Below are 54,410 nucleotides of genomic sequence, written 5' to 3'. Positions count from 1 at the left end.
GCGGAAAAATTCTGGAGGGATGTGGAATGTACCTGAAGAAGAGGCACATCGAGATACTCAGGGAAATGAAGAACACCGAGAGCCAGGCAGAAATAGAGGCGAAGCTCCCGGAGGACTTTCAGATAAGGGCGATAGAGCTCTACATACTCGGCTTTGCCGAGCTTGAGGGGGGCAAGATAAAGCTGACCGATGCAGGCAGGAAGCTTCTTGAGATAACCGATAAACTCAGCCTTGAGGAGCTCCCTGATGTTATAGCTGACACCGAGATAATCAAGATGATGGAGCTCCTCGAGGAGACGGGCAAAATCCCCGAGAGCTGGATGGAGAAGCTCAGGGAGAGAAAGCTTGCCGATGAGAACGGTCTTACCCCCTTCGGGAAGGCCCTTCTGGAGGTCTACCGCGAGACCCATCCAGTTGTTTACCTCACGCCCGAGATTGCCTCATTCCTCAGGGGAATGCCCAAGATTGGAACCCTCGATGAGCTTGTAACTTACAAGAACTCAAAGCTCTACGGGGACAACATCGTCAATGCACTTCAAGCCATGAGGCTCCTCCTTATCTCGCCGCCGACCGAGAAGGGAAGGGCCTTCGCAACGACTCCAGCTGCCAAGCTGGCACTTAAAGCCCTCAATATGATCCCAGTGTTTGCGAGGGCCATCGTGCTCAGGAAGGAAGACTTTGAGATGCTCAAGGCTGGCAAGAGGAACGCAGAACTTGAGAGCATGGGCCTCGCCGACGAGAAGGGTACCACCGAGTTCGGAAAGGCCATAATGGACACCTACGAGGCAATGGGCAGGGTTGAGGAGAAAGTCCTTCCGATATACCTGCTTGAAGACGAGCTCTCAGTCCTCAAGGCGATTCAGGAGATCGAGAAGAAGTACGAGACCAACCCAGATATACTCCCGACCGAGAAGGAGATAGAGAGGCGCGTTGATGTCGAAGACCTTGGTGCGATTCTGCACCTCCTTGAGAGCAAGGAACTAATCGAGAGGAGGCTCGTCAAGGAGAAGGACACCTACTGGCTAACCGAGTGGGGCAAAGAGGCGATCAACTTCGGAACGGTCAGCCCGGATGCCATGAAGGCAGTTACCTACGCCGAGAGCGGGGACGTGCCTATAGCCGAGTGGGTGCTCAAGGCCCAGGAGGAGAACGTTGTAAAGGCCGGCGTCACCGACAAGGGCAGGTTCTACCTCAGACTCAGCAGGGAGATAAAGAGGAAGCCGTTCATAACCCGCTATGATGCCGCAATACTTGCAAAGACCCCGAGGAAGAAGTACATCCACAGGGACGAGCTGGTGGCGCTCGTTCAGGACTACGTTGGCGGAGACGAAAAGGAGATAATCAGGGCCATTGGCGAGGCAGAGGCCAAGGGCTTCGTTGTGGAGCTTCAAAACGGCATGGTCAAGCTCACCGAGCTTGGAGACAAGGTCAAGACAGCCATTGAGAACGCCAAGCTCCAGGAGATAGTCAAGGTCAAGTTCAGCGTCACGCCGACCCTTTACAACGTGCTCAGAGTGATCTACGACAACCTCGAGACCTTCAACAGGATATGGAAGGAGAAGGGCGAGGTTAAGGGCTACAAGATGGAAGAGGTTGACGTCATCAGGAAGCACCTCAGCCTCAGCGACGACGAGATAAAGAAGGCCCTGACAATGCTCAGGGAACTCGGCTTCCTCGGAACCAAGAGCCTTACCGAGGCTGGAAAAGTTCTCGTTGAGGCCTATCTCTGAGGCCTTTCTTATCTTTTTATCTGTCACTTTTTGAGGGTTAGAACGCAATACGCGTTATGTCCTTTTGAATTTTTTGTATATTGCCAAAAGAAAGTTTTAAATCCGTTCAGCTTCCAAAAAGATGTAGGTGTAAAAGTTTATGGTCAAATTATTTTCCGAGCGAGAAGGGATCAAAAAGAAACGACTAGAACTACAAGTAAACCAGATAAGTCCAGAATTAAGAACTAGATTGTGGAATTGGTTTTACATGATGTATGGAAAAAAGATTGTCAGATTGAAATATCCCCCTTTAATGTTAGATGAAGAAAGTATAAAGAATCGTGAGAATACAGAAACATTTGTGTATCTTTTATTGGACCAATATTTCAAGCGCTCTCTGGACGATATGGGAATAGACTATGTTCTCAAATACATAAAGGGATACTTGATGAGTTGTGAATGGTACGAAGTCTATGACTTCTTAGAATTCGTGGTCAACACTTGGCCCGACGAGAAGATAAACAAAAAATTTATGGAAGTCTGCAACAAGGTGCTAGAAGAGGAAAATGCCGGATACAGATTTGTTAATGGTAAAATTGTGCCAATCTATGAAGAATCCGAGATTTCAGAGATTGAGACCGCCTTTGAAAACGTAAAACCATGGACAGGGATTTATCATGACTTGTCCTCGGCCTTAAAATATTTGTCTGATAGAAGGGATTCAAACTACAAAGAGTCCGTTGAAGCATCTATTAAGGCTGTTGAAGGTGTAGCTAAATTGATTACACATAGACATGGAACACTAGGGGAGCTCCTCCCTAAAGTGCAGAAAATCCTAGAGCTTAACGAGAATCTTGCTAGTGCTATTGGAAAGTTATGGAGATATGCAAACGAAGTCGCTAGACATTCTGATCCAGAAGGAAAGAAAATGCCTGAGTTCGAGGAAGCCAAGTTTATTTTTGTAACTTCTTCTGCAATAATTAACTACCTTATCTCCAAATCAGATAAAAAGGGCGTGGAGCTAAAATTGGAACAGAGGTAGAGACTTCATAATAACAAGATGTCTTGAAAATTGTTATTGTCCAATGATCAACCTCTAACTCTCGTAGTGGTGCCCCCTTTAACCTAAACCTTTAAAAAGCAACGGCCCTCATTTATAAAGGGTTTTTAAACCCACCATTCGGAGGTGTAAACCTTGGTGGACATGAGCAATGTAAAGCTCAGGATTGAGAATATAGTCGCTTCTGTGGATCTCTTTACAGACCTCAACCTTGAGAAGGTCATAGAGATCTGCCCGAGCTCTAAGTACAATCCTGAGGAGTTCCCGGGTATAATCTGCCGCTTTGACGACCCGAAAGTGGCCCTTCTGATATTCAGCTCTGGAAAGCTCGTTGTAACTGGCGCAAAGAGCGTTGACGACATCAAGAGAGCCGTGTATAAGCTCATAGAGATGCTGAAGAAAATCGGTGCCAAATTCACCAGGGAGCCCCAGATAGACATCCAGAACATGGTCTTCAGCGGTGACATCGGTATGGAGTTCAACCTCGATGCCGTTGCTCTGATCCTGCCGAACTGTGAATACGAGCCCGAGCAGTTCCCGGGCGTTATATACCGCGTCAAGGAGCCTAGGGCTGTAATACTGCTCTTCTCCTCCGGAAAGATCGTCTGTTCGGGCGCCAAGAGCGAGCAGGACGCTTGGGAGGCCGTCAAGAAGCTCCTCCGCGAGCTGGAGAAGTACGGCCTCATCGAAGAAGAGGAGTGGTGATTTATCCCACCTACTTTTTTGTGACTCCCAATATTGTTTTAAGGACATGTTCTCTATGTGTTAAAGGTGGTATCCGATGCATACCCAGGTTCTTGAGTGGCTTAAAGCGGGTAACGATGACGCCGAAGACATTGTTGATCTCCCCTGGAACCTCAGGCAGGTGGGAGAGAACCACTACGTTGCCGAGCACCCGAAGATACCGTTTCTCCTGAACGTCATCTTCATGGACGGATTTGTCCGGCTGGCAGTTCCGAGCGGCATCGAGACCATAGCTATGAGGCTTGAGGAAAAGGTGAAGGTCTACCACACGCTCCTCATCCTGAACGAGCGCATGAACCTTCTCAAATTCACGCTCAGCGGCATGAACGATGAGGTAACCCTCAGGGTTGACCTAGACGAGAAGAGCCTCGGAAAGGATGAGTTCAACGACGCTTTAACCGCTCTCCTCGTGGGTATGAACGTCCTGATGGACTCCCTTGGCCTAACCCAGGAGTTCCAGGAGATGATATTTGAGAGGCTCGCCCTCATGGTGTTTGAGAGGATGCAGAACGGCGCCAGCGAGAGGGAGATAATTGAGTTCCTTACGAAAAAGGTGGGTATGAGCAAGGAAGATGCCGAAGCACTTCTGGCTGAACTTAAAAAAGCTGTCAGAGAGGATGAGAGGGGGTACATTTGAAGTTCGGGATTCTCTATACTCCAATTTTCCTCGAACACAGGCCCGAGGGGTATCACCCGGAGAATCCCAGGAGGCTGAAAAGAGCCGTTGAAGGGCTGAAAAAAGCTGGTCTGTGGAAAAACGTTATCGAACCTGAAGCAGTTCAGGAAAAGGAGCTCCTCAAGGTTCATGATGAAGAGTACGTGGAGCTGGTAAAAGAGCTGGGAAGATCTTTCAACTACCTTGACCCAGACACCTACGTTTCCCCCGGCACGTTTAATGCCGCGCTCCACGCCTTTGGGGCTGTTAAGAAGGCCGTTGAACTTGCCTTTGAGGATAAAGGGCTTTACCTTGCCCTCGTCAGACCACCCGGCCACCATGCCGGCAGGAGGGGAAGGGCCTTTAACGCACCGACTCTCGGCTTCTGCATCTTCAACAACGCGGCCTACGCTTCAAAGCTCCTCGAAGGGCTCACCGGAAAGGCCTTGGTTATTGACTTCGACGCCCACCACGGCAACGGAACGCAGGAGATACTCTGGAACGATCCAAATGCAGTCCACATAGACCTCCACGAGAGGGACATCTATCCCGTGAGCGGCTACGAATACGAGGTTGGGGGTAAGGGTGCAGAGGGAACTAAGGTCAACATTCCAATGCCCCACTATTCGGGCGACGACGACTACATCTACGCCTGGAACGAGGTTGTTCTGCGGATAGTTGCCCAGTTCAAGCCGAAGGTCGTAGTTATCTCAGCTGGCTTTGACGGCTTCCACGGAGACGGCCTTACAACGCTCCGCCTGAGTGAGGTCTTCTACGCCTACGCTGGAGCAACTCTCTCGAAGTATCCCCTAGTGGTTGTTCTCGAGGGTGGCTACAGTGTTGGGCTCGAAAAGGGTCTGCCTGTTTTTATGGCAGGATACCTCAGTAAAGAGCACCTTGAAGTCCCAGTGCATCCGTCCTTTGAGACTCTGAGCATTATGGAACGGGTGAAGGAAATACTGGGGGAGTGGTGGGAGTTCTGATAAAGAAAAGAGAAAAGCGGCGAGTCTCAAAGCCCCAGCATTTCCTTAGCGGCTTTAACGCCAAGCTCGAAGGCCCTCATGTTTACATCTATCGTCTTCGGCGGGACGCTGATCCTGATGACCTCCTTTATCTGCTCCTCCGAGAGCGGGAAGCCAGGAGTCTGGCTGAGTGCTCCTATGAGGACTACGTTTGTGGTGACGATGTTGCCAGCCTCCATAGCTAACTTCTCGGCGTCGAAGGCCATGAACTTGCCGCCGAAGTCTTCTTCAACGATCTTCTTCATCTCGTCAAGGCTCGGATAGGTCGCGAGCCCCATCGAGACCTGGACCGGCGGAATCGGCCTCGCGTTGGTGAAGACGAGGCCACCCTTCTTGAGGTAGTTGATGTAGCGGAGTGCTTCAACAGGCTCGAAGGAGAGTATGACGTCGGCCTTTCCCTCGGGAACCATAGCACCGTAAACGTCCTCGCCGAAGCGGACGTAGGCTATGACGCTTCCAAAGCGCTGGCTCATTCCATGAACCTCGCCGACACGAACCTTGTAACCTGCCCTTAAAGCCGCCCATCCGAGAAGGTTGGCGGCGGTGAGGATTCCTTGCCCGCCAACTCCGGTGATAACGATGTTGTACTCCTTCATCTCACTCACCCTCCTTCATGGGCTCGAACGCATCGAACGGACATACCTGGGCACATCCACCGCAGCCCCAGCACATCGTTGGGTCAACCTTTGCCTTCTTGGTCTCTGGATCCCAGTAGATCGCCGGACAGCCGTAGGCGTTGATACAGATCTTACAGCCGGTACACTTGTCCTCGACAACCTGATAGATGGGCCACTTCATTCCCCTTCTGCGCATCTGGCCGATCTTGTAGAGGGCACAGACCTGCCTTGAGACGACTACGCTCACACCCTCAACTTCGAGGGCCTTCTTTATGGTCTCGTAGGTGGCCTTTATGTCGTAGGGGTCAACGACCGCAACGAAGTCCGCACCCATGGCCTTGGCAACGTCCTCAATCGGTATCCTCTTACCCATGCCGTGAGGCGTCTGTCCCGTTCCCGGGTTGGGCTGGTCGCCGGTCATTGCCGTAACGAGGTTGTCGAGAACAACGATGAGAACGTTGGAGCGGTTGTAGATGGCGTTGGCAAGGGCCGGCAGGCCTGTGTGGTAGAACGTTGAATCACCGATGGTAGCGACGATAATCTGCTTCTCCTTGCCCTCCTTGTGCTCTTCCTCGGCGAGTGAGCCGTTCATCGCTATGCTGAGTCCGTGACCGATGCCGATGGAGGCACCCATGGCGACCGTTGTATCAACCGTTCTGAGCGGCGGGAGGACACCGAGGGTGTAACAGCCTATGTCGCTCGGGTATATCGCCTTGGGGCCAGCTGCCTTCCTTATGGCGAAGAAGCTGTTCCTGTGCGGGCACGCTGGGCAGAGGCTCGGCGGCCTCGGCGGGACTATCTGAGAGACCTTCTCGTATTTCTCGTCGATCTCGGCGAAGTTTATCGGCGTTTCAAGGCCGAGGAACTTGGCTATCGCTTCAACCGCCCTCCTCGTGGTCATCTCATAAACTCTCGGCACGAGGTCCTTTCCGTGGATCGGGATTCTCAGGCCCCTGTCGTAGGCCCAGGTCTTGACCTGCTCCTCGACAACCGGCTCGAGCTCCTCAACTATGAGAACCTTCTCAAGGCCGTCGAAGAACTTCTCAAGCAGGCCGTAGGGGACGGGGAACGGCGTTCCGAGCTTGAGGATCTTGACATCCTCGACTCCGAGCCAGGCAAGGGCCTCCTTGACGTAGGCGTAGCTTAAACCGGGAGCGATGATACCGACCTTCGCATCTTCCTTGCCCTCGATCCAGTTGAACGGGCAGTTGTTGAGTTCCTCGCGTATCTTCTCGATCTTCTCGAGGATCAGCGGGTGGAACTTCCTCGCGTGGGCGGGGACGTCAACGAACCTCGTCGGGTCCTTCTTGAACTTTCCGAACTTCCTCTTACCGGTCTTTATCTCCTCGGGCAGTTCGCCGAGAACAACGTCGCCCCTCGCGTGGGAGCTCCTGGTGGTTGTCCTCAGGATGACGAAGTGTTTGAACTTCTCGCTCAGCTCGAAGGCGTACTTCGTCATCTCCTTTGCCTCGTGGGGCGAACTCGGCTCAAGAACTGGGACGTTTGCGAACTTTGCGTAAACGCGCGTGTCCTGCTCGTTTTGTGAAGACCACATGCTCGGGTCGTCTGCAACCATTATGACGAAGCCTCCCTCAACGCCCATGCCGACCGAGCTGAGGAAGCTGTCGGCCGCGACGTTAAGGCCAACGTGCTTCATTGCCGTCATGGCCCTGAGGCCACTCCAGGCTGCGGCTAAAGCCGTCTCAAAGGCGACCTTCTCGTTGGTCGAGTACTCCATGTAGACTCCTGCCTTCTTTGCGACGGCTGCCATCGTATCGGTGAGCTCTGAACTCGGCGTTCCGGGATAGGCGGCGAAAACCGCTATGTTCGCCTCGAGCGCTCCCCTCGCTATCGCGTGGTTGCCCAGGAGGAGAACCCTCTCCCCGGGCTTGTCCCACAACACTATGTCGGTAACCTTCGCCATCTAAACTGCACCTCCAGATACCTCTTTCAAGAAATCCTCAAGTTCAGACTCATCCAAAATGTAAAACGCCTTAACGCCCATTTTTCGGGCCCTGCTAACCATATCTCTGTCTGAGGAGATTAAAATTGCATCAAATTTCTTGGCAGTGGAGATAAAGTATGCATCAGCAGCCCGAGGATGGATTTTTCTTGCGATATCTTTTGCGTCTTCGAATATCCAATCCTCTGAAACCTGGAGAACCCTGCTCGATAGGTACTCTTCAATGAGAGCGACTGCCTCATCCTTCCCAGTAAGCCGTTTGACAAGACTTATGGTCTCAACTACCCCCAGTCGTGGCATAGCTAAGGGAATTTCAGCGCTCTCAGCACTGGATATCGCTCGTCTTGCCAGCTCATTTCTGTGCTCTTTTCCCTTCACTGGTATTACGGCGTCCACCAGAGCGGAAGTGTCAACCACGAGCATCCCGCATCTCCTTCAGGAGTTTGTGGGGGTCTTTCTCGACTTCTCCAATGAGTTCTCTCATCCTTTCGTAGAGGTCGTTGATAGTAGGCGGAGCCACCTTAGGAAGCTTTGCCCCCTTACCCTCGGGCTTTGCATGGGTTTCCATAATCACTCCTCCCTCAGCAAGCCAACGTTCTTCGCCTGCTGGACGAGGGCATAGGCTCCAGCGGCAACGTCCTCCGGCCTCTCGTAGCTCGGGATTCCGTTGGCCTCAAGAAGCTCCTTGGCCTTCTCGCTGACGTAACCTGCCATGAAGAGCCCAAGGACGGGCTTTCCGTTGTTGACTTCTTTTACAGCTTTGATGACGCCCTCGGCGTGCTCAGTCGGCGTCATTCCCGCGAAGGTCGGGACGACGCAGATGGCTATAAGCATGTCCACGTTCGGGTCCTGGAGGAGGAGCTTAGCAGTCCTGTAGTAGTCCTCTCCGCGGGCAGAGGCTATCATGTCCACCGGGTTCTTCACGGCCGCCATCGGCGGGAGGAAGGAGCGGAGCTCCTCGATAGTTTTCTCCTCAAGGTTGGCCAGCTTGAGACCCTTCCTGTCTATGGCATCGGCCGTGAGAACTCCCGGGCCGCCGGCGTTGGTCATTATGGCTACGCGTTTGCCCTTCGGGAGCGGCTGGGTAAATGCCCTCGCCATGCTGAGCATGTCGTCAATTGTGTCGGCAACCAGAACCCCGCTCTGCTTGAATGCCGCCTCATAAATCTTCCAGCTTCCGGCGAGCGAACCCGTGTGAGATGATGCCGCCCTCGCACCGCTCTCGCTCCTGCCTGCCTTGAGCGCTATTACCGGCTTCTTCTTGGTGACCCTCTTTGCAACGTCAATGAACTTCCTGCCGTCCTTGAGGCCCTCGATGTAGAGGGCTATCGCCTTGTCCTCTTTCGTGTCGGCGAGGTACTCCATGAGCTCGGAGAAGTCAACGTCGGCCATGTTCCCTATGCTGACGAACTTGGAAAAGCCGATTCCTTCCTTGACGGTCTTGTAGACTATTCCAGCCCCAAGAGCACCGCTCTGGCTGATGAAGGCTATGCTTCCCTTCTTGGCGTCCATGATGAAGGTGGCGTTCATGTCGTCCTGGGTGTTCATAACGCCGACGCAGTTCGGCCCGATGATCCTCATGCCGTACTTGTGGGCAATTTCTACGAGCTCCCGCTCTTCCCTCTTGCCTTCCTCGCCGGTCTCACCGAAGCCAGCAGTTATGATGACGGCGCCCTTGACGCCCTTCTCACCGGCGTCTATTATCGCCTGTTTAACGAACTTCTTCGGCACAACGATGATAGCTAAGTCAACTTCTCCCGGGATGTCCTTGATGTTCTTGTAGGCCTTAACTCCCTGAACAACCTCGTCCTTGACGTTCACTGGATAGACCTTCCCGGCTTTGTACTTCTTGAGGTTTTTGAAGACCTCGTAGCCCAGCTTGAGCGGGTCGTTTGATGCCCCGATGACCGCTATCCCCCTCGGCTTGAAGAAGTAGTCGAACGTCATCAATCACTCACCGTTTAAATCTCGGTTAGAGCGTATATAAGCTTTCCCAAAACGGGCATCGGAGAAAATAAGGGCTTTGATGGACTCAAAGAGACGTTGATGAGCGGTGAAGTTCCTAGACAATGAGGCAGATTAAGCAACGACCTTACGAAAGCCTTAAATACTAATCTAGATTAGTACTAATCATGATTAGGAAATTTGTTGACAGGGAAAGGGAGCTGGAGATCCTCGAAAAGGAATGGAGGAACACTCCGTCCTTTGTCGTCATCTACGGAAGGAGAAGGGTAGGAAAAACCAGGCTTTTAGTGGAGTTTTCCAGGGGAAAGAGGGCCTTCTTCCACACATTCATGGAGGGGACGAAAGAGAGCCAAATTAAAAGCCTCACAGAAGAACTTGCAGATTTCTTCGACGATGAGGTCTTCCTGAGCTTCTCCGACTGGTACCCCCTCTTCAAGTACCTTTCGGGAAAAATTGACAATAAAACGCTTCTGGTGTTCGACGAGTTCACTTACGCGGTCAAAAGCGATAAAGGCATCTTGAGCGCCCTTCAGAGGGTCTGGGACCACGAGCTGAGCAGCAAACCAGTGATGCTCGTCCTCTCGGGTTCCCTGATGGGAATGATGGAGGACGAGGTTCTGAGCCACTCATCCCCGCTCTACGGCAGGAGAACAGCTGGCTTCAGGCTCCGCCCACTTGGGCTCTTCCCGTCACTCGGGTTCTTTGAGGACTTTGAGGAGGGTCTGAAGTTCTACATGCTCCTCGGGGGAGTTCCAGCTTATCTCATCATTGCATCCCGCTACAGGACAGTTGGGGACTTCGTTGAGGGGGAGTTCCTCACTCCAGAGGGGTACTTCTACGATGAGCCATACATAGTCCTCTCCGAACTCAGGGAGCTGAAGACCTACTTTTCAATCCTCTCGGCGATGGCCTCCGGGAGAAGAAAGCCCTCTGAGATAGCGAGCGGAGCCGGCTTGGATGGGAGGAAAATTTATCCCTACCTTGAGACCCTGATTCGCCTCGGTTTCGTGGAAAGGGAGCTTCCCGTTGCGAGAAAGGAAAAACGAGGCCTCTATAGAATCTCCGATCCAATGCTTATGAGCTGGTTCTCGCTCGTTTATTCAAACAGGACCGGGATAGAGCTTGGAACCATAACCCTCAACGATATTGGGGAAACCCTCCAGAGGATTTTCTCCTTCCGCTTTGAGGACGTTTCAAAGGAGTTTCTCATCGAGCTGAACAAAGAAGGAAAGCTCCCCTTCCGCTTTACCAAGATTGGCCGCTGGTGGCATAAAAATGAAGAGATAGACCTCGTTGCCTTGAACGAGCACGAGAGGAAAGCCCTTTTCGTCGAGGTTAAGTGGAAGGAGTTAAGCGAGAGGGAAGCGAGGGGAATTTTAAAGGAATTGGAGAGGAAGGCGGGACTCGTTGAACTGAGAGGGTGGGAGAAGCGTTACGGGCTTGTGGCGAAAAAGATCAAGGGAAAAGAGGAGCTAAGAGGAAAGAGCTTCCTGGCCTGGGATCTAGAGGATTTTGAAGACATTTAGGATGATTAAGTTACGGACAATGCTGCAAGACCCTTTTACCTTCACCTCAGCCAAAGGGAGCACCCGAAACCTTTAAGTAAGCTTCGGTTATTTTAACTCTGGAGGTGATGGCGATGGTGAAGGTGAAGTTCCTGGGCCACGCGGCTTTTCTGATCGAGGGAAGCAAGAAGATACTCATAGACCCGTTCCTCAGCGGCAACCCGAAGGCCGCCGTCAAGCCTGAGGAGGTTGAGGCAGACCTCATACTCGTTACCCACGCCCACGGCGACCACATTGGAGATGCTATAGAGATAGCGAGGAGAAGCGGAGCAAAAATAGTTGCCATGTATGACATAGCCAACTACATCTCCCAGAAGGCGAGCGATGTAGAGACCATTGGCATGAACTACGGGCCAACCACTATTGATGGGGTCTTCATCGTCCAGGTTCCAGCCTGGCACTCAAGCAGTGATGGAGTGCACAACATAGGCAATCCCTGCGGCTACATAGTTAAGCTCGACGGAGTGACCATCTACCACGCGGGGGATACATTCGTCTTCGGAGACATGGCACTCTTCAACGAGCTCTACGGCCCGATTGACGTTGCCCTCCTCCCGATAGGCGGGCACTTCACGATGGGACCGAGGGAAGCCGCCAAAGCCGTCGAGCTCCTCAAGCCGAGGAAAGTCGTTCCGATGCACTACAACACCTGGCCGCCGATCGCCCAGGACCCCGAGGAGTTCAAGAGGCTCGTCGGTGACAAGGCGGAGGTCGTTATCCTCCAGCCTGGAGAGGAGCTTGAGCTTTGAAAAACCTTTTAAATTTCTCTTCTTAGCTTACTTCTAGGTGGTGAAATGGGCAGAAAAATCCCAGCGGTGGCAGTAATAGCGCTGTTCCTATTTCCATTGTTGCTCCCCACTGCGAGCGGGCAGAATCAAGACTACGAATACGACCTCATAATAGTTCGCAACGACGACCTCATCGACTACATAGTGGCGCTTCCCTATTCAAAGCATCTGGATGTTCCCATTCTCCCCGTAAACCCGCAGGAGCTTGACCCCGCTACCCTGGCCCAGCTTCAAAGCTATGAGCAGTTCGGCTGGTACCACGTCCTAGTTATAGGTGACTATCAGGCGATAAGCCAGAGAGTCCAGGAGCAGCTTATGAGTCTTGGCTTTCAGGTCACCAGGATAGGTGGTGAGACCAGGGTTGATACCGCCGCTAAGCTGGCCGAGGAGTTCTACCCCTCTGGAATCGACGCCGTCGTCCTGGCCAGTGCAAGCGACTACGGTTCTGCTCTCGCCGCCGCCAGATGGGCAATGGCCTACGACAGGCCGTTTCTCCTCACCAACCCTTCGAATATATCCCAATCCGTTAAGGACACCCTCGCCAGATTGAAACCAGAAACGGTGATTCTCATTGGAGCGGGTCTCTCCAAAAATATTGAGAAAGAACTACAAGACATGGGATACAACACCTATTGGCTCCAGGAGAACATAACTATATCCGTACCGACTTCCACTGTTCCTGAGGGAATAAACTGGGGCTACGTAGTGGGGGCTGTTGTACTTACACTAGCCGTTGCAATTCCTGCTTCGCTATACTATGCCAAGAAGAAGTGGGCCGCCAACAGGGTCCCAATTGAGGTTTTAACCGAGAAGGAGCGTGCGGTCGTTAAGGCGATCCTCGAAAATGGGGGAACCATAAAGCAGGAGGAGCTTCCAGAGCTTACGGGCTATTCGCGCCCAACCATAAGCAGGATAATCCAGGAGCTCGAGAAGAAACAGCTCGTCGAGCGCGAGAAAACAGGGAAGACTTTCATTGTGAAGCTGACGAAGGAAATCATCATGCGTGACTGAGGGTCGGACAAGCCCTCCGCTCATCACTTTTCTCAGGGTCCTGGCTGTCTCCTCATCCCCAAAAAAGAGGGAAAATCGAATCACTTGCGGAAGAGATGGCCGTGAGCCTTGTTCACGTGCCTCGTGTATGCCTTGGCACTGCGGAAGACCATCCCACACCTCGGGCAGCGGAAGAGTATCTCTCCGTCCCTGTCCTCGATCTTGATGGCCTTCAGCACCGCCATCTCCTCCACCCCCGCCCATCCTTTGGGTTTGGACTTTTAAATTTTGCTGGTTAAACCCAAATCCTGTTCCCCTTGACTTTCAGGTATCCAAGCGTCTGTAAGGTTTTGAGGAAGTCCTCTATGGCGTCTTCATCGTAGTAGATGTTCACTCTATCCCCTTCGGCTTCCACCGTTATGGGCTCTATCACCATAAGCGCCTCTATAAGTTCGTTCTTTCTCCTGTGCTTCTCCGCTAGTTCAAGAATCTTTTCGGCCAGTACAGAGCGGGCTATCGCATCAAAAGTCGCTTCAACCAGGCTCTCTTCAGTTGCATACTCCTCTGCAATTTCAAGCGCATTCTCGAGAAGCTCCCTGTCAACTTCAAGGACTTCAACGTAGTAGTGCTTGCTCAGAGTGTACTCCGTTATGAGGGTTGCATTCAGATCACCGAGCTCGTCAAGATCTTCTTCAAGCTCGTCAATTGGAAACCTGAGCTCAAGCTCTAGGTTATCCAATGGTGGTTTCCCTCTTAAAACTAACACTCCATCGCGCTCCTCAACGGCCCCCTCCTCTATCAGGGCCGTTATCAGGGACAGCTTCGAGAGATCAGGCTCTTCAAAAAGCTCGCTCAAGGGCTTTTCCTGGCCGACTTCCCAGTCGCGCATAAGCTCCTCATAGGCAAGCTGGATTGCTTCAAGTTCTTCCCCGAGAATGGGTGCTTTTGGACTGAGTTCAACGAGTTTTGAGTATTTTCCCCTAACTATCAGGTAGTGCTCTATCTCTGGCTTCGTTTCCTCGACTGGCCTGTTCATTATTCCTGCCCTGCTGAGCTTTCTAGAGAGTTCGTTCATATCCTCACGGCTTAACACTTCAAGCCTCACGGTCTCCACCTATCTTAGACTGTTCTTGAGGATTATAACCTTTCCTCAGCAGGGTCTCAAGAAGAGCTTTCGCTGGCTTGTTCGTCACGATGTTGAGAGTCTCTTTCACCTCGTTTTCCAGTCCGGGTTCGTATCTAGCGTATAGAAGGAGTGCATAGGCTACTACCTTTGGATCTCCCTCGTTCAGAATCTCCATGGAGGAAGCAAGTATTGGGTCTTCAAGCAGTCTGTTTGCCAGTTCCTCAATTTTCGCCTTGTCATCTGCCTGTACTGCCTCCTTGAGCGGTTTGTAAAACCTTTCCAGAAGTATTCTTGCCATACGCTCCCTCTCAACGAGGTCTGAGCCGGGGCTTTCCCCGGGTTTCCTTTTGAAGAGAAGGTAGTAAACGGCGGGTATCGCAAACAGGAGCATGAGCACAACGTAGAGCTTTATCGGAATTTTTATTCCGCTTTCTATCCTTCTGGACACAATAACGAGGACTGCTGTTCCAAGGATCATTCCCGCCAGTGTTATGAGAACGTAGTAAGCGGAGTAATCCTTAATCTGGGGCCCCTTAGCTTTCACACCTAACTCCTCAATGTGTTTCAGCCTGTCCTCTGCAATCTCTATTATTGCATTGAGCCGTTTTTCACGCTTTTCTATTTCTTCAAAGACGTCCATAGCTCTGCCCCTGGATACTTGGTGCTCGATGGTTAATAGTCTTCTGGTCTCCCAGCGGCGACAACCCTGTAGAATGCAACCGCTCCGACGAGAGCATAGAGGTAAGTTGTGAGGGTCTTGTAGAGGAATGCAGTAACGATCTGGGCCGCTCCGTTGCCTATGGCAATGGTAACACCCAGTTCATTTGCCCCAATTCCTCCTGGTGTTCCCAGGACTCCTCCCAAAAACGTGGAATAAAGGACACCTTTGAATGCTTCCCCATAGGGGATTTTAACTCCGACCGATTTGCCCACGAGAAAAAGTGTGGCTGCGTTTGAGAATACCATCCCAATTCCAATGACAATCGCCGGAAGAACTGATAATCCTTCCTTAGCTTCTTTCCATCCCTGATACATCCTGTCGAGTCTTTCAACGGATTTCATTACCCAGAAAAGAGGATAAACAGCGTAGTATGCGACCCTGTCAAAGATCATAGTGACGCCCAGTATGACCGCCAGGATGCCGGCTATTGGGTTTCTCGCCATAACTGCGACCATTATAAGGCCCGAAATATACTCCGTGGCCATTGCCAGGAGCCCAACGCCGAAGGTGTACCAATAGTCAGTCCCAAGAAGGCGAACCTTAACCAAGAACCCGACCGCAGAGTTGAGGGAAAACCCGAGATACGTTCCCGAAAGCGTCGCAAGTAGCGTTCTCTTGAAACTGATGCCCCTCTTCTTCAGGTAGACGTACCAGAGCGTAGTGTAGAGGAGATAGCCCGCTAAACCTGTGATGCAGGCGAGGAGAAAATATGGAGAGAGCAACAGCCCCGGACTGAGCTCAACCGACGAAGCCTCCGAGTGAACGCGGTATATCAGGTAGGAGGTTATGCCTATCGTCAGTACTATTGTTAGAGCTTTTCTCTTGTTGCCCAATTTACTGCCCCTCTAGGAGCTTTCTGACGTAGCGCGGCATCTGGAAGAGGGTTTCGTGCCTCTCGGGATCGTAGTAGTAGAGGTCGAGCTTCTTTGCCCTCTCAAGGTCTATCCTGGTGAAGTCAACGTCTCCCTTGACCCCAACGAGGAAGCTCCAGGGCGAGGCGTAGCCTATGACCGGGAAGCTGAAGTAGTACACCCTGTCAAAGACTTTCTTCATGGCCTTATACGCGTCGAGTAGCTCGTTCGTGAAGAGGTAGACGCTGCCGGCCTGGGTAACGTAAAGACCCTTCTCGTTCAGCTTCTCGTAGGCGTCCCTGTAAAACTCTTCGCTGAAGAGAAGCTTCGCGGGGCCGACTGGATCGGTTGAGTCCACGATTATAACGTCGAAGCGTTCATCAGTTTCCCTGAGGTACTTGACGCCGTCGCCGATTATCAGCTCGGCCCGTGGCTCTTCCTTCTTTATGAGCCTGTCCAAAAGGTCTTTGGCGACGTCAAGGTAGAGGTAAGACGCTTCCACAACACCCTCGTCTATCTCCACCATTATGGCCTTCTCAACGGTGTCATGCCTAAGAACCTCGCGGAGCGTTCCACCGTCTCCACCGCCGATGACGAGAACCTTCCTCGGGTTCGGGTGTGCAAGCATTACAGGGTGTACTAGGACTTCGTGATAGCTCTCCTCACCAACTTCCACAAGTTGGACGGTTCCATCCAGGACAAGGAGCTTCCCAAAGCCCTCCGTCTCGTATATCTCAAGACGCTGGTATTCCGTCTGGGTCTCAAACAGTCTCCTCTTCACCTTAAACCCGACTCCGTAGCCGCGAGGGTACCATTCGATGAAAGCCCTCTCCTGCTCGTTGTATCCCATGAGTCTCACCACCGGTGGATACGATGTTGGGTTTTAAAGCTTAGCGTGGCGAGAGGTTTATTAAGAAAATCGCGTATTGTCCTATGTATGGAAGGAACAGGTATTGCAAGAATCGTGGCCGAGAAAATCGCAGAGGTGTGGGATGAGCTTTTAAACACTGAGATAGTTGGGATTCCCCATTTGGTTGGTAGTATTTCCTCAGATGGAGAGGTCGAGATGTTTTTAGTGTTCTTTGATGAGTACACGTTTGAGAGAACAATAGAGGACGGTAGCGTTAGCTTTACTTTTCCAATCGAGGCCACTGACCCGAAGGAGCTGTTTATGTCCCTTCTGAAGTTCATCAGGGAAGGGACGACACCCAGCATTCTAGAACCCGGTGAAAAGATAAAGGAACCCCTTAAAGAGAACCTAACGAAGAGAGGCTTTGAGGTTCTCTGGATTGCGGGAAACGATTACGTTGACGCTTGGGTTTCCAAAAGTGGAGTGAAGTACCACCTGAGCTTCGAAAGAACGGGAAAAGACGAATACACTTTGGTGAGAAAAGAAAAAGTTCAGTAGGGGAACATGACGACGACCGCTATTGCGGCGGCTGGCTTGTCCTTGACGGTTATCTCGGCGCTTGCAACCTTGAACTCACCGAGCTCCCAGCCCCTCTGCCTGAAGCCTTCTTCGACCATCTTCCTGACCATTTCCTCGGCTTCTTCCTTGGTGCAGTAGCCCGAATACTCGTAGATCAGACCGCCTTCGTTGTTCTTGCTTATCCCGACGCCCAGTGCGGCGCTTATCGTCATCCCCGGCTCGTCGCTCTCGATGTGGGCGTAAACTGTCGGCAGGAGCATTCCTATCGGAACGTCGTGTACCTTCTCCATCCACTCGATATGTGCGGGAATAACGCTGCTTAGCTTGACCAGGTTAACGTTTCCTATGCCCAGCTTGAGGAGTGCGTTGTCAAAGGCGTTCAGCTTAGTCCCTCCCTCAGCGGTTGCGGCACCTATAAAAGCTCTCTTTGGGGTTGTCCAGCTCATCTCAACCTCCTCCTTTTCTCTTTAGGTATACTCTCCTCCTGTTATTAGATGAGCAGACTGTTTAATCAAACGCGACTTCTTTACCAGCTTAAAAACGTTTCGCTATATCTAAAAGAGGCGATTTGGGGGTGTTTTTGTAGCATAGAAGGCCCATGGGGGGAAAACGCGCTAAAACATCATTCTCGATGCCATTGAGTAGAGAACGAAGAAGGTTATGATAAGCGTGATTATGTAGAACATCAGGCCCGCCGTGAAGAAACAAGCCCAAACAGGAACCCATCCTCAAATGTCAATTTTTTCTTTCCCATCCGTTCAAATTCAAATCGCCCCAATGGATACTGCGTTTGACCGCCCATGATAATTTTTTGACGGCGCTCTCAATAATCTACAGGAATTTCGACTGAACTCCCTATTTCCGGCCACACCAAAAAGCACTGATAACAGCTTGGACATGATAAGGTTTAAATGCTCAAAGTTGCAACCATGGACGGTGATGTTCATGATCGAAGTCGGGGAATACAAGGTCAAGGAAGGCCTCTACTACACGAAAGACCACGAGTGGGCTCAAGTTCTTGATGACGGCACGGTTCTCGTTGGCATAAGCGATTACGCCCAGAAGGAGCTGGGAGACCTCGCCTACGTCGAGCTTCCGGAAGTCGGCAAGGAAGTCAGCAAGGGCGACGTTCTCTGTGAGATTGAGAGCGTCAAGGCAGTCAGCGAGGTCTACGCCCCAGTCAGCGGCGAGGTCATCGAGGTCAACGAGGCCCTCGAGGACAGCCCCGAGCTCCTCAACGAGGATCCCTACGAGAACTGGATCGCCAAGCTCAAGCCGACCAACCTTGAGGAAGAGCTCAAGGAGCTTATGGACGCCCAAGCCTACGCCGAATACCTGAGGAGCCTTTGATGGGCTTTTTCTTCTTCATTATTTCCTTATTTCTAAAGAACATTAAGCGTTTGAACTTTCTAGCCCTTTTGGATTGGATGTTATCTGTTGGGTGCGTCGAAATTAAGGAATGATTTTTAAGCTTCGCTCCTTTTTATCATCGGTGAAAGTATGGAAAAGAGACTCGTGAGATCAAAAAAGAATAGGATTTTCCTTGGAGTTCTTGGGGGAATAGCCGAGTACCTGGAAGTGGATCCGACTATTGTCAGGCTTATCTTCGTCGTTCTCTTCGCGGTTAATCCAGGCGTTATGACGCTGGCCTACCTGCTTGCTGCTCTGGTGATGCCCGAAGAGAGCTCTGAGGAAGAGAGCTCTGACCTCGGCAAGAAACTCGAAGACGTCATAAAGGAAGCTGGGGAGAGCCTGGGTGCCGTGGTTCACGAGGACAGCACATCCAGAATCGTCGCCCTTGTCCTGATACTTCTTGGAGCCATCCTTCTGGTGGATTCCGCCTTTAGAGTGCTCCCTGTGGTGGGCTTCAAGACGCTCCTTGCAGTTGTCCTGCTGGTAATCGGCGTAGTGCTCCTTAAGGAGGGTGAGTGATATGAGGACGCTTGGATACATCTTCATTTTCCTTGGATTATTGCTCCTTCTGAAGGAGTTTCAGCCGGCAGTACTCGAGCCGCTGAGGGTTTACGCGCCCTACATAAAGAACGCCTTCTGGGGCGTGACCCTGCTGGCCCTCGGCCTGTACATGCTTACCAGAAAGACCCTCAGGAAAGCCGTCCTAGTGCTCTACATAATCTATCTAATCCTGTACCTGGTGGTGTGAATGGAGCGGTGGAATATTGTGAGAGCGTTTCTGCTTGGCCCCCTGCTGGAGGCGGCACTTCCAAAGCCCGGCAACGTGAACCGCTACCGCGACTTCAGCGACCTCACCCTCTACAACTTCATATTCGCCAACACGGCTGTTGTGAGTGTTTACCATGAGGCCGTGAGGACTGCGGAGCTGGTCAGGAGGGGCGAGCTCTTCCCGTCTGAGGCTGGTATTGGGAGTCTGATAAAACGGGCGGTGATAGCGTCGAAGGAAGTCCAGGACGCCAATCCTAACTTTGGAGTTCTCGTACTGGGGATACCTCTGGCCATGGGTTCTTCCCTCTCGAAGAACCCCCTGGAGGCTGGAGAAAAGGCCCGCGAGCTCATCCGGGCCTCGACGGTTAGAGACACAATGGAGCTTTACCGGGCAATCAGGACGGCCAACCCGAAAGGAATACCCGGCGGTGTCAAGTACGACGTATATTCCGACGACTCATTTGAGGAGCTCTTCAGGGACGGAATAAACCTGTGGAAGCTCGCTGAGATAAGCTGTGAGAGGGAGCTTGTCTTCTGTGAGTGGCTCACCGGCTACGAGCTCACGTACTCGACCGCTGAGAGGCTGTTCCAGCTCATAAAAGAGTACCCGCTGGAAGATGCTGCAGTCAGGGCCTTCCTCGAACTTCTGGCAAGCAGGGAAGACACTCTCATAGTCAGGAAAGCAGGGAAGGAAGAGGCAGAGCTCGTGATGAACAAAGCCCGTGAAGTTCTCGAGGGAAGGCTCAGCGTTGAAGAGTTCGATGCCTTTCTCCGGGAAAAAGGTGACCTGAGAAACCCTGGAAGCCTCGCCGACATCATGGCGGCATCGCTCAGCGTTTTAGCCCTCGCGGGCCTGAAAATCAAAGTTGTGGATGGAAAAGCATGGGGAATCATGGGACAACCTTAAAGCGCCTCGCGGCTGGGGCGTATCCAAGGGCTTTGGTGTCAACGACGACCGCATCTCCGCCGAGCTCCTCAAGGATTCTCACCCTGAGGCTGGAGAGCTCAAAAACTTCCTCCTCTCCGCCAAACTCCTCGTTTACCTGTTCTTTTATAAACTCATAAGCTTCCTTCCCGACGAGGACGACATCGGGCTCAAAGCCCTCCAGCTTCAGCTCGTTCGCCTTCTCTTCAACAGAGCTCAGAATCCTTATCAGGTCTCCCCTCATAACTGTCACCATCTCTGGGTTGTCCCGAAGGTTAAAAACGTTTGCAGGAACAAAACCCGGGAAAAGAAAAAGACATCAGGAAATCTTCTTCAGCTTCACGACTTCCTTTGCAAACTCCTCAAGAACCTCCTTCCTCATGCCCTCGAAGAACTTTATCGAGCCAGCGTAGCTGTGACCGCCGCCCTCGATTCCGGCTGACGGAAGCTTCTCCTGGAGCTTTGGAATTATCTCGTTGAGGTCAAAGCCGTAGGCAGCCATGCCGTCGCTGGCCCTGACAACCGCGAAGTCCGGGCCGTAGGCTAATGTCAGTATTGGCGAGTCCTCACCGTACTTCTCCTTGAAGTGGTCGTGGATTAATCCAGAGAGCTTGCCTGGAGACGGATAGCTGAACTTCGGCGCGAACAGCTCCACATCTATAGTGTTGAACCTTACCCCGTTCGGCAGGACGACGCTCTTGACGTGCGGCAGGGAGGCCCTCAGTGCCTTTTCCTGCTTCTCCTTGACCTCGGGATAGATGGCATTGATGAGCTCGCGGTGTCTCTGGAGGTTTCCTGTGAGGAGGAGTATTTCATCGATAATGCCGTGTCCGTCCATGAACTTCCAGAAGTAGGCCTCGTGGTCGATTACCTCTGCTATCTTCTTCAGGTCTTCCTCCGTGAGGCCCTTGGCCTTCTTCGCTATCTCGAGGTACTGATAGAACTCCGGTGCCTTGCTCCTGTCACCCGTTCCAGCTATCGCAGGAAGGTGCTTTATCTTGTCCTCTACTTCTGGATTGATAAAGCGCGCCACTTCGGTGGCGAGCATTCCGGCCGTTAGCTCGTAGTAGCCGCGCTTGACGTGGTGTGGGTTGACGTGAACATCGACGTAGTCATCCACCTTCGCCTTATCCTCGCTCACCCACTCGCGCGGGTCGTGGTGGTCTATGACCACTATCGGGACGCCGTAGGCGCGAATGCGCTTGTAAGCCGGAATGTCCTCGCTCGTTCCGCCGTTGTCGACTATAACAACTAACGGGAGCGGGTCGCCGAACTTCTCGTGGTCTTCGACCATGAAGATAATGTCCTTAAGAACATCCTCAAGCTCGTAGAAGGGTGCCCTGCTCGGCCTCCTCTTGAAGAGCTTCCACCTCGCCTGCGGGTCTGGTGATATCTTCTCGATGAGGGGGACTATAGCGTACTCAAGGGCCAGGCCGGATGTATAGCCATCGGCATCGGCGTGATGCCTCAGGAGTATGGGCCTGCCTTCCAGAATGGCCCTCCTTATCATGAAGGCAGCTTTCATTATCTTCGGCTTGAGCTTCTCAAGAACCTCGCTCTCCACCAGGAAGCCAACGTCTTCCGGCTGTGCCCTCCTGTCGAGCTCGGCCTCTATCTGTTGCTTCACCCTCGCTGCATCCGGGCCCCAGAGCCTCGCCATGTCGCTGGCTTCGATCTGTATTTCGCCCGAGTGGAAGGCAACCTTACCGATGACCTCAACTATGTCCCCAACGTTGATGTTCGGGTAAGCCCTGACTCCGGGCGCCTCAAAGGCCGCTACCCAGGTTATCCCAGTTCCGTCGGTTATCGTGAAGACCGTCGGCCCGCCGGTTACCTGAACTTGGGTGATTCTTCCCTGTATCCTGACGGTCTTACCCGCCATGTCCTTGCTCAGCTCGGCTATCGGAGTGACCGGAAGCTCCTTCCTAACAACGACCGTCTTGTAGTGCTTGAGGGCAGACTCTATGAGGTCGACCTCCCTCTTGTCGGGTCTCACATCGAGAACCTGCACGACTATCTCGTCGCCGGGCTTGTACTCCCTTCCACCGAGGAGGTCTTTCCTCTTGATGAGACCCGTAACGTGTGGGTTGAGCTTGACGAAGACGCCGAAGCGCTCCACCCTGTCAATCGTGCCCTTGTACAGGCTACCAACTTCAACGTCTTCATAATCACATGTCTTATCGAGGATGTAAACGACCTTGTATTTCCTCAGACAGTCAGGACAAACCCACGTTGTCTCCATGCCCGGCTCCCAGGGGCCTTTTATCTTTCCACAGATGTCGCAGGCTAGAACTTTCCCAGTTCCCCCGCAGGTCGGGCAGGTGTCGTAAACTGGAACAGTACCCTTCCCATGGCACTCAGGGCAGGGTATCTCATCAACTTCATCCTCAACTCCAAGGTGATCTAGGTTTCTGTAACCCTTGAGTTTGTCTCCAATCTTAAAGTCAGCTGGAACGTATCCCCAGCCCTCGCAAACGGGGCACTCCTTCTCGCCAACTTTTACTTTGCCCGTTCCGTGGCATTCGGGACAGTCTTTCACAACCATCTTCTCTCACCGGCCTAAGTTTGAAGGTTGCCTTAAAAAGTTAGTTAGTCCGCTTTGGGTCTTCGGGGGATATCTCCAATCGTTGCAACCTACACAAATACATACACAAATACCTTAAAAATAATCGAAGAGTAATTCAGATTGGTTGATGATTCCCTTAAAGGGGGGATTGTTGTTGAGGTTTAGGCAGAAGATTTACGTCGCGATCATTGGAACTCTCACGGTGATAATGCTCATAATGGCGGTTCTCCAAGTTAGGGGGATCAGCCGGATGGGGGAAACCGTCGAGGAGACAATGAGTCCGGCCCTATTGGAGCAGGCGAAACATACGGCGTTATTGGAAAGTGAAAGCTACTCAAGGGAGATTGATGGTGTTATGTATGCGCTCCGTATGTTGGCCGATTCCTATGCTAAGTCCATAGAGAAGGAATACTCGTTTGGCTCCTACATCCCCGGATATACGGATAGCCCCCCGTTCTGGAACTACGTTAAAAAGATTCTTCAGAGCTTTAAAAATTCCGATGAGAGGATAATCAACGTTTACTACGCGGATTTCAGGGGGAGGCTGGAAATAATCCCGCCAGCGGAGCTTCCAGAGGATTTCAACGCGACGAAAACTAGCTGGTATCAGAGGGCGGTAAGTGAGGGGTCCTTCTGGACGGATCCGTATACGGATATGATAACTAACAAAACTGTGGTCAGTTACATCGTCCCCATTAAGTATGAGGGAGAAGTAAAGGGCGTTCTTGGGGTTGACGTCGATGTCTCCATCATAAAGGAGGAAATACTGAGAGCAAAACTCGGAAAAACAGGTTACTCATTCGTTGTCAACTCAAACGGCACCGTCATAATACATCCGAACAGCGACCTCGTTGGGAAGCTCAACATTTTTGAAGATCCATCGTATTCGGCCCTTTCCAAGGCTCTGGAGAGGAAAGATACTGGCGTCATTGAGACGACCCTCAATGGGAAGGACGTGCTGGTGGCATTTTCGAAGAGCAGTGTGTCAGGATGGATAATATTATCAGTCGTGCCCAAGGAGGAAATGATGGCCTCCCTGCTCAGCGCCCTGGAGAGGGCCAGGGGTGAGGCATCAAAGAGTCTCGTTTTAAGCCTCCTCGCTTCTTTGGCTGCTGGTATAGTGCTGGCTCTCCTCAGCGTAAAATATCTGCGCGACTCTCTCAGACCCATAGAAGAGCTCACCAAGGCTGCTGAATTGATTGGGGAAGGGAAATTGGAGGAAGCAAAACGGCACGTGTCGTCGATTGACTACCCGTACAGGGACGACGAGATAGGAAAACTCCTCACCGCCTTTGAGGCAATATCGAAGGATGTCATAGGCACGCTGAACGGGGTCATCGCCCGTCTGCAAGACATGGCGGAGGGCAGGCTGAACTACACCCTCGATGAAAACGCGCGCGGTGACCTCCAGAACATAATCCTCGCCCTTAGGGAGACCTCAGCAAAGATGAGGACGCTCATCGGAAACATCAGGGAGATAGGGTTTGAGCTTGATAGGCAGGCTGATACACTGGCGGAAATCGCGGAGAACGTCAGGCATTCCATGGATCAGGTCGGCGAGGCGGTGGAGCAGGTGAGCATCGAGGCCCAGAGGGAGCAGGAGAACATCAACGAGATAACCGAGGGCATGCGCGTGGTTTCTTCCATAACAGAGGAGACAGTAGATACAATGAACGAGTTTGAGAGTGCCGTGGGGGAAGTTGTCAGGATAGCTGAAGAGGGCAGGAGCAAGGGAGAGCTGGCCATTAAAGATGTCGAGAGCATAAAGCGCTCAATGCACTTCATAGATGAGGCCGTTAAGGCGGTCAGTGAGATGAGCAGGAAGATCGGTGAGATAACCCAGGCCATCAGCGGCATTGCCGAGCAGACCAACCTGCTTGCCCTGAACGCGGCCATTGAGGCGGCCAGAGCAGGTGAGGCAGGTAAGGGATTCGCAGTAGTTGCTCAGGAGATACGCAGTCTGGCTGAAGACAGCAAGCAGGCTGCCGAAACCATAAACAGAATCATTGCGGAGATGGAGGAGAAGGTTCAGAGGGCCGTTGAGGAGACGCAGAGGGGAGTTAATACCGTTTCGAGGTCAACACAGGGTCTCCAGGAGAGCCTGGGCTACCTGGGTCACATCGCCGAGATGATAAGTGCCGTCGGTTCCAGGGTCTCGGAGGTTAAGGAGCAGGCCGAGAGGACGAGGGAAGAGGTGGAGAAAGCCCTGAAGGCGCTGGAGAACCTCGCTGCAAGTGCCGAGGAAACGACCGCCAGTGCGGAAGAGGTAAGCTCCGCCATGCAAGAGCAGAGGGCTGAGATAGAGAGCCTAGCAGAAGAGGCCAGAAAGCTGCGCGAAATCGCGAGGTCACTCCGCCAGAACGTTGAGCAGTTCCAGCTCTAAGCTTTTCTGACTTTTCTTCTTGTTTTCTATCATCTCCTCCCGAAAATAAAAGAAGGGGCTAAAAGGGGATTAAAACACGCCGCCGAGGTAAGCGAAGTACGCGACGAAGACTATGGTCAAGACGTACATTAGCGGGTGGACTTCCTTCCAGCGGCCGCTGAAGACCTTGAGGATGGTGTAGCTGATGAACCCGACTCCTATTCCGTCGGCTATTGAGTAGGTGTAGGGTATCGTCACGAGGACGAGGAACGCTGGAAGTGCCTCTGTCGGGTCGCTGAAGTCAACTTCCTTGAGGGCGGTGAGCATGTAGTAGCCGACTATGACGAGGGCCGGGGCTGTTGCAAAGGCAGGGATTGCTCCAGCCAGGGGAGCTATGAAGAGACCTATCGCGAGGAAGAGGAAGCCGGTAACGAGGGCCGTCATTCCAGTCCTTCCGCCCTCCTCTATTCCCGCGGCGCTCTCGATGTATGTGGTCACCGTTGAGGTTCCGAGGACCGCACCGAAGGTCGTTCCTATGGCGTCGGTCAGGAGAACCTTCTCGGCATCGGGAACCTTTCCGTCCTCGGTCAGGAAACCAGCCTTCGCGCTCAGTCCAGTTACGGTTCCAAGCGTGTCGAAGAAGTCAACCATGAAGAACGCGAAGACAACACCCAGGGCTCCTGCGTTTAGGAGTCCGTGGAGGTCCATCTTCATGAAGGTGTAGCTTATGTCGGGCATCGAAAAGAGACTCTCAGGCCAGGGAGCGGCCCCTGTTATCCAGCCGAGGAAGCTTGTCGTGAGTATTGAGATGAGGAGCGCACCCTTGATGCGGAGCGCAATGAGGATTCCGGTTAAGAGAAGTCCAAAAACGAAGAGAAGGCCCGCTTTGGTCGTGAGGACCTGAGCGTTGAGGCCCGTAAAGGCGAGCTTTCCGATGAGGTTTACCTCCCCGTTTATGACGAACTCGCTTCCAGCGGGGGCCGTTACCTTTGCCGTGAGCAGACCAACGTCGTTCAGGCCGATAAGCGTGAGGAAAAGCCCGATTCCAGCGCCTATAGCGTACTTCTGGCCCGTAGGTATCGCGTGGATTATCGCGCTCCTGACCTTGGTAACGCTGAGGACTATGAAGATGAGACCTTCGACGAAGACGGCCGCGAGAGCCACCTTCCAGCCGTATTTAGGAGCAACTGTGTAGGCAAAGTACGCGTTGAGACCCATTCCAGGTGCGAGGGCAAAGGGCTTCTTGGCGTAGAGACCCATGAGAATGGTTGTAAAGCCCGCAGCTAGAGCTGTCACAGCGACGAGTGAGTTGAAGGCCTCCTTTCCCATCGCATCGCTGAGGATGGATGGGTTCACGAAGAGTATGTACGCCATAGTGAGGAAAGTGGTTACCCCAGCTAAAATCTCGGTCTTCATATCGGTTCCATACTTTTCGAACTCGAAGTACTCCTCAAACCATCCCATGAGCGTCACCTCCGTTTGACTATTACCTGCTAATAAAACCGATTTTTAAATCTTTTTTTGACGTAGAAATGTAAAACCGGGAGCAGATGAAGGTCTGGTGCGTTTGGGCAAAACAGGAAAAAGCAATGGCATCAGAATGGCCACCTCATTCGAGGACAGAATACGAAATAACCTCGACGCTCACTTCCTTGGGGATGTCTTCCGGGCTGAAGGGCAGTTCGTTAAGGAAGCGCTCCGCAGTTATGGTCTCGCCACCTATCCTCAGTCTCAGGCGTATCCTGCCCGGCAGGAGGTCGTAGCCCACGATTCTTGCCCCCTTTCCGGGCTTCACGAGGACGTTTTCGGGCCTGAAGAAGACCCTAACTTTTCCATCTCTTCCCGTTTTGAACTCCAGAGTGCCAAGGCGGGCGATTCCGTTCTCAGCTTCAAGCTCCAGTATGTTGCTCAAACCCAAGAACTTGGCGACGAACTCCGTTTTCGGGTGATAGTAGAGTTCAAGCGGTTTTCCTATCCCCTCTATCCTTCCCGAGTTCATCACGGCTATTCTGTCGCTCACGGCCATTGCCTCTTCCTGGTCGTGGGTGACGTAGATCGTCGTTATCCCAAGCTCCTTCTGGATTCTCCTTATCTCTCCCCTCAGGCGCTCGCGTATCTTGGCGTCGAGGTTGCTGAGGGGCTCGTCGAGGAGGAGAACTTGTGGCTCTATGACCAAGGCCCTGGCGAGGGCTACCCTCTGCTGCTGGCCGCCTGAGAGCTGTTCTGGGTAGCGGTTTTCAAACCCCTTGAGGCCGACCAGTTCAAGCGCCCACTCGACCTTCTTCTTTATCTCGTCCCTGGGAAGCTTCCTCATCTCAAGGCCAAAGGCGACGTTTTCAAAGACCGTCATGTGCGGAAAGAGCGCGTAGTCCTGGAAGACTATCCCAATGTTCCTCTTTCCTGGTTCCAAGTTCGTAACATCTGTCTCGTCGAAAAACACCCTTCCAGAGTCGGGTTTTTCAAGTCCTGCTATGATCCGCAGGGTGGTCGTCTTCCCGCACCCGCTCGGCCCGAGGAGCGTCATCATCTCCCCGCTCTCCACTTCAAGCTCCGGAATCTCGAGTGTAAAGCCCTCGAACGACTTCCTTATTCCCACAAGCCTAACCCTCACCATACTTCCTCACCGGTTCTCTCGATGATTATGAAGCCGAGAGCCGAGACCGCCATGAGGAGAACGGACAGCGCCGAAGCGCTCCCGAACTGCCTCGCGCCGAGGAACTTGTATATCGCTATCGTCATCGTGGTGTATTCGGGAGTCGCGAGCATGTAGGTCGCACCAAGCTCCGCAATGCTCATCGCGAAGGCGAATATTGCTCCAACCACCAATCCTCCAGCGGCCAGCGGTAGCTCAACTCTCAGGAAGGCTTTCCACTCCCCTGCACCGAGGCTGAGCGCAGCTTCCCTAAGGTTTGGCTTTATCTTCTTCAGGGCAGTTGAAACGGAGCGAAGGACGAACGGATAGGCTATAACTGTATGGGCTATCACGATTATCCAGATGGTGTAGTAGAGGGGTGTCGTACTGAAGAACTTCACGTAGGCGAAACCGATGGTTATCGGCGAGCTGGCCAGCGGGAGCATCGCGAGGGCATCGAGCAGGACTTTTCCCTTAAACTTCCAGCGGTTGAGGAAGTACGCTATCGGCAGGCCGACCAGAGTTGAGAGGAACACAGTTGCAAAGCCGAAGAGGAGTGAGTTCCTTATCGCTCCGAGGGTTGAAGTTCCGAACATCGGGTTGTACTCGGTGGAGAATATCCTTCTGTACCACTCAAGGCTCCAAGTTCCGTTGAAGCGCAGGGAGTCGTAGACGACGGCCCCAAGCGGCGCCAGGATAAAGACCACGACAAAGATGGAGTAGAGAACTATCCCGAGCCCCTTAGGGCTTAAGATTGACCTGATGGTCAGCTCCTTCGGTTTCCTCATTATTCTCTGCTCCTCTCTCTTTGAATACGCCTCAAGCGCCTTCAGGTAGAGGTACATGAAGACCACCGAAAGGGAGAGCTGGATTATTGCAAGAGCCGCCCCGGTTCTGAAGTCGAGGAGGGTAACTATCGTCGAAAATATGTCCACCTCGATGGTAACATACTGGTAGCCGCCGAGGATGAGTGGCACGGAGAAGCTGAGGAAGCAGAAAACGAAGGTCAGCATAGCCGAGGCGAAGATGGCCGGTGAGATCAGCGGGAGCGTGACCTTTCTGAATAGGGTAAACCCCTTTGCCCCTAGAACCTCAGCCATCTCCTCGTAGTGGGGGTTGACCCTCTGCCAGAGCGCCGAGACCATCCTGACGACAATCGGGAAGTTGTAGAAGGAGTGGGCCAGAAGGATTGCCTTCCAAGAGTAGATTATGCCCGGGTCGCGCCCTATCAGTCCCGCAATGATGCCGCCCTTCCCGAAGAGGATTACGAAGCCGAGCGCTACCATAATGCCCGGCATCACGAAAGGAACAGTCAAGACGGCCTTTATCAGTCTCTTTCCGGGGAAATCGTAGTTGGCGAAGATGTACGCCCCGGGAAGGCCGATTAGAACGGTTAAAACCGTTGACGCTAAAGCCTGGGAAATCGTGAAGAGGATAACGTTTCGGTGGTACTCGTTGCTCAGGACTGCCCGGAGGTACTCCAGGGTTGGCCCGTTTTCCCAGACTCCAAGACTGAGGATGCTGAGTATTGGGGCGTAGAAGAAGAATACGAGAAAGGCCAGTGGCGGCAGGATGACCGCGAGCGCTTTTGGTCTCATGCCTATAACTCGGTTCTTCGGGTTTATAAGCGTTGATTGGGCAAGGTTGTTAAGGTCTGGTGGGCTACTCATACCGGTGACTCCCATGAAGGCCCCTGACCTTGGAATAAGGATAGGTCTCCACGAACCCGGAAAGAGGAACTCAATAGCCGACCTCGGAGTTAAAGTCGGGCACACAACTCTCATCGAGGGCGATGACGTAAGGACTGGCGTTACCGTAGTTCTACCGCCGGTAAAGAACCCCTTCAGGGAGAGGCTCTTCGCTTCGACATTCGTCATGAACGGTTTCTCCAAGCCGATAGGCTTCGTTCAGGTTGACGAGCTCGGCTACATCGAGACGCCGGTAGCTCTGACCAACACCCTGAGCGTTTATACCGTCGCCAGTGCCGTCGTCAGGCACATGATTGACCTAAACCCAGACCTGAAGAGCGTCTCGCCCGTCGTTATGGAGTGCAACGACTCCTACCTGAACAACATCAGGAAGATGGCGGTTAAGGAAGATCACTACTTTGAGGCCGTTAAAAATGCCTCGCTCGACTTTGAGGAAGGCGCTGTGGGGGCTGGGACAGGAATGAGCGCCTTCGAGTTCAAAGGTGGTATAGGCTCTTCCTCAAGGGTCGTCGAGATTGGAGAAGAAGAGTACACGGTAGCTTCACTCGTTCTGGCAAACTTCGGAAAGAGAGAAGACTTAACGATAGCCGGAGTTCCCGTCGGCGAGCTTTTGAAGGACTATCCCGGTAGGGGGACTTCAGGGAAGGGCAGCATCTCGATGGTTGTTGCTACCGACGCTCCACTCACGGCAAGGCAGCTTAAGAGGCTTGCAAAGAGAGCAGTAGTGGGGCTGGCCAGAACTGGCGGCTACGCCTACCACGGGAGCGGAGACATAGTGCTGGCCTTCTCCACAGCCCAGACCGTTCCAATTGGAAAAGAGCCGGAACTGGTTAGCTTCCTGCCTGACAACGCTCTCAGCTACCTCTTCAGGGCGACCGCCGAGGCAACGGAAGAAGCGATAATAAACGCCCTCCTGCAGGCCAAGACCGTTGAGGGAAACGGGCACGTGAGGTATGCGCTTCCGGTTGAGAGAGTTTTGGAAACGCTCAAAAAGAACCGAGCATCATAGCCCCTCGATCTTGGGGATGACTTCCTCTGGGCTGCCCTTTAGAACGGCCCTTCCCGCGGCTATGACCACAACTTCGTTCGCGAACTTCATTAGGGGCCTCCACACATGGGACACCGCCACGATGTTCAATCCATCGTTCGCGAGCCTTCCGAGCGTCTCTGAGACCTCATTTATTCCCCGAAAGTCGAGGTTTGCGAGGGGCTCGTCTAAAAGGACCAACTCTGGTTTTCCAATGAAGGCCTGGGCCAGGGAAAGCCGCTTCATCATTCCTGCGGAGTATTCGCCAATCCGCCTGTCAAGAAAACCCGTAACCGAGAACATCTCGGCACTCTCCAGAACGTTATCGTCATCGGCTCCCTTGAGTCTCGCGATGTAATCAAGCCACTCCCGCCCGGTTCTGTGCTTCGGGAGTGCGGGTGGATCAAAGGAGACTCCAAGCCGTGATTTGACCCTTTCATTGCTCCAGGGGGCCTCGCCGAGAACTTCAACTCTCCCCGAGCTGGGCCTGTAGAGCCCCGCGCATAGTTTCAGGAAAGTGCTCTTGCCACCACCGTTTGGACCCAGGATGAGCGTGAATCCCCTTTCAATCTTCACGCTTATTGAGTCGAGGGCTACGAGCTTTCCAAAACGCTTGCTCAGATTTTTTGCGGTGATCATCTTCTCCCCTCCCTGAAGAGCAGTAACGCGAGAATTATTGCCGAAGTTCCGCCGGTGAAGTATTTTATCTCCAGGATTCTCCTCGATGGATACTTTGAAGTCATCCGGTATGCCAGGGTAACCGGTGCATAGTAGCTGTTTATCTGGGCAAAATAATAACCGGCGTGCTTGATTTTCAAGTATCCGTTGAGCTGGCCCTTGGGAGTCTCGTTAAGGAGAAATCCATTTCTCTCCGGGTCGTAGAACGAAACGCTGTAATTCGCACCCATTCCGGCGTTGGTCGTCACGCGAAGAACGCCGGCGGATGGCAGTACAAAACCTTTTTCGTTACTCACAACGCCCGAAGTGGACGTTCTAAGGGCCTTTTCTTGCAGTGGGAACGAGAGGAGTGTGAAGATCAAAAGGGCCAGGAGGAACGCTTTTATGAGCCTCACGAGACATCCCTCCACTCGCTTAGAACGAGCGTGAGTGAAAGAACGACCAGCGGGAGCAACAGGCAGGGATAAAACGTCGTGTTAAAGAAAATGCCCAGCTTTTCCCATGGATCCCAGAACACGGCGTGGGCTTTTATGAGTCCATCGTTCAGAATTCTGGGAGGCAGAAAGTCCCAGCCAAGGATCTCCGGGACGTACATCACGGTTATTCCGCCCAGGATCGCCGCAAACGTGCCGGGGCTCAGCACGGCTATCATGGAGGACAGGGACGACACGTAAAGCGCCGCTTCAAGCCAGTAGAGAATGTGTATAAGCAGGTAACGCTGACCGAGCATTCCCTCCTTGATCATGGTGGGACTGTCCCCGTAGGAGTAAAGGTAGGCAACAAGGGCCGCACTGAAGGCTGAGAGGAAGAGGACTACAAAGACCGCAATGAACTTTGCCAGAACAACCTCGTAGTTCCTGAGGGGAAGGGAATAGACGCTCTTTGCAACCCCCGTGTCCCTGTCGTATCGGATGGCCAGGGATGTGAGGAGAACCCCAGTAATGGCAAAGATCGCTGTGGACTTATCGGAGAGTCCCGGAAAAAGCATGGCAGTCCCAGCGGCCGCGTGCTCCCTGGCCGTTCCCAGCCCCATGGTCATCACGTTCGTATCAATGTCGAAAAGATTGGTGTAGAACGTCACCGCCAGCAGGAGGAAGCTGAAAACAAATATGAGTGCCACGTAGGGGTCCTCCAACTCCCATTTCAGCTGCTCTTTGAAGCGCCCCATTGGCTCACCTCCTCCTTAGAGCGATCCCAGTTAGCAGTATCACCACGACGAGCGCGAGAAGTTTGTGAGTAGTGCCATAGGAGTTTCTTCCTGAGGACGGCGCTGGCGCTGGTATTTTGGTTAGTTTCTTAGTCGGGGTATCGGAGTTCATGGACTCATTAGAGGTTCCCGCATTCTTTCTGACCTTCTCAAGGGTTATGGTGACGTTGACCACCTTTCCGGGCTCCAGGTATGCGGTCTTGCTCGCGTTCATGTACCCCTCCAGAGATACATCCACAGTGTAGCGTCCAGGTTCAAGGGCCAGCATGCATGGGCTCCGGCACGTTTTGTTCCCAATTGATACCAGGGCCCCGGATGGCACCGTGGTGACCGAGAGAACCGGCAGGGGCTTCAGACCGATTTTTAGAACCCTCGACTCGTTTGGAGCGAGCAGGACGCTCAAGTTCTCGGCGACGTGGCCGGGGGCTGTTACGTGGATGAAGTGTCTCCCCGGTGAGGTCTCAACGGAGCGGTTATTCACGGGTTTCCCGTCGATGAAGACGGAAGCGTTTGATGGGGTCACGTTGAAGAACAACCGCGCGGGTAGAGGCTTGAGTTTGAGGTTGAGCTCCCTTGTTTCTGGAACTGAAAAGTTCACGGTGACGCCGCTGTTGTTCGTGAAGGCCGTGAGGGTGTAATTCCCCTCCGGAAGGTAGATGGTCCCAGGTGAGACCCCTGCTGCCTTGGCGTTTCCGACGACTTCAAAGCTGGCCGCGGGGGTGGTGTTCACACGAACCCCGTAGAGCTCGACACTCTCTTCCCTCACCCTGATGAGCTCAAGGGCGGTCCTGAGGCTGTATGAGATACCGTACTTTTCCCAGGGTCTTGGCTTTACCACGGCCGTCACGAGAGTGTGATTGAGTCCCACGCTTAAGTTGTAAGTGTCAGTTTTTGGGATATGGTTTATGGTGATGGTGTCTCCGTCGGTAGTCGTTCCGGTGACGTTGTACACATCTTGAGTAACCACGGGCAGGATTATAGTGAAGGGAGTTACCATCGAAGTCGAGCTAACGTTGTAAAGGTAGCCATTTACGAGCTCCACGTCAGAGGACACTTCAACTGATGAGAGGGGAGTCAGAAAACTTGTGTCCTTGAGGGCAATTCCTGATGTTCCAAAGGGGCCAGCAATCGTATAGAAGATGTACTCCAGCTTTCCATTTATATCTTGGATGCCACTCCTTAAGTAACATGGTGTTATAGTGTTATTGATCGTGAGCTTTGCGATTGTGTCTCCAGCGTCTTCTAGGGTCATCGGCAGAGGTCTGTCGATGTAATAAAAGGGACTCCACGCTCCTCCACATCCCCTTGGAATCCCAAGGCTTGGGCGAGAGCTGTATTTTGGGTAGTGTTTCCACCAGTCGTACGTCACTTTAACACCGAGGATCGTGAGGTTTCCCTCCACCAACTCATCAGGCTCAACTGTACTGAATTCCACCCTCACGAGTTTTGAAGCGTTAACGAAGACTTTGGCCTCAAGCTTAACTTGACCCTCTGCGCTCACAGTGTAGTTCCCCACCGGAAGAACGAGAGTTATTGGGGTGTTAAAAACTCCAACGCCGCGAACTTCAACCGTGAGGTTGTCCCCTTCTATCGTGAGGGCACCGTAAGCGGAGCTGGCCAGTGCTCCCTGTGTTGTGGGATTGAAGATGGCAGTCAACAGCAACCCCATTAGGAGGAGCCTCTTCATCTTTTCCACCTCCGGATGAGCGAGACTACAAGGGCCCCTACACCGAAGAGCATGTAGTACTTGAGGGCGGTATCGGGACGCGTTCCTGTTCTGTCCTCAGGGAACCGAATGTTGGTTTTATAAAGTACAAACTCGTAGGGCCAGTACTCTCTAGAGAAGTCAATTTTGTCGTTTATCTCTGCTGAGTAATAGTTGAATGGGGCGACGAACATTATCCCCGCTGCGTAGAGTTCTGGATATGGAGAATCTATGTCAATTGCTATCCCCGTGTTCAAGTCGTAGAGTGATTCAAAACCTATAAAAGAGCTTAAGTAGCCTTTTTTCTGATAGATTATCGGCAACCAGTTTGATCTAATCCTCACTAGCGGGGGGCGGAAGGTTCTAACGAAAGTGTGCACGAGTTTGTCCTGGGCAAAGGTTACGTTATTCACCTTAAGATCTCCCACCACCGTAAAACCATATCTCTTCAGTATTGATGCTTTGTAGAGTAGGCTCTTCCTTTCGGGGAGGTTGTAGGGGAGGATGAAGAATGTGGGTCTGCCCAGTTTGGAGCCGTTGATGTAATAGTATCCGTCGGTGAGGTTGAGGAAAAGTTTTCCCCTGAACGTCAGTGAATCAACCCAGCATCCTGGACTCGGCGTCGCGTTTTCCAGCGTTAATGTGACAAGAACCACTGCAGAAGAATTCGTCACATCCGTAAGATTAAAGGTGATAAAGATTGGACCGAAAACTAGAAAACTCCGGAGGATTGAGTAATTTTTTGAGTTCTCTATACCTTCCCTGAATTCCTGGCATTCTCTCTTTCCATTTTCAAAAGAGGATTCAAAAGACTTCCTGTTCTCCGTGGACAGCTCTGAGGGAATGAACGATACAGAATTGAAGTAGTCCTTGTATCTTCCTTCCCCCGGCAACACCGCGTACGTTACGTACGTTCCGTTTTTGAACCAGGAGGGTGGGGTGAAAGCGCCTGCATAAGAGACAAAAAACAATGAAAGAATGAAGAAGCCCGCGAGAGGTCTCTTCACGGCCGGACCCTCCATTTATCCGGGTGGCCAGTAGTGGGGTATTCTTGCGTAGACCCTGGCTTTCTTTCCTGTGTCTGGATCGATATATTCAACCAAAGAGTAGGCCCATTTCCAATCCGGGTCTATTTCAGTCACCTTAGCCCTTCCTGTCAGTTGTACTCCCTGTGCCACTGCGACAAGATTTGGTGATTTTGGGTTTTGATCCGGAATTATGCGAACGAATCTCGAGTGGCAGATGAGGACCTTGGCGTGAGCACCGGCCCAAACGAGAACTTCTGAACTCCAGCTCTTCTCATCGACGTCGTGATCCCAGACCTCTTTGCATGACGATGTCGACGCAGCCGAGGGCACAGGCAGTCCCCACGCCGATACTAAACCAAGGAGTAGTCCCCCAACCAGGAGGACCCCCAGCACTTTCCTAAGTTTCATAGGTATCACCTGCGTATAGGCAATTTTAACTATTTATTTTTGATATATAAAATTTTCTAGCAAACAAAATAACTTGCCTTCAATTTGAATAATTAAGAACATATGTGGACATTATTGTGCTATAAATAATAGTATGAGTAGTTAAAAACTGTTCCTCTGGCCTTCCCCTTGCCGTGAATGATGAGACTATCAAAGAAAGGGTATTGGGTCTGGAGTGGGTGGTGTTCTAGAAAATCGTATCCTCTTAAGTACACACCCGCTTGGATATTATCGTTTCAGGAACACTCAGATTTGAAAGAACGCCTGGTTTCGAGTTCAATGTGCTTATCTATGGGCATCGATTTGGTACCACAAATTGATATGGGGCATTTATTGAAAATAGAAATTCTTAAATATGCAACTTTTTCTTCATACCTATGAGGTGATGAAATGGCCAGGATAGTTTTAACAACCGATGAGACTCTGACGAGCACGTACCACGACGTACCCCTGCTAGACTTTCTCGGCTGTGCGCCCTACGACAAGCTCCCGAAGTGGGTTTTCAGGTTTTTTGACACCCAGCTACCTGATGAGAACGGCGTTCTGACTCAAGCGCCCTACGGCCTCAGGAAGGTCGAGGCAGCCCTTCTCAGGGATGGCTTTAGGAGGGATGAGGTCGTCGTCGCTCACCCTCGCAAGATTGAGAAGTTCATAGGGAATGACACCACCATCGTTGCCCTCTACGAGATGGACCCACTCGGCCTGGGGCCGGTCAGCATGATGTTCACGAACGGTGGCAAGTGGACGAACTACACCAAGGTCAAGTTCCTTGAGCTGGTGGAGAGGATAAACCGCATAAGGGAAGGCAAAAAGCTGGACTTCAAACTTGTCGTCGGCGGGCCGGGGGCCTGGCAGGTTGACTTCAGAAAAGAGGGGCGGGAGAGGCTGAAGATAGACCACGTGGTAATCGGTGAAGTAGATCACGTTGCGGGAGAACTCTTCAGGGAGATCGAGAGCGGGAGCGCCGACGAGACTATCTTTATCAAGGGCTGGCCGCGGGTGGAGCAGATCCCGACGATAGTGGCGCCCTCTTACAAAGGCCTCGTCGAGGTGATGAGGGGCTGCGGAAGGGGCTGCCGCTTCTGCGAGCCGAATCTGAGAGTCGCTCGCCACATACCGCTAGAACAGATTGAAAAGGAGGTAAGGCTCAACGTCAGCGCTGGAATCGACCACGCCTGGCTCCACAGCGAGGACGTGTTCCTATACCGCGTCGAGGATAAGAAGAACTTCTACCCGAACGCCGAGGCCGTTGTTGAACTGTTTGAAATAGCCAGAAGATACACGAAGAACGTGAACCCGACCCACGGGGCCGTTGCTGGCGCTCTGGCCGTTCCTGGAATGGTAGAGGAAATTTCCCGCATCGTTGATGCAGGCCCAGCTCACTGGATAGGCATTCAGGTCGGCTTTGAGACGGCTTCGCCGAGGCTCATCGGGAAGTACATGAACAACAAGATGAAGCCGTTCTCACCTGAAGAGTGGCCCTGGGTTCTCCTCAACGGGACGTACGTCCTCAACAAGAACTACTGGTTCCCCGCATACACAACGATTCTGGGATTGCCCGGCGACACTGATGATGACGAGATAATGACTGCCCAGCTGATAATCACGATGGAAAGGGAGCTTGAGGAAAAGCTCGGCAAGGGGGCGCACTTCACCGTGACTCCGCTGGCGTTCGTTCCGATGGGCCTGCTCAAGAACCAGGAGTTCTACCAGATCGACGAAATGATAACCTACGGCCAGTTCCTCCACCTCTACTACGCTTGGAAGCACATGATGAGGGAGGTAACTAGGGGCCTGCCCGAGGTTATGAAAAACAACCCATTCCTGATACCGTTCTACCCGCTGGCGAGGCTTGGAACTAGGATCGTCATAAGGCAGATAGAGAAGTGGGGCAGGAGCAGAGGTTATGAGGTAAAACCTCTTGAGCCGCTTGATATTCGGATTGAGGTAGAAGAACACCGCTGGTATTCTCAGCCGAACCTTGTGGAAGCTTACTGATTCTGGAAGTTCATTTTCTTTCATATTTTATTATTTGTCAAACTTTCGGAAATTTCCGAAAGTTTTATAAGTTCTGCGTGCTAATGTCAAATGGAGATGAGATCATGCAGGCGTTCCTCCTGCTCGTGACCGATGCCCGGAACGACGACTGTGTCTTGGAGCGTGTTCTTGGCCTTCCGCAGGTCTTTGAAGTTCACCGTCTCTACGGGTACTATGATATCCTAGCTAGGGTCAGCGTGGAGGACCCCGAGGAACTTTCAGAGATTCAGAGAGAACTTTTAAACACCGGAAGGGTTCTCCTTATAGAGACATTAATCTGTGCGGAGGGAGCGAGTTGAGCGTTGAAAATGCTAAGAGGATAATGATGGAGCATTTTGCGAGTACGGCGAGAAAGTTCGGCCTCAGCGAGCTCTACGGTTACATCTACGGCGTGCTCTTTTTTGAGGATGAGCCCATGAGCCTTGGAGAGATAGCCGAGAGAACTGGCTACTCGCTCTCCCACGCCAGCAGTGCCCTCAAGTTCCTTGAGAACCTGGGACTCGTCGTGAGGGTAAAAAAACCCGGCGATAGGAAGGCATATTACAAAGCCGTGAAGAACATCCAGGAGTGGCGCAGGGCGGCGTACTACAAGAGAATCCTCGAGGACGTTAAAGAAACCCGCGAGAGTCTTCTGAGGGCACTTGAGGAGCTGGAAGGAGAGGAAAGTGGGGAAGCCGAAAGGGTTAGAGAGAGGATAGAACTCCTCCTCAAGAAGAATCTCGTGGCGGAGAAGATAGCGGAAATACTCTCGAAGGGCGATGAGAAAGTTCTTCGGGTCATCATAGATTGCATTGAAAAGAGGTCAAAAGGAACTTCCGACGGCGGCTCTGGTGCTGCGCTTTAGGCCTTTATCTCCTCATACTTCTTCTTCATAAGGAGGGCGTCTTCCTCTATGTTCGGGCTCTCGCTTATGACGACGCCTTTAACCTTGAACTCCTTCAGGACTCTGAGCAGGTCTTCCCAGTTCATATCGCTCTCCTGGAGAGGCAGGTGTCTCTTTTCACCTTTGTCAGTGTACTCGATGCCGCTCATGTGGATGTGCATGTTGTCCAAAGCCTCTCTGCCGAGTCTGTCTTCGATGAAGGACAGCATCTCGCGCCACTCTTCAACGCTGTTGCACTTTCCCCTGTTCCTTGCGTGGGCGTGGGCGAAGTCTATCGTCGGAAGAACCATCTCGAGCTCCTCGCTGAGCTTCACTATCTCCTTCAGGTCGCCGAACTGGGTGGGCTTTCCAGTTAGCTCTGGCCTTATCCAGACTTTCACGCCTTTGTCCATCAGCTCCTTCTGGATGTCCTTGAGTGCTTCGAGGATTCTCTGATAGACGCTCTCTGGCGGCTGTTTGAGGTAGTAGCCCGCATGGAAGACGACGCTCCAGCCACCCGCCTCGTAGAGCCTCTCGGCGCTCTGGATTATTCTCTTCTTGCTCGCCTCGACCTTTGCCTTCTCCTTGGCGTTGAGGTTGATGTAGTATGGGGCGTGAGCGGTTAGGAGAACGTCGTTCTTTTTTGCCACGTACTTGATTTTCTTTGCCAGCTCTGGGGAAATGTTGACACCCCTCACGAACTCAAGCTCCATAGCATCTAATCCGAGATTTCTGACGTGCTCGATGCCAGTAATCGTTGAAGGCTTCGGCGTTGACAGCGGTATTCCCGCCGTTCCAAAGCGCAGTCTGTCCACCTTGAACATACTCACCACCGGTATAAATTAGGTCTTCCTAATTTAAATGTTGCCCCATTCAATCTCTTCCCCGAGGGCCTTTTCAAGCAATCTAACTTCCTGCTGAATCTCCTCTTCAAGGCGGGCCTTCAGTTTTTCGAGCTTTTTCTTCTCGCTCTCAAGCTCGGCAATCCTGCGCTCCAGGAAGCTTATCTCGTCTTCAAGATGCCCCGCGCGTGAAAGTTCTTTTTCCATGGCACTTCTAAGTTCACGAATTTTTCTGTCCAGTTCTTTAATCTCACTGACAGTGCTTTCGAGGTTCTCACTCAGCCATTCAACCGATTTGCGGGCCTTTCCTTCAAACCTCGGCTTGAGCGTTTGGAGGAGCGAGACCACTTCCCCCGGCTTTTCGAGTGCCACACCACTGTCCCTGGCAAGCTGATCGGCGAGACCACCCATGCGGAGCCTCTTTAGGGTTTTCTGGATTTTTGAAACGTTTGACCTGACTTCCATCTCGAGCTTTTTCTTCTTGGTGATAAGGTTTTCAAGTTGCCCTTCAATGCTCTTGACTTCTGGTTTCTGGCGCTCTTGTTCGATTTCCTTTCTTTTCAGCGATATTTCTTCTAGAAGAGACTCTATCTCGGAATTGATGAAACTGAGCTTTTCCTTCACGGTTTTAAGCTCTTCTATCTTTTCTTCAACTTCAAGCTTGGGGAGTGATATCCTCTGGGTCTCTTGGAGGTATTCCCTGTACCCTTCGTCTATCTCCTTGAGAATCGAGTTTATTGCCCGAACTTCCTTTTCAAAAAGTATTATGACGTGCTTTCCGTAATCAATATGGACTTTTCCCAGTTCGGGAAGGCGCTTTCCGAGGTCTTCAATGTCCTGGATGCCCTCAAGGGCGCGTCTAAAGGCCGAAACGTAGGCGCGCCTGTCGGCTTCGACGATCTTAAGGAGAGTCTCGTCAACGTTTTTAGGGGGCTTAGCCTTCTCAAGTTTTTCAACGGCCCTTTTCAGTTCCTTCTTTTTCTTGGAGAGCCATTTTTGGTAGTTCTTTCTTATTTTCAGGGCTTCTTTCTGCGACTCTTCAAGCCTTAGCTGATACTTTCTGAGTGCGTCTTCCATTCTCAACGTTCATCCATCCCTTAACTTTTCCGCGGAGGTACGCCCCCGCTAAAACTGCCAGCCCAACGTCCAGAATGCCTAGTAAGAGCTTCTGGAAAACCTCAATGTCGGAAACAGTGAATATTGAAAGAGCGTATCTAGTCGTGAGGTCGAGTGTCACCCAGAGGGCGGGGGTCATGAGGAGCGCCGAGATATAGTACCATATGTGGTAGTCGCGCCTCAAGTAGGCGTGAAGGACTTTTCCGGCTATCATTACGGCAATTCCAATGGTTATTGTCCCGGATATTGCGTTCAGGTATATCAGCGTTGCCAGAAGCGACGTTCCGGGGTAGCTCCCTATAAGCTGCAGGGAATAGCTTTCCAGGTTCAGGTAGGCGTTTATTGCGCCGCTGACGATTATTAGAATTCCAGCCACAAAGGACAGGACAACTACGAACTGCTCAACAACCGCGCGCCTAAAAGCTGCTAAAGCTCCCCCAATATCCAGGTTGAACCCTTTCGTAAAGAACAGACCGCCGATTATCAGAAGGACAGTACCGGAAATTACCGTTGACACTATCTTCTCACTCTGCGGATACCATACACCTACTATCTTTGAAAGGCCGTAGAGCAGAACGATAAGGCCTGGAATACCGAAGACGACCTTCGCAACTTCCGGGTCGCTCAGTATCTCCTTCATGTACTTCACTATAATGTACCATGTCGTTTCAATGCCCGGGCTTTGCTTGACCACAACGCGGTGGGAGGTTATGATAGGGACTTTTGAAGCTATTATGGGAAAAATCTGCTCGTCCTCCGCCCCATCGGTTACCGGGATCACACCATCGGCCGGAAAAACTTTCAAAACTTCATCGAGCTGTCTGGCGAGCTCCATGTCACTCTTCAGCCCGACCTTTGGATGGCCCGTGATCAGGGCAACTTCGACATCGTCAAACTCGCCCTTCTCCTTCAGCTTGTCGTAGAGCTTTATAGCAGCGTAGAGAACGTTTGCATCGCTGTCCTCGGGATCGGCCAGACTAAGCTTTACAGCCGCATCTAGGCAAGCGGCTCTCCCGATAACCGGCCCCTTAACTCCGGCTTTTTTCCCAAAATCGTCGTCCCTATCTATGGCCAGGATTAGCACCCTGATATCAACCACCCCTGACCTTCTCCATGACTGATTTTACCTTGTCCTCCATGTGACGCTCTTTGTCTCTCCTGTCGTCAATCCGCACGGTTGTTGAAACCCGCTCAGCTCCAAGCTTAAACATGAGTTCGTGCGCCTCCGCGACTATTTTGAGGACGTCTTCGACGGTTGGAGCTTCGATAATGGTGGCCATCGGCGTCAGTTGGTATTTAACACCCTTTCTATCTAAAAGCTTTACTACTTCGGCGACGTACCTGCTGAGGCTTTTCTCACCCAGGGGGACGATGACGAACTCCGCTATGACCATTTTCGGCACCCGTCTTAAATTCCTTCGGCGATGTTTTAAACTTTGTGTCCTGGCTGAAGCACATGTTATAAACTTTGGAGTTCAATTAAGGATGGAGGTGATGGGGATGTACCGCATAAAGGACGAGTGGGGGGAGTTCCTCGTCAGGCTCGCGAGGAGGGCAGTTGAGGAGTACGTCAGGCATAAGAGGGTCATAGAGCCGCCTGAAGACACTCCCACTGAGCTCTGGGAGAAGATGGGCGTCTTCGTAACCCTCAACAGGCACAACGTTCCTCCCCAGATGGCACTGAGAGGATGCATCGGCTTTCCGCTCCCGATATACCCGCTCGTTGAGGCAACGATAAAGGCGGCGATATACGCGGCTGTTGATGATCCGCGCTTTCCGCCAGTCCAGCCCGAGGAGCTTGACGAGCTTACCGTTGAAGTCAGCGTCTTAACCCCGCCAGAGCTCGTAGAGGGCCCGCCTGAGGAGAGGCCTAAGAAGATAAAGGTCGGGAGGGACGGCCTTCTCATAGAGAAGGGCATTTACTCGGGCCTGCTCCTGCCTCAGGTTCCAGTCGAATGGGGCTGGGACGAGGAGGAGTTCCTTGCCCAGACCTGCTGGAAGGCCGGCCTTCCACCCGACTGCTGGCTCGACCCAGATACGAAGGTCTACCGCTTCACCGCTGAGATTTTCGAAGAGGAGTATCCGAGAGGGCCAGTGAGAAGGAAACCGCTGGTGTGAAGTTGGGAGATACAATGGGGCAGCTGGAGAATACAGAAGGTCTCGGGCGAAAACATCAATCTTCCTGGAGTTTTTCAATTTCCTCTTCCAGTCTCTTCAGCTTTCCCTTGAACCTTCTGACCTGGGCGTTTGCCAGGTTTACGATTTTCTCAATGTAAGCTTCATCGACCCACAGTTCCCCGTTCTCACCAAGCGGGACGTCCATCCTCTCGGTTGAACGTATCTCAACGACCAGCTTCTTGTGGCTCACGCTCTTTATGTTGGAGTACTTGAAGCCGAGCCCTATGGCAAGGTTTAACAGTCTCACAGCGTCCTCAAGGGTTCTCGCCCCAACGTGGAGTATTGGACTCCTGACCAGAAACCAGAGCTGGCCGGAGCGGTGTTTTCCCACCGCCTCAAGGACTTCTTCGAGCCTGACCTCCCTGTGCCACTTGCCGAGCCAGACGGAATTCACCTTGTCACCGAAGTGCGGCATCTCCATGACCGAAATCCTTCCCGAGCAGGATGATGTCGTGAAGTAGTTTTGAAGGGCGTTTATCTTCTCCAGGAGCGGGATTATGTCATGGTCCACCTTGCCCTCTTCAAGGGCCTTCCTCAGGCCTTCCATCGCCTTTTCCTTCTGCTCGTCGAAGTTTTCAGTGTAGAGGAACACGCCTGATCACCTCACACCTCTATTAAAGTTCCATTTTCTCTCACGAACTCTATAAACCTCCTGTAAGTTGGATGGTTTGAAAGCGTTGAGGAGTCCCCAACCGCTATCAGCTTTCTCTTGGCCCTCGTGAGTGAGACGTTGAGCCTCCTTAAATCCTTCAGGAAGCCAAGTTCTCCCCTTCTGTTGGAGCGGACGAAAGACAGCACGATGATCTCTTTTTCTCTTCCCTGGTAGCCGTCAACCGTTTTTACCTCGACATCTTCGCCCACCATTGAGCTTATCAGGTCCCTCTGGTCGTCATAGGGCGTGATTACACCTATCCAGTCAGGCTTCACGCCCATCTCAAGGAGCTTCTCAATGGTCTCAGTGACGAGCTTCGCCTCAAGCGGGTTCTCCCTGCTGTCGCTCCCGCGCCTCTGCCTCTCGAAGCGATCTTCCCTCTTTGAGGTGTCAATGAAGACCAGCACGTTTTCGGGCTTAAGGGCTTCGTCCCAGAAGTTTCCGAACTCGGGCTCGCTGACCCCAAGGTCGGCCAGAGTGATATTTTTAACGCTCTCGTGGGCTTCTATCTTCCCGTCGTAGAACTCCCTGCTTGGGAACTCCATCAGTCTCTCGTTCATCCTGTACTGGACCGTAAGCATCTCACTCTTTTCTGGATAGCGCTCGATGAGGCCTTCAAAGAGGGTCTTTGAAAGCTCCTTTGCCTTCTCGCTCAGTATCGTCGGCGGAAGCTGTTTGTGGTCTCCAGCAAGCACGAACCTTTTTGCTCTGTTTATCGGAATGAGGACGCTTGGAATCGTTGCCTGCGTCGCCTCGTCTATTACAGCGACATCGTATTCGCCGTAGTCAACCACTTCCAAGCCGGCTGAGGCGTTCGTCGTCAGCACCACGTCGGCTTCCTGGATTATCTCCCTCGCTATTCTTTCTTCAAGCTTTCTCGCATCGTCGAAGGCCTTTTGGGCGAGCCTGTTCAGCTTTATCCAGTTCGCCATCTCTCGAATGAGCTTCGCCGGGACGCCTCTCGTCCCCCGCCGCCTCCTCGAGAGGGCAAGGATTTCAAGGTCGGTCAGACCCCGCCTGTACTTCGGCAGGGGCTTTGTGAAGGTGTCCCTTTTCTCCTTGAGGTTCTCACCGATGATTCTAAGCTCCCTAAGCTCGCCGTAGAGGTCGTGCTGGGTGATCAGGTAAGCCAGTGTCGTCTCGTGGAGGGCCTTTGAGACCCTGCTCGGGTGGCCAATCCTTACCACATTCAACCCTGAATCTGCGAGCCTCTCGACTATGTTGTCAACGGCAACGTTGCTCTCGGCGGTTGCGAGAACTTTGTGGCCCCTCGCCACCTCCTGCCTTATCAGCTCTACCAGGGTTCTCGTTTTTCCAGTTCCAAAAGGCCCGTGAACGAGGAAGAAGTCTCCGCTACCGAGGGCCTTCGCTATTGCCCTCCTCTGGCTCGCGTTCAGGCTCTTGTCGAAGGGCTGGAACTCAACGGGTTCGCTCTCCTCAGGCTCCCTAAGGCCGAGGTACAGCTCAAGGGCCTTTCTCCCGCTCTCCCTCAGGTTGTCGAGGTTCTCCATCCAGCGCTTGAAAGTTATGTCGTTCGCGTATAGGTCGATTCTGACGCTTTTAAGCGCCCACTCCGGGACAGTCTCTAGGGCAACGGTGAGAAAGCGCTTTCCCTTCTCCACGACGGTCCCCACGAGGTCGCTCTTGAGCGGGTCGCGTTTGCTGATTACTACGAGGTCGCCGACGCTTATCTCAGTCTTTATCTCTCTATCCCTTCCATACCTCACCAGAAAATAGCCGAGCTCCTCCCCGGTTACCTTTCCGTTGAGGCCAAGAACTGCCCTTCCAACCTTCTCTCGCTCCCTGCCGCTGAGGCGCCTCATCTCTAAGCGCATAGCCTCTATCTCGGCCCTCCGCTCCATCTCAACGAGTTCCTTGAGGTGGGCGATGAACTTTGAGAGCAGTACTTCTTTTTCGTTCATCTTCCTTCCCAGAGCGGGAAGGCCGGGTTGACTTAAAAGAGTTGCCCGCTGTTGTCCTTCCTGAAAAGGGGCACAAGACATGAGAAAGGAAAAGAAGAAATCACTTCATAGGCGGCCTGAACTTGTAGCCGTAGAGGATTATGCCGTCCTCGCCGAACTCCCTTATCTTCCTTGTCACCATCTCGACTTCCATGCCCTCGTGGATTTCTTCGGGATCAACGTCGGTCAGCTGGGCCAGGACGACTAGCCCTTCCTCGAGCTCGACGAGAGCCAAAGGATACGGCTTGTAGTACTCGAAGCCGCTCGGCGGGTTCCTCACTATAGTCCAGCTGATGACCTTACCCTTTCCGCTGAACTGGTATTCCTCAACGTTCCTTGAGCCACAGACAGGGCAGACGGGCCTCTTCGGGAAGAACACGTGATCGTTCTCGCACTTGCCCCCGATGAGGGCGTACTTCTCACGGAAGTGTCTCCAGTGCCTAGCAACCTGCATCGGCCTCCCCATTTCAGACCCTCCTCAGGACGTTAACTGTGATGTTTGAACCTGTCCCACCTATGTTCTGGGTCAGGCCAACCTCGGCGTCGGGAACCTGTATCCCTTCGGGAGCCTCTCCGCGGAGCTGGAGAACCGCTTCAACTGTCTGGTAAACACCGGTCGCTCCGACCGGGTGTCCCCTGGCTTTGAGTCCTCCCATCGTTTGTATCGGGTAGTCACCGTCGATGGCTATCTGTCCCTCTTTCGCGAGCATTGCTCCCTTGCCCTTCTCCGCAACGCCGAGGGCCTCGAGGCTGAGCGCAGCCATCACCGTGAAGGCATCGTGAACCTCGAAGAAGTCGATGTCCTTAGCCGTTACCCCCGCCATCTTGTAGGCCTTCTCGGCCGCGACCTTGGCGGCTTTGAGCGTCAGGAAGTCCTCTCTGTTTGCAAAGTTTATGGTGTCGATTGCCCTCCAGAATCCAGCGAGCTCGACCATCTTGTCCTTCGGGACACCGAGCTCCTTCGCCTTCTCCTTTGAGGTTATTATCACAGCGGCTGCACCGTCGCACATTGGCGCAGCATCGAAGAGCTTGAGCGGGTCTGCAACGTAGGGACTCTTGAGGACGGTATCAACCGTTATCGGCCTCTTGAACATAGCGTAGGGGTTCTTGGCACCGTTTGCGTGGGCGTTGACGGCGAAGTGGGCCAAGTCCTCCTCGGTGTAGCCGTAGGTCTTCATGTAGAGCCTCATGATGAGAGCGTTAAGTGCCACGAAGCTAGCCCCGTGGAAGAGCTCGTACTCGGCGTCGGCCGCGTAGGCCAGATATCTGGTAGCGTCGCTCGGCCAGGCGTCGGTCATCTTCTCGACGCCGACGACGGCAACGATGTCCTCAAGGCCGGCCATTACGGCCTTTGCTCCTTCCTGAACGGCCGCACCGCCGCTTCCACAGGCGGCCTCAACCTTTACCGCTGGGATGTTTCCAAGGCCTGCCCAGTCGGCTATAAGGGCACCCAAGTTCTCCTGCTCGATGAATGAGCCTGAGGCCATGTTTCCAACGTAGAGCGAATCAACCTTGTCTATTCCAGCGTCGTCCATCGCATTGAGAAGGGCCTCAACGGCCATGTCCCTGAGTGAGACTCTCCAGTGCTCGCCGACGGGAACCATACCAACTCCAATTATGACGGGCTTCTCCATTTCAACCACCTCACAGTATGTACTTGCCCCTGTGCTTCGCGTAGAGGGCGTAGTCTATGTACTTCTTTCTGTTCACGTAGTCCATGGTCTTTGGAGCCAGGTCCCTCTTCTCCTCTATCGCGTCCTGGACGACGAGGCTGAATGCGTCACTTCCAGCTCCTGAACCAAAGCTTACCCACAGAATCCTGTCGCCGGGCTTGGCTATGTCGAGAACCGCCGATACACCCACGAGGGTAGCGCCGCTGTATGTGTTGCCTATTATTCCGCTGAGGAGTCCTGGAAGGACCTTCTCCTTCGGGAAGCCGAGGATTTTGGCGGCGGTGAGCGGGAACTTGACGTTCGGCTGGTGGAAGACGGCGTAGTCGAAGTCGTTCGGCGTGTAGCCGAGCTCCTCCATGAGGGTCTTTGCGGCGTTTATTATCTGGTGGAAGTAGGCGGGCTCACCTGTGAAGCGGTTACCGTGCCTCGGGTAGTGCTCGTGCTGCCTCCTCCAGAAGTCGGGGGTGTCGGTGACGTATGAGTAGCTCGCCTCGAAGTAAGCCAGGGTCTCGGAGCTCTTTGGAGCGAGAATGTAGGCGGCTCCTCCTGCCGCGGCCGTGAACTCAAGGTGGTCGCCGGGCCTGCCCTGCGAGGTGTCTGCACCGATAGCCATCGCGTAGTCGGCCATTCCCGAACCGACGAAGCCAATAGCTGCCTGTATAGCCTCGGTTCCGGCCTTGCAGGCAAACTCAAAGTCAGCGGCATCTAAATCTGGCGTTGCACCAATTGCCTCGGCTATAACCGTTCCGCTCGGCTTGACGGCGTAGGGCTTGCTCTCGGTTCCGAGCCAGATGGCCCTGATAAGCTTAGGGTCGATCTGGGCCCTCTTGAGGGCGTTTCTCGCGGCTTCAATGCCGATTGTTATCGTATCCTCATCAAGACCGGGGACGGACTTCTCCTGGATCGGGAAGCTGCTAACTCCCCAGACCCTTCCTATCTCCTCTGCCTTGATTCTATACATCGGCACGTAGGCGCCGTAGCCGATAATGCCGACCTCCCTCTTGGGCTTCAGGAGTTTGCTCATATGACATCACCTTCAAACTTTGAAAAGTCCCTGGGGACTGTGAGAAAGGGCCTTATAAAAGTCTTTCGGTAAAAGTGAAAGAGTTTTTAGACGATTGTCGAGAAAGGGTATATAAGGGATGAGACCTATTCAGCTTGAGGTGTTTTTATGAAGTATGAGATAATCCACAGGCCGAGCTTTTCTCTCCTTGAGATCGAACTTGAGAGGGGAGAGGCGGTACAGGCGGAAGCCGGGGCCATGGTGCACATGAGCCCGACTATAAAGCTGGAGACCAAGGCTAAGGGCGGCGTTTTTGGTGCGCTTAAGCGCTCAATGCTCGGGGGAGAGAGCTTCTTCGTGAACACGTTCAGGGCGGAAGACGGACCTGGGAGCATCGGTCTTGCTCCAGCATATATGGGAGACATTGAGGCCTTTGAGCTTGATGGAACTCTCTACGCCCAGAGCGGTGCCTTCCTGGCGAGCTATGGTGACATCGACATAGATACCAAATGGGGCGGCGCTAAAACCTTCTTCGGCAGGGAAGGTCTGTTCCTCCTTAAGATGAGCGGAAGGGGAATCGTTTTCCTTTCGAGCTTCGGGGCAATCTACAAGAAGGAACTCCACAACGAGCGCTTTATAATAGACACCGGTCACATGGTGGCCTTCAGCGAGGGTCTTGACTTCAACGTGAAGCGCGTCGGCGGTCTTAAGAGCACCCTCTTCAGCGGAGAGGGTCTTGTGGCGGAGTTCTACGGAACTGGAACGCTCTACATCCAGACGAGGAGCATGGACAGCTTCCTGAGCTGGCTCGTTCCACATCTGCCGAAGAGAGACTGAAGTCTTCTCTTCTTTTTTGTCTTGCTTTAACACAGAAAAAACGTAGAAGAGGAAAAATCAAGGCTTCCTCACAACAAAGAGTGCGTGGTCCTTCTCGTAGGGCTCGAGCGAAAGCCTCTCGACGACCTCGAAGTAGGTCGAAAGCTCTTTCTCGACCTCCTTGAAGACCTGCTCCGGCTCCTTGGTGACGTCTATGCTCCTGCTCTTGACGGATATCATTCCGTAGCCGCCGCTCTTGAGGTAGACCTTGGCGTTGTCTATTAGTATCTTCGCCTGCGTCGGCTGGGCAACGTCCTCGAAGATAACGTCCACCTTCGGAACGAGCGCGCGGTAGCCTTCGGGCTTGGTGGCATCGCCAAGGATTGGCACGATGTTCCTCCTCTCCTCGACGAGCGGTACGAGCTCCCTGAGAACCCTCGGCGAGAACTCGACGCCAAAGACCTTGCCCTCCCAGCCAACGATGTCGCTGACGTGGGAAGCGGTGGTTCCGCTCGCGACACCGAGGTAGAGTACCGTTGAGCCCGGCTTTATCGGGAAGTTCTTGAGGCCGTTGAGGATGGCCGCTCCAAGCTTTGACCTCGTCGGGTTCCAAATCCTGTACTCTTCGCCTTCGAACTTGACCACCCTCTCGCCGTAGACCCTCTGGCCCGGAACGAGGTTCTTGGTCGCTATCTTCTCGCTACCGTCGTCATCAATAACTATGTAAACGCCCGGGAACCTGTGCTTCTTAACCTTCATCTTGATCACCTCTTACCGCCCTTACCCTTCTTCTTTTTCTTTTTGTCCTTCTTTCCGCCGAAGCCCTTGCCCTTCTCGTGCTTTCCTTTTCCTTTGCCCTTGAACTTCTTCTTTTCCTTCTTTTTCTTCTCGGGCTTGGCCTTCCTCTTCGGCGGGTTCGGGTACTTCTCCTTGATCTCCTGAATCCTCTGCTCAAGCTCCTTCTTCAGCTCCTCACCTATGTATTCGCCGGAGAAGTAGTCCACCCTTGCCGCTATCGCGAGCTTTCCTGCCAGAGCGCGGGCTATCTTACCCCTCTGCCACCAGGGTGAGCGGTTTATAGCCGGATACTGGAAGATGACACCGTGCTTGGGCGGCTTTGCACCCGTCCTGAGGTGCCTGAAGAGGGCTTTTTCGGCTCCGAGAACCTGTATGGTCGATGCCGGCATCATGGCGAGCTCTTTCAATCCACCTGCGAGGCTCATGAGTCTGGCAGCAAGCTTCGCCCCGACGAGCGCCTTGAGGTTCGGAGCAACTTCGTCCATGGCAGTCTCAAGGTAGTCCTCTATCTGCTCCCTCAGCTTGTAGAGGTCGTGTATCTCGCTGGCCAACTTCTGGATTATGGCGCTGTCGAACTTGCCGAGCGGGGCGCCCATTGACTTCTCGGCCGCTTCAAGGATTTTCTCTATCTTGCCCTCGGAGAAGCCGAGCTTCTCAAGCTTCTCCCTGGTCGCGTTCTCCCTCGGGCCGATCTCCTTAACGAACGCAACGTACTGAGGGTGCTTCGGGAGGAGTTCATCGAGCTCCGGGAAGTGGAGACCGTACCACTCCCTAAGACGAGAAACGAGGAGGTTTATGACCTTGTCAATGTCGTCGAGGGCCTCGATGGCCTGGATGATCATCTTATCGCGAGCGCCGCTCTGCTCCTGTATGCGGAGCCTGGTCAGGGCAACACCAACGCTGAAGTACTCGTCGAACCAGTTCTCGCCCAGGAACTCCTCGGGGCTTGAGCGGAGCTTTTCGCCAGCTATGTTCGGGAACTCGGCTGTGGCGTTGTAGCCGAGCTCCTTGAGGTTTCTGCTCAGCTCGGAGTCCTCGACCACGAACTCGGTGTAGCCTTCGCTTCCAAGCTCGTCGAGAAACTCTATGAGCTCGTCGCTCGGCTCGCCCTTGAGGAGCTTGTCAAGGCTTACCTCCGGCTTCCCGCTGAAGGGTTTGCTCCCTATGAGCTTCCCGCTCTCGTCAAAGGCGTAGATGCCCCTGACGTTCTCGGCTATGTAAGCTTTCATCATTAACCACCCCTTTGTTTTTGTCGCTGGAGTATAAAAGGCATACTCCTTTTAAGCCATACCGTTGAGCTCGAAAAGAAAAGGAAGAAAAGCCTCAGTCCTCCCAGGGCTCGGTGTACTTGAGAGCCCAGCCGAATTCTTCTCTGAGAATGTCTATCGCCGCGTACGGTGGTATTATCCCGCGCTCGGTGATTATGACGTCCACGTACTCCGGTGGAGTAACGTCAAAGGCCGGATTCCAGACCTCGATGTTCTTCGGCCAGGTCTTCAGCTCATCCTCGGGGATGACCTCCGTTGGATCGCGCATCTCAATCTCGACGAGCTGGCCGAGCATCGTCTCCGGGTGGAACTTGTAGGTTTCGGCAGCGATCATAGTCCAAACCCTGTGTTCCTTCGCGGTCAAGGCTATCAAAGCAGTCCCAATCTTGTTTATCACCGCGCCGTTTACGGTTATCGAGTCAGCCCCCATAACGACCTTGTCGGTCATCTTCATGTAGTGTCTTGCCGCTGAATCAACGACGTAGATGACCGGAATGCCGTAAGAAGCGAGCTCCTTGGCGGTTATCTTGCCCTGCCACTTGGGTCTAGTCTCGGTCACGATGACCTTTATGTCCTTGCCCTGCTCCCAGGCGGTCTTCATGACGCTTATGGCAGCTTTGCTGTGACAGTGGGTCATTATGACGTCGCCGTCCTCGATTCTCTTTGCGCCGAACTCTCCGATCCTCTCAAGGGCCTTCTCCGAATTGTGGATGAACTCCTTGGCGGCGTTTATTATGACGAACCTGAGCTGTTCAAGGTCTGCCCCGCTTGAGTACGCTATCTTCCCCCTGTGCATGACGTAACGGAGCGCGTTTGGCAGGGAAACGGCGGTGGGCCTTGTCTCGAATAGTATCTTTGCCGCCTGCTTCATCTCTTTCCAGAACTCGTCAACGTTGGTGGCCTTGCTTTTCTCGGCCTGAAGCTGGAGGGCGTAGGCGGCCGACCTGGCTATCTTCCCGGCTCCCCTGATTTCCATGTTCTTTATCTTCTCCGCAATCTCGAGGACTTCCTTTACAACTGCCATGCAACCACCTCCGGGTAAACCCAAGTATCATCGCCGGGGTTTATAGATGTTTTCGTACTTTTTGTACATTAACGCTTGGAAAACATCCTCGATGCACTTTAGTCTCAGTTTTGGGATTCTTTTACGTTTGTAAAGGACAGAGCGGAATGAGAAAAGTTTATAACAAATCCTGCCTAGTTAATTCCGATGTATATGTTTGATGACGTGAACTGATGTGTTCATTAGGTTTAGGTGGTGATGGTAATGCAGGAAAAGCTTGAGAACAAACTCGCGGCCCAACCCCTGGACTTCGAGTCATTTTTCTCACAAAAGGCTATGGAGATGAAGGCTTCTGAGGTTAGGGAGCTCCTCAAACTCGTTGAAACGAGCGACGTTATAAGTCTCGCGGGGGGTCTCCCCGCCCCCGAGACGTTTCCCGTTGATATTATAAAGGAGATCACTATGGAAGTCCTCTCAAAGCACGCGGACAAGGCCCTCCAGTACGGAACGACCAAGGGCTTCACTCCGCTCCGCCTTGCCCTGGCTAGGTGGATGGAAAAGCGCTACGGAATCCCAATGAGCAAGGTCGAGGTGATGATAGTCGCCGGAAGTCAGCAGGCGCTTGACTTGATAGGAAGGGTCTTCATTGATCCGGGAGACATCGTGGTGGTTGAGGCGCCGACCTACCTTGCCGCCCTCAACGCCTTCAAGTTCTATGATCCTGAGTTCATCTCAATCCCTCTGGACGACGATGGAATGAAAGTCGACGTCCTGGAAGAGAAACTTAAAAAGCTGAAGGCCGAAGGAAAGAGGATAAAGTTTGTCTACACTGTCTCAACCTTCCAGAACCCCGCTGGAGTGACGATGAGCCTCGAGAGGAGAAAGCACCTAATAGAGCTGGCTAACGAGTACGACTTCCTCATCGTTGAGGACAACCCGTACAGTGAGCTCCGTTATTCGGGCGAACCGATACCCCCGATAAAGCACTTCGACGATGAAGGCCGTGTTATCTACCTAGGCACGTTCTCGAAGATATTCGCCCCTGGCTTCCGCCTTGGATGGGTCTCGGCTCACCCGCACTTCATCAGGAAGATGGAGATTGCAAAGCAGGCCGTTGACCTCTGTGCGAACCCGTTCGGCCAGGTCATAGCTTGGAAGTACGTGGAAGACGGCCACCTCGACAGGCACATCCCAAGGGTCATCGAGTTCTACAAGCCGAGGAGGGATGCGATGCTCGAGGCCCTCGAAGAGTACATGCCTGAGGGGGTCAGGTGGACGAAGCCAGACGGAGGCATGTTCATCTGGGTGACCCTTCCCGAGGGTATCGACACCAAGCTAATGATGGAGAAGGCGGTCGCCAAGGGAGTTGCCTACGTCCCGGGTGAGGCTTTCTTTGCCCACAGGGAAGTTAAGAACACAATGAGGCTCAACTTCACCTACGTCCCGGAGGAGAAGATTAGGGAAGGAGTCAGGAGGCTCGCCGAGGTAATAGAGGAGGAGATAAAGAAGCTCAAGTGAACTCTCTTTCATGTCTGCTACCTATACTTTTTTATTTGCTTGTCCCTAGTTTTCTCCGGTGAGACTTATGCGTCCAATCATAGCCATAATCGGTACTTCCAGAGATGGATACACCCTGGCGAATACACATCACTTCAGGAAGGTTCTTGAAGCGGGCGGTCTTCCAGTGCTATTCAGCCCTGAGGGAGATCCCGAGGACGTTATAGAGGTCGCGGACGGCATACTCCTCGTTGAGGGTCCGGACATTCATCCCAGGTTCTACGGCGAGGATCCCTCACTCAGCCTCAGGGATGTGGACGTTGCCAAGGACGAGTTCGAAATAACCCTGGTCAAACTGGCGATTGATGGGGAAATTCCAATTCTCGGCGTGGGCAGGGGAATGCAGATAATAAACGTTGCCCTCGGGGGGACGCTGTACCAGGACGTATATGAAATTCCGAAAGCCATAAAACACGACTGGGAGATCGGCAGGGTCAGACCTGACCAGAAGCTCCACACGGTAAGGGTAAAAACGGACTCAAAGCTCTACAACATCCTCAAAGACGTCCTGGTCATCGAGGGCACGAACGATGCCTGGACCTGGGTAAACAGCTTCCATCACCAGGCCGTTAAGAAGGTTGGAGAGGGTCTCAGGCAGGTGGCCTTTTCCGTCGATGGTCTCATAGAGGGCATTGAGTCCACCGACGAGAGCTTCGTTATTGGCGTTCAGTGGCAGCCCGAGTATCTGGATGAGATGAAAGTCCTGTATGAGGCGCTGGTGAAGGCGGCTCTCGGTCATCAGGAGAGGAAGCACGAGATTGAACTGATTCAGCTGGAAGAAGAAGCAAAGAAGAGGCTTGCCCAGGAGACTACGGAACAAGATGAGACCCATCACACGTCGGAAACGAGCGATAACCTTCCCGACACGACCCAAACGTGATTCCCTTCCCGGTTATCTTCTTTTCTGCTTCCCTCAGGATGGGCATTCTGACGTCCCTTGGGAGGTAGTAGTAGCCCCCTATACTCTCTCCC

The 54,410-nt window shown here is 52.8% G+C and carries 57 protein-coding genes (2 of these 57 only partly in view); 22 read left to right on the top strand and 35 right to left on the bottom strand.

Features of this window, described 5'->3' with window-relative positions; all coding sequences use genetic code 11:
- The 5 genes from ACZ5TN_RS05195 to ACZ5TN_RS05175 form a co-directional block, all read left to right on the top strand.
- Nucleotides 1–1,730, top strand: partial view of a DUF505 domain-containing protein gene (locus ACZ5TN_RS05195; protein WP_464917347.1) — the 3' portion only. The gene continues 16 nt to the left of window position 1, outside the view; the window shows 1,730 of its 1,746 coding nt (coding positions 17–1,746); the start codon falls outside the window, past its left edge; it ends in the stop codon at nt 1,728–1,730.
- A 139-nt stretch (nt 1,731–1,869) separates the two neighbouring features.
- Nucleotides 1,870–2,751 carry an AbiJ-NTD4 domain-containing protein gene (locus ACZ5TN_RS05190; protein ID WP_464917346.1) on the top strand — a complete coding sequence of 294 codons (882 nt, stop codon included), beginning with the start codon at nt 1,870–1,872 and terminating at the stop codon, nt 2,749–2,751.
- A 153-nt stretch (nt 2,752–2,904) separates the two neighbouring features.
- On the top strand, nt 2,905–3,474 hold the full coding sequence (locus ACZ5TN_RS05185; RefSeq protein ID WP_054840388.1) for a TATA-box-binding protein: 570 nt from the start codon (nt 2,905–2,907) through the stop codon (nt 3,472–3,474).
- 76 nt (nt 3,475–3,550) lie between these two features.
- Nucleotides 3,551–4,150, top strand: coding sequence for a DUF8183 domain-containing protein (locus tag ACZ5TN_RS05180; RefSeq protein ID WP_464917345.1), 600 nt, complete (start codon nt 3,551–3,553; stop codon nt 4,148–4,150).
- Nucleotides 4,147–5,151, top strand: coding sequence for a histone deacetylase family protein (locus ACZ5TN_RS05175; RefSeq protein ID WP_464917344.1), 1,005 nt, complete (start codon nt 4,147–4,149; stop codon nt 5,149–5,151). The genes ACZ5TN_RS05180 and ACZ5TN_RS05175 overlap by 4 nt, the downstream gene beginning before the upstream one ends.
- Before the next feature lie 26 nt (nt 5,152–5,177).
- Here ACZ5TN_RS05175 and ACZ5TN_RS05170 read toward each other — a convergent pair whose 3' ends face one another.
- From ACZ5TN_RS05170 to ACZ5TN_RS05150, 5 genes are read right to left on the bottom strand one after another with little or no spacing between them, the layout of a single operon-like run.
- Nucleotides 5,178–5,786, bottom strand: coding sequence for an indolepyruvate oxidoreductase subunit beta (locus tag ACZ5TN_RS05170; protein ID WP_464917343.1), 609 nt, complete (start codon nt 5,784–5,786; stop codon nt 5,178–5,180).
- A 1-nt stretch (nt 5,787) separates the two neighbouring features.
- Nucleotides 5,788–7,731: an indolepyruvate ferredoxin oxidoreductase subunit alpha gene (gene iorA / locus ACZ5TN_RS05165; protein WP_464917342.1), complete on the bottom strand. Its 1,944-nt coding sequence runs from the start codon at nt 7,729–7,731 to the stop codon at nt 5,788–5,790.
- Nucleotides 7,732–8,193, bottom strand: coding sequence for a type II toxin-antitoxin system VapC family toxin (locus ACZ5TN_RS05160; protein WP_464917341.1), 462 nt, complete (start codon nt 8,191–8,193; stop codon nt 7,732–7,734). It lies immediately after the preceding gene.
- A complete protein-coding gene (locus ACZ5TN_RS05155; RefSeq protein ID WP_011249093.1) occupies nt 8,180–8,338 on the bottom strand; it encodes a hypothetical protein in 159 nt (52 codons plus the stop codon). Before ACZ5TN_RS05155 ends, ACZ5TN_RS05160 begins: the two co-directional genes overlap by 14 nt.
- Before the next feature lie 2 nt (nt 8,339–8,340).
- Complete coding sequence (locus ACZ5TN_RS05150; protein ID WP_464917340.1) at nt 8,341–9,717, bottom strand: acetate--CoA ligase family protein; 1,377 nt, start codon at nt 9,715–9,717, stop codon at nt 8,341–8,343.
- A gap of 185 nt (nt 9,718–9,902) precedes the next feature.
- Here ACZ5TN_RS05150 and ACZ5TN_RS05145 point away from each other — a divergent pair, with 185 nt between their 5' ends.
- The 3 genes from ACZ5TN_RS05145 to ACZ5TN_RS05135 all read left to right on the top strand — a co-directional run bounded on the left by ACZ5TN_RS05145 (nt 9,903) and on the right by ACZ5TN_RS05135 (nt 13,099).
- The gene (locus ACZ5TN_RS05145) at nt 9,903–11,261 is read left to right on the top strand and encodes an ATP-binding protein (RefSeq protein ID WP_464917339.1); all 1,359 of its coding nucleotides are present in this window, start codon (nt 9,903–9,905) and stop codon (nt 11,259–11,261) included.
- A 113-nt stretch (nt 11,262–11,374) separates the two neighbouring features.
- Nucleotides 11,375–12,049, top strand: a complete 675-nt coding sequence (locus ACZ5TN_RS05140) for a metal-dependent hydrolase (protein WP_011249096.1) — start codon at nt 11,375–11,377, stop codon at nt 12,047–12,049.
- A gap of 45 nt (nt 12,050–12,094) precedes the next feature.
- A complete protein-coding gene (locus ACZ5TN_RS05135; protein WP_011249097.1) occupies nt 12,095–13,099 on the top strand; it encodes a cell wall-binding repeat-containing protein in 1,005 nt (334 codons plus the stop codon).
- Between the two features lie 80 nt (nt 13,100–13,179).
- Here the strand turns inward: ACZ5TN_RS05135 and ACZ5TN_RS05130 are convergent, their stop codons facing one another.
- The 5 genes from ACZ5TN_RS05130 to speE are packed head-to-tail and all read right to left on the bottom strand — an operon-like array spanning nt 13,180 to nt 16,626.
- A complete protein-coding gene (locus ACZ5TN_RS05130) occupies nt 13,180–13,323 on the bottom strand; it encodes a C2H2-type zinc finger protein (RefSeq protein WP_011249098.1) in 144 nt (47 codons plus the stop codon).
- A 50-nt stretch (nt 13,324–13,373) separates the two neighbouring features.
- Nucleotides 13,374–14,183: a hypothetical protein gene (locus ACZ5TN_RS05125; RefSeq protein WP_464917520.1), complete on the bottom strand. Its 810-nt coding sequence runs from the start codon at nt 14,181–14,183 to the stop codon at nt 13,374–13,376.
- Nucleotides 14,173–14,844 carry a hypothetical protein gene (locus ACZ5TN_RS05120; RefSeq protein ID WP_464917338.1) on the bottom strand — a complete coding sequence of 224 codons (672 nt, stop codon included), beginning with the start codon at nt 14,842–14,844 and terminating at the stop codon, nt 14,173–14,175. The genes ACZ5TN_RS05125 and ACZ5TN_RS05120 overlap by 11 nt, the downstream gene beginning before the upstream one ends.
- A gap of 32 nt (nt 14,845–14,876) precedes the next feature.
- Nucleotides 14,877–15,758, bottom strand: coding sequence for a lysylphosphatidylglycerol synthase domain-containing protein (locus ACZ5TN_RS05115; RefSeq protein ID WP_464917337.1), 882 nt, complete (start codon nt 15,756–15,758; stop codon nt 14,877–14,879).
- Between the two features lies 1 nt (nt 15,759).
- Entirely contained in the window at nt 15,760–16,626 is an 867-nt protein-coding gene (gene speE / locus ACZ5TN_RS05110) for a polyamine aminopropyltransferase (RefSeq protein ID WP_011249102.1), read from the bottom strand.
- 87 nt (nt 16,627–16,713) lie between these two features.
- On the opposite strand from speE, the gene ACZ5TN_RS05105 reads away from it, so the two are divergent.
- Nucleotides 16,714–17,184, top strand: coding sequence for a hypothetical protein (locus tag ACZ5TN_RS05105; protein WP_011249103.1), 471 nt, complete (start codon nt 16,714–16,716; stop codon nt 17,182–17,184).
- Here the strand turns inward: ACZ5TN_RS05105 and ACZ5TN_RS05100 are convergent.
- On the bottom strand, nt 17,178–17,651 hold the full coding sequence (locus ACZ5TN_RS05100; RefSeq protein ID WP_011249104.1) for a pyruvoyl-dependent arginine decarboxylase: 474 nt from the start codon (nt 17,649–17,651) through the stop codon (nt 17,178–17,180). The two genes, ACZ5TN_RS05105 and ACZ5TN_RS05100, sit on opposite strands and share 7 nt — an antisense overlap.
- Before the next feature lie 499 nt (nt 17,652–18,150).
- Between ACZ5TN_RS05100 and gcvH the strand changes: the two genes are divergently transcribed.
- The 4 genes from gcvH (at nt 18,151) to ACZ5TN_RS05080 (ending at nt 20,293) form a co-directional block, all read left to right on the top strand.
- A complete protein-coding gene (gene gcvH / locus ACZ5TN_RS05095; RefSeq protein ID WP_011249105.1) occupies nt 18,151–18,555 on the top strand; it encodes a glycine cleavage system protein GcvH in 405 nt (134 codons plus the stop codon).
- A 150-nt stretch (nt 18,556–18,705) separates the two neighbouring features.
- Complete coding sequence (locus ACZ5TN_RS05090; RefSeq protein ID WP_011249106.1) at nt 18,706–19,137, top strand: PspC domain-containing protein; 432 nt, start codon at nt 18,706–18,708, stop codon at nt 19,135–19,137.
- Nucleotide 19,138: 1 nt separating this feature from the next.
- On the top strand, nt 19,139–19,366 hold the full coding sequence (locus tag ACZ5TN_RS05085) for a hypothetical protein (protein ID WP_011249107.1): 228 nt from the start codon (nt 19,139–19,141) through the stop codon (nt 19,364–19,366).
- Complete coding sequence (locus ACZ5TN_RS05080) at nt 19,367–20,293, top strand: triphosphoribosyl-dephospho-CoA synthase (RefSeq protein WP_464917336.1); 927 nt, start codon at nt 19,367–19,369, stop codon at nt 20,291–20,293. It begins immediately after the preceding gene.
- On the opposite strand, the gene ACZ5TN_RS05075 is transcribed toward ACZ5TN_RS05080, so the two are convergent.
- Both ACZ5TN_RS05075 and ACZ5TN_RS05070 read right to left on the bottom strand, forming a co-directional pair.
- Nucleotides 20,277–20,555, bottom strand: a complete 279-nt coding sequence (locus ACZ5TN_RS05075; protein ID WP_464917519.1) for a family 4A encapsulin nanocompartment shell protein — start codon at nt 20,553–20,555, stop codon at nt 20,277–20,279. The genes ACZ5TN_RS05080 and ACZ5TN_RS05075 overlap by 17 nt on opposite strands.
- Nucleotides 20,556–20,630: 75 nt before the next feature.
- Nucleotides 20,631–22,856 carry an OB-fold nucleic acid binding domain-containing protein gene (locus ACZ5TN_RS05070; protein WP_464917335.1) on the bottom strand — a complete coding sequence of 742 codons (2,226 nt, stop codon included), beginning with the start codon at nt 22,854–22,856 and terminating at the stop codon, nt 20,631–20,633.
- Between the two features lie 148 nt (nt 22,857–23,004).
- On the opposite strand from ACZ5TN_RS05070, the gene ACZ5TN_RS05065 reads away from it, so the two are divergent.
- A complete protein-coding gene (locus ACZ5TN_RS05065) occupies nt 23,005–25,260 on the top strand; it encodes a methyl-accepting chemotaxis protein (protein WP_083755794.1) in 2,256 nt (751 codons plus the stop codon).
- A 69-nt stretch (nt 25,261–25,329) separates the two neighbouring features.
- Here ACZ5TN_RS05065 and ACZ5TN_RS05060 read toward each other — a convergent pair whose 3' ends face one another.
- The 3 genes from ACZ5TN_RS05060 to ACZ5TN_RS05050 all read right to left on the bottom strand — a co-directional run bounded on the left by ACZ5TN_RS05060 (nt 25,330) and on the right by ACZ5TN_RS05050 (nt 29,469).
- Nucleotides 25,330–26,703: an NCS2 family permease gene (locus ACZ5TN_RS05060; protein ID WP_464917518.1), complete on the bottom strand. Its 1,374-nt coding sequence runs from the start codon at nt 26,701–26,703 to the stop codon at nt 25,330–25,332.
- A gap of 145 nt (nt 26,704–26,848) precedes the next feature.
- Nucleotides 26,849–27,853: an ABC transporter ATP-binding protein gene (locus ACZ5TN_RS05055; protein WP_464917334.1), complete on the bottom strand. Its 1,005-nt coding sequence runs from the start codon at nt 27,851–27,853 to the stop codon at nt 26,849–26,851.
- Nucleotides 27,847–29,469, bottom strand: a complete 1,623-nt coding sequence (locus tag ACZ5TN_RS05050; protein WP_048053795.1) for an ABC transporter permease — start codon at nt 29,467–29,469, stop codon at nt 27,847–27,849. Before ACZ5TN_RS05050 ends, ACZ5TN_RS05055 begins: the two co-directional genes overlap by 7 nt.
- Nucleotides 29,470–29,554: 85 nt before the next feature.
- Here ACZ5TN_RS05050 and ACZ5TN_RS05045 point away from each other — a divergent pair, with 85 nt between their 5' ends.
- A complete protein-coding gene (locus ACZ5TN_RS05045) occupies nt 29,555–30,589 on the top strand; it encodes a DmpA family aminopeptidase (protein ID WP_464917517.1) in 1,035 nt (344 codons plus the stop codon).
- Here ACZ5TN_RS05045 and ACZ5TN_RS05040 read toward each other — a convergent pair.
- Genes ACZ5TN_RS05040 through ACZ5TN_RS05015 form a run of 6 tightly spaced genes read right to left on the bottom strand, consistent with a single transcriptional unit; the run spans nt 30,584 to nt 35,633 of the window.
- Complete coding sequence (locus tag ACZ5TN_RS05040) at nt 30,584–31,246, bottom strand: ABC transporter ATP-binding protein (RefSeq protein ID WP_011249116.1); 663 nt, start codon at nt 31,244–31,246, stop codon at nt 30,584–30,586. The genes ACZ5TN_RS05045 and ACZ5TN_RS05040 overlap by 6 nt on opposite strands.
- Nucleotides 31,243–31,680, bottom strand: a complete 438-nt coding sequence (locus ACZ5TN_RS05035) for a hypothetical protein (RefSeq protein WP_011249117.1) — start codon at nt 31,678–31,680, stop codon at nt 31,243–31,245. The genes ACZ5TN_RS05040 and ACZ5TN_RS05035 overlap by 4 nt, the downstream gene beginning before the upstream one ends.
- Nucleotides 31,677–32,453: an ABC transporter permease gene (locus ACZ5TN_RS05030; RefSeq protein ID WP_464917333.1), complete on the bottom strand. Its 777-nt coding sequence runs from the start codon at nt 32,451–32,453 to the stop codon at nt 31,677–31,679. The genes ACZ5TN_RS05035 and ACZ5TN_RS05030 overlap by 4 nt, the downstream gene beginning before the upstream one ends.
- A 4-nt stretch (nt 32,454–32,457) precedes the next feature.
- Nucleotides 32,458–34,179, bottom strand: coding sequence for a PEGA domain-containing protein (locus tag ACZ5TN_RS05025; protein WP_011249119.1), 1,722 nt, complete (start codon nt 34,177–34,179; stop codon nt 32,458–32,460).
- Nucleotides 34,176–35,204, bottom strand: coding sequence for a hypothetical protein (locus tag ACZ5TN_RS05020; RefSeq protein ID WP_011249120.1), 1,029 nt, complete (start codon nt 35,202–35,204; stop codon nt 34,176–34,178). The genes ACZ5TN_RS05025 and ACZ5TN_RS05020 overlap by 4 nt, the downstream gene beginning before the upstream one ends.
- A 15-nt stretch (nt 35,205–35,219) precedes the next feature.
- On the bottom strand, nt 35,220–35,633 hold the full coding sequence (locus ACZ5TN_RS05015; protein WP_054840410.1) for a hypothetical protein: 414 nt from the start codon (nt 35,631–35,633) through the stop codon (nt 35,220–35,222).
- Nucleotides 35,634–36,062: 429 nt separating this feature from the next.
- Between ACZ5TN_RS05015 and ACZ5TN_RS05010 the strand changes: the two genes are divergently transcribed.
- The 3 genes from ACZ5TN_RS05010 (at nt 36,063) to ACZ5TN_RS05000 (ending at nt 38,553) form a co-directional block, all read left to right on the top strand.
- Complete coding sequence (locus ACZ5TN_RS05010) at nt 36,063–37,670, top strand: B12-binding domain-containing radical SAM protein (RefSeq protein ID WP_464917332.1); 1,608 nt, start codon at nt 36,063–36,065, stop codon at nt 37,668–37,670.
- Between the two features lie 83 nt (nt 37,671–37,753).
- Nucleotides 37,754–38,008: an Lrp/AsnC ligand binding domain-containing protein gene (locus ACZ5TN_RS05005; RefSeq protein ID WP_464917331.1), complete on the top strand. Its 255-nt coding sequence runs from the start codon at nt 37,754–37,756 to the stop codon at nt 38,006–38,008.
- A complete protein-coding gene (locus tag ACZ5TN_RS05000) occupies nt 38,005–38,553 on the top strand; it encodes a GbsR/MarR family transcriptional regulator (RefSeq protein ID WP_464917330.1) in 549 nt (182 codons plus the stop codon). The genes ACZ5TN_RS05005 and ACZ5TN_RS05000 overlap by 4 nt, the downstream gene beginning before the upstream one ends.
- Here ACZ5TN_RS05000 and ACZ5TN_RS04995 read toward each other — a convergent pair.
- From ACZ5TN_RS04995 to ACZ5TN_RS04980, 4 genes are read right to left on the bottom strand one after another with little or no spacing between them, the layout of a single operon-like run.
- Nucleotides 38,550–39,395 (bottom strand): deoxyribonuclease IV, encoded by an 846-nt coding sequence (locus ACZ5TN_RS04995; protein ID WP_464917516.1) that lies wholly within the window; start codon nt 39,393–39,395, stop codon nt 38,550–38,552. The two genes, ACZ5TN_RS05000 and ACZ5TN_RS04995, sit on opposite strands and share 4 nt — an antisense overlap.
- A 33-nt stretch (nt 39,396–39,428) precedes the next feature.
- Entirely contained in the window at nt 39,429–40,496 is a 1,068-nt protein-coding gene (locus ACZ5TN_RS04990; protein WP_464917329.1) for a coiled-coil domain-containing protein, read from the bottom strand.
- Complete coding sequence (locus ACZ5TN_RS04985) at nt 40,453–41,628, bottom strand: DUF373 family protein (RefSeq protein WP_048053635.1); 1,176 nt, start codon at nt 41,626–41,628, stop codon at nt 40,453–40,455. The genes ACZ5TN_RS04990 and ACZ5TN_RS04985 overlap by 44 nt, the downstream gene beginning before the upstream one ends.
- Nucleotides 41,621–41,923 (bottom strand): MTH1187 family thiamine-binding protein, encoded by a 303-nt coding sequence (locus ACZ5TN_RS04980; RefSeq protein WP_011249128.1) that lies wholly within the window; start codon nt 41,921–41,923, stop codon nt 41,621–41,623. The genes ACZ5TN_RS04985 and ACZ5TN_RS04980 overlap by 8 nt, the downstream gene beginning before the upstream one ends.
- Before the next feature lie 106 nt (nt 41,924–42,029).
- Between ACZ5TN_RS04980 and ACZ5TN_RS04975 the strand changes: the two genes are divergently transcribed.
- Nucleotides 42,030–42,647, top strand: coding sequence for a TIGR00296 family protein (locus tag ACZ5TN_RS04975; RefSeq protein ID WP_464917515.1), 618 nt, complete (start codon nt 42,030–42,032; stop codon nt 42,645–42,647).
- Between the two features lie 55 nt (nt 42,648–42,702).
- Here the strand turns inward: ACZ5TN_RS04975 and taw3 are convergent, their stop codons facing one another.
- From taw3 to ACZ5TN_RS04950, 5 genes are all read right to left on the bottom strand, one after another.
- Complete coding sequence (gene taw3 / locus ACZ5TN_RS04970) at nt 42,703–43,299, bottom strand: tRNA(Phe) 7-((3-amino-3-carboxypropyl)-4-demethylwyosine(37)-N(4))-methyltransferase Taw3 (RefSeq protein WP_464917328.1); 597 nt, start codon at nt 43,297–43,299, stop codon at nt 42,703–42,705.
- 11 nt (nt 43,300–43,310) lie between these two features.
- Nucleotides 43,311–45,281 (bottom strand): IGHMBP2 family helicase, encoded by a 1,971-nt coding sequence (locus ACZ5TN_RS04965; RefSeq protein WP_464917327.1) that lies wholly within the window; start codon nt 45,279–45,281, stop codon nt 43,311–43,313.
- Nucleotides 45,282–45,381: 100 nt separating this feature from the next.
- Nucleotides 45,382–45,786 (bottom strand): Zn-ribbon domain-containing OB-fold protein, encoded by a 405-nt coding sequence (locus tag ACZ5TN_RS04960; RefSeq protein ID WP_011249134.1) that lies wholly within the window; start codon nt 45,784–45,786, stop codon nt 45,382–45,384.
- A 1-nt stretch (nt 45,787) separates the two neighbouring features.
- Nucleotides 45,788–46,954, bottom strand: a complete 1,167-nt coding sequence (locus ACZ5TN_RS04955) for a thiolase domain-containing protein (RefSeq protein WP_011249135.1) — start codon at nt 46,952–46,954, stop codon at nt 45,788–45,790.
- A 10-nt stretch (nt 46,955–46,964) separates the two neighbouring features.
- Nucleotides 46,965–48,017, bottom strand: coding sequence for a hydroxymethylglutaryl-CoA synthase (locus ACZ5TN_RS04950; RefSeq protein WP_011249136.1), 1,053 nt, complete (start codon nt 48,015–48,017; stop codon nt 46,965–46,967).
- A gap of 147 nt (nt 48,018–48,164) precedes the next feature.
- On the opposite strand from ACZ5TN_RS04950, the gene ACZ5TN_RS04945 reads away from it, so the two are divergent.
- The gene (locus ACZ5TN_RS04945) at nt 48,165–48,833 is read left to right on the top strand and encodes a TIGR00266 family protein (RefSeq protein ID WP_011249137.1); all 669 of its coding nucleotides are present in this window, start codon (nt 48,165–48,167) and stop codon (nt 48,831–48,833) included.
- 57 nt (nt 48,834–48,890) lie between these two features.
- Here the strand turns inward: ACZ5TN_RS04945 and ACZ5TN_RS04940 are convergent, their stop codons facing one another.
- From ACZ5TN_RS04940 to ACZ5TN_RS04930, 3 genes are all read right to left on the bottom strand, one after another.
- Nucleotides 48,891–49,571 carry a fibrillarin-like rRNA/tRNA 2'-O-methyltransferase gene (locus tag ACZ5TN_RS04940; RefSeq protein ID WP_011249138.1) on the bottom strand — a complete coding sequence of 227 codons (681 nt, stop codon included), beginning with the start codon at nt 49,569–49,571 and terminating at the stop codon, nt 48,891–48,893.
- Nucleotides 49,572–49,576: 5 nt separating this feature from the next.
- Nucleotides 49,577–50,839, bottom strand: a complete 1,263-nt coding sequence (locus ACZ5TN_RS04935) for a hypothetical protein (protein ID WP_011249139.1) — start codon at nt 50,837–50,839, stop codon at nt 49,577–49,579.
- Between the two features lie 94 nt (nt 50,840–50,933).
- Nucleotides 50,934–51,902, bottom strand: coding sequence for a ribose 1,5-bisphosphate isomerase (locus ACZ5TN_RS04930; RefSeq protein WP_011249140.1), 969 nt, complete (start codon nt 51,900–51,902; stop codon nt 50,934–50,936).
- Nucleotides 51,903–52,145: 243 nt separating this feature from the next.
- Here ACZ5TN_RS04930 and ACZ5TN_RS04925 point away from each other — a divergent pair, with 243 nt between their 5' ends.
- The gene (locus ACZ5TN_RS04925) at nt 52,146–53,399 is read left to right on the top strand and encodes an aminotransferase-like domain-containing protein (RefSeq protein ID WP_011249141.1); all 1,254 of its coding nucleotides are present in this window, start codon (nt 52,146–52,148) and stop codon (nt 53,397–53,399) included.
- A 67-nt stretch (nt 53,400–53,466) separates the two neighbouring features.
- Nucleotides 53,467–54,318: a gamma-glutamyl-gamma-aminobutyrate hydrolase family protein gene (locus ACZ5TN_RS04920; protein ID WP_011249142.1), complete on the top strand. Its 852-nt coding sequence runs from the start codon at nt 53,467–53,469 to the stop codon at nt 54,316–54,318.
- Here ACZ5TN_RS04920 and ACZ5TN_RS04915 read toward each other — a convergent pair.
- On the bottom strand, nt 54,248–54,410 hold the 3' end of the coding sequence (locus ACZ5TN_RS04915; protein WP_464917326.1) for an SPL family radical SAM protein. Its footprint extends 677 nt past the window's final position; only the last 163 of its 840 coding nucleotides appear in the window; its start codon lies off the right edge, out of view; it ends in the stop codon at nt 54,248–54,250. The two genes, ACZ5TN_RS04920 and ACZ5TN_RS04915, sit on opposite strands and share 71 nt — an antisense overlap.

The sequence above is a fragment of the Thermococcus sp. JCM 11816 genome (genome assembly GCF_055396515.1).
Note: the sequence above shows the minus strand (reverse complement) of the source record. Positions and strands in the feature narration are given on the sequence as shown.

Bases quoted from the DNA above. Each gene is read 5' to 3' on its own strand.
- ACZ5TN_RS04965 (WP_464917327.1), bottom strand. From the start codon at position 45,281: ATGAACGAAAAAGAAGTACTGCTCTCAAAGTTCATCGCCCACCTCAAG.
- ACZ5TN_RS04975 (WP_464917515.1), top strand. From the start codon at position 42,030: ATGTACCGCATAAAGGACGAGTGGGGGGAGTTCCTCGTCAGGCTCGCG.
- ACZ5TN_RS05085 (WP_011249107.1), top strand. From the start codon at position 19,139: ATGAGGACGCTTGGATACATCTTCATTTTCCTTGGATTATTGCTCCTT.
- ACZ5TN_RS05130 (WP_011249098.1), bottom strand. From the start codon at position 13,323: ATGGCGGTGCTGAAGGCCATCAAGATCGAGGACAGGGACGGAGAGATA.
- ACZ5TN_RS05170 (WP_464917343.1), bottom strand. From the start codon at position 5,786: ATGAAGGAGTACAACATCGTTATCACCGGAGTTGGCGGGCAAGGAATC.
- ACZ5TN_RS05050 (WP_048053795.1), bottom strand. From the start codon at position 29,469: ATGAGACCAAAAGCGCTCGCGGTCATCCTGCCGCCACTGGCCTTTCTC.
- ACZ5TN_RS05105 (WP_011249103.1), top strand. From the start codon at position 16,714: ATGGAAGGAACAGGTATTGCAAGAATCGTGGCCGAGAAAATCGCAGAG.
- ACZ5TN_RS05145 (WP_464917339.1), top strand. From the start codon at position 9,903: ATGATTAGGAAATTTGTTGACAGGGAAAGGGAGCTGGAGATCCTCGAA.
- ACZ5TN_RS05065 (WP_083755794.1), top strand. From the start codon at position 23,005: ATGATTCCCTTAAAGGGGGGATTGTTGTTGAGGTTTAGGCAGAAGATT.
- ACZ5TN_RS05160 (WP_464917341.1), bottom strand. From the start codon at position 8,193: ATGCTCGTGGTTGACACTTCCGCTCTGGTGGACGCCGTAATACCAGTG.
- ACZ5TN_RS05045 (WP_464917517.1), top strand. From the start codon at position 29,555: ATGAAGGCCCCTGACCTTGGAATAAGGATAGGTCTCCACGAACCCGGA.
- ACZ5TN_RS04960 (WP_011249134.1), bottom strand. From the start codon at position 45,786: ATGGGGAGGCCGATGCAGGTTGCTAGGCACTGGAGACACTTCCGTGAG.
- ACZ5TN_RS04920 (WP_011249142.1), top strand. From the start codon at position 53,467: ATGCGTCCAATCATAGCCATAATCGGTACTTCCAGAGATGGATACACC.
- ACZ5TN_RS05100 (WP_011249104.1), bottom strand. From the start codon at position 17,651: ATGAGCTGGACAACCCCAAAGAGAGCTTTTATAGGTGCCGCAACCGCT.
- ACZ5TN_RS05040 (WP_011249116.1), bottom strand. From the start codon at position 31,246: ATGATCACCGCAAAAAATCTGAGCAAGCGTTTTGGAAAGCTCGTAGCC.
- iorA (WP_464917342.1), bottom strand. From the start codon at position 7,731: ATGGCGAAGGTTACCGACATAGTGTTGTGGGACAAGCCCGGGGAGAGG.
- ACZ5TN_RS05080 (WP_464917336.1), top strand. From the start codon at position 19,367: ATGGAGCGGTGGAATATTGTGAGAGCGTTTCTGCTTGGCCCCCTGCTG.
- ACZ5TN_RS05030 (WP_464917333.1), bottom strand. From the start codon at position 32,453: ATGGGGCGCTTCAAAGAGCAGCTGAAATGGGAGTTGGAGGACCCCTAC.
- speE (WP_011249102.1), bottom strand. From the start codon at position 16,626: ATGGGATACAACGAGCAGGAGAGGGCTTTCATCGAATGGTACCCTCGC.
- ACZ5TN_RS04950 (WP_011249136.1), bottom strand. From the start codon at position 48,017: ATGAGCAAACTCCTGAAGCCCAAGAGGGAGGTCGGCATTATCGGCTAC.
- ACZ5TN_RS04940 (WP_011249138.1), bottom strand. From the start codon at position 49,571: ATGAAGGTTAAGAAGCACAGGTTCCCGGGCGTTTACATAGTTATTGAT.
- ACZ5TN_RS05190 (WP_464917346.1), top strand. From the start codon at position 1,870: ATGGTCAAATTATTTTCCGAGCGAGAAGGGATCAAAAAGAAACGACTA.
- ACZ5TN_RS05010 (WP_464917332.1), top strand. From the start codon at position 36,063: ATGGCCAGGATAGTTTTAACAACCGATGAGACTCTGACGAGCACGTAC.
- ACZ5TN_RS05180 (WP_464917345.1), top strand. From the start codon at position 3,551: ATGCATACCCAGGTTCTTGAGTGGCTTAAAGCGGGTAACGATGACGCC.
- ACZ5TN_RS05005 (WP_464917331.1), top strand. From the start codon at position 37,754: ATGTCAAATGGAGATGAGATCATGCAGGCGTTCCTCCTGCTCGTGACC.
- ACZ5TN_RS05135 (WP_011249097.1), top strand. From the start codon at position 12,095: ATGGGCAGAAAAATCCCAGCGGTGGCAGTAATAGCGCTGTTCCTATTT.
- ACZ5TN_RS05025 (WP_011249119.1), bottom strand. From the start codon at position 34,179: ATGAAGAGGCTCCTCCTAATGGGGTTGCTGTTGACTGCCATCTTCAAT.
- ACZ5TN_RS05155 (WP_011249093.1), bottom strand. From the start codon at position 8,338: ATGGAAACCCATGCAAAGCCCGAGGGTAAGGGGGCAAAGCTTCCTAAG.
- ACZ5TN_RS05075 (WP_464917519.1), bottom strand. From the start codon at position 20,555: ATGAGGGGAGACCTGATAAGGATTCTGAGCTCTGTTGAAGAGAAGGCG.
- ACZ5TN_RS05070 (WP_464917335.1), bottom strand. From the start codon at position 22,856: ATGGTTGTGAAAGACTGTCCCGAATGCCACGGAACGGGCAAAGTAAAA.
- ACZ5TN_RS05120 (WP_464917338.1), bottom strand. From the start codon at position 14,844: ATGGACGTCTTTGAAGAAATAGAAAAGCGTGAAAAACGGCTCAATGCA.
- ACZ5TN_RS05150 (WP_464917340.1), bottom strand. From the start codon at position 9,717: ATGACGTTCGACTACTTCTTCAAGCCGAGGGGGATAGCGGTCATCGGG.
- ACZ5TN_RS05090 (WP_011249106.1), top strand. From the start codon at position 18,706: ATGGAAAAGAGACTCGTGAGATCAAAAAAGAATAGGATTTTCCTTGGA.
- ACZ5TN_RS05015 (WP_054840410.1), bottom strand. From the start codon at position 35,633: ATGAAACTTAGGAAAGTGCTGGGGGTCCTCCTGGTTGGGGGACTACTC.
- ACZ5TN_RS05060 (WP_464917518.1), bottom strand. From the start codon at position 26,703: ATGGGATGGTTTGAGGAGTACTTCGAGTTCGAAAAGTATGGAACCGAT.
- ACZ5TN_RS04980 (WP_011249128.1), bottom strand. From the start codon at position 41,923: ATGGTCATAGCGGAGTTCGTCATCGTCCCCCTGGGTGAGAAAAGCCTC.
- ACZ5TN_RS05055 (WP_464917334.1), bottom strand. From the start codon at position 27,853: ATGGTGAGGGTTAGGCTTGTGGGAATAAGGAAGTCGTTCGAGGGCTTT.
- gcvH (WP_011249105.1), top strand. From the start codon at position 18,151: ATGATCGAAGTCGGGGAATACAAGGTCAAGGAAGGCCTCTACTACACG.
- ACZ5TN_RS04995 (WP_464917516.1), bottom strand. From the start codon at position 39,395: ATGTTCAAGGTGGACAGACTGCGCTTTGGAACGGCGGGAATACCGCTG.
- ACZ5TN_RS05140 (WP_011249096.1), top strand. From the start codon at position 11,375: ATGGTGAAGGTGAAGTTCCTGGGCCACGCGGCTTTTCTGATCGAGGGA.
- ACZ5TN_RS04935 (WP_011249139.1), bottom strand. From the start codon at position 50,839: ATGAAAGCTTACATAGCCGAGAACGTCAGGGGCATCTACGCCTTTGAC.
- ACZ5TN_RS04930 (WP_011249140.1), bottom strand. From the start codon at position 51,902: ATGGCAGTTGTAAAGGAAGTCCTCGAGATTGCGGAGAAGATAAAGAAC.
- ACZ5TN_RS04955 (WP_011249135.1), bottom strand. From the start codon at position 46,954: ATGGAGAAGCCCGTCATAATTGGAGTTGGTATGGTTCCCGTCGGCGAG.
- ACZ5TN_RS04945 (WP_011249137.1), top strand. From the start codon at position 48,165: ATGAAGTATGAGATAATCCACAGGCCGAGCTTTTCTCTCCTTGAGATC.
- ACZ5TN_RS04925 (WP_011249141.1), top strand. From the start codon at position 52,146: ATGCAGGAAAAGCTTGAGAACAAACTCGCGGCCCAACCCCTGGACTTC.